Annotated in this window: 50 protein-coding genes and 6 tRNA genes (2 of these 56 cut by a window edge); 38 read left to right on the forward strand and 18 right to left on the reverse strand. The window is 62.6% G+C overall.

Annotated elements, in window-relative coordinates; genetic code table 11:
- Positions 1-1192, forward strand: partial view of an FAD-binding and (Fe-S)-binding domain-containing protein gene (locus OH705_RS14845; protein ID WP_267302432.1) — the 3' end only. It extends 1826 nt beyond the left edge of the window; 1192 of the gene's 3018 nt are visible here — the last part of the coding sequence; its start codon lies off the left edge, out of view; it ends in the stop codon at positions 1190-1192.
- A gap of 134 nt (positions 1193-1326) precedes the next feature.
- On the opposite strand, the gene OH705_RS14850 is transcribed toward OH705_RS14845, so the two are convergent.
- The 6 genes from OH705_RS14850 to phhA form a co-directional block, all read right to left on the reverse strand.
- Complete coding sequence (locus tag OH705_RS14850) at positions 1327-2529, reverse strand: MFS transporter (RefSeq protein WP_267302433.1); 1203 nt, start codon at positions 2527-2529, stop codon at positions 1327-1329.
- A 125-nt stretch (positions 2530-2654) separates the two neighbouring features.
- Entirely contained in the window at positions 2655-6923 is a 4269-nt protein-coding gene (locus OH705_RS14855; protein WP_267302434.1) for a deaminase domain-containing protein, read from the reverse strand.
- 162 nt (positions 6924-7085) lie between these two features.
- Complete coding sequence (locus OH705_RS14860; protein WP_023628479.1) at positions 7086-7214, reverse strand: hypothetical protein; 129 nt, start codon at positions 7212-7214, stop codon at positions 7086-7088.
- A gap of 223 nt (positions 7215-7437) precedes the next feature.
- Positions 7438-8634, reverse strand: coding sequence for an amino acid aminotransferase (locus tag OH705_RS14865; protein WP_167335919.1), 1197 nt, complete (start codon positions 8632-8634; stop codon positions 7438-7440).
- Positions 8631-8987: a 4a-hydroxytetrahydrobiopterin dehydratase gene (locus OH705_RS14870; RefSeq protein WP_023628481.1), complete on the reverse strand. Its 357-nt coding sequence runs from the start codon at positions 8985-8987 to the stop codon at positions 8631-8633. The genes OH705_RS14865 and OH705_RS14870 overlap by 4 nt, the downstream gene beginning before the upstream one ends.
- A gap of 38 nt (positions 8988-9025) precedes the next feature.
- A complete protein-coding gene (gene phhA / locus OH705_RS14875) occupies positions 9026-9814 on the reverse strand; it encodes a phenylalanine 4-monooxygenase (RefSeq protein WP_023628482.1) in 789 nt (262 codons plus the stop codon).
- Positions 9815-10069: 255 nt separating this feature from the next.
- On the opposite strand from phhA, the gene OH705_RS14880 reads away from it, so the two are divergent.
- The gene (locus tag OH705_RS14880; protein WP_267302436.1) at positions 10070-11629 is read left to right on the forward strand and encodes a sigma-54-dependent transcriptional regulator; all 1560 of its coding nucleotides are present in this window, start codon (positions 10070-10072) and stop codon (positions 11627-11629) included.
- A gap of 94 nt (positions 11630-11723) precedes the next feature.
- On the opposite strand, the gene OH705_RS14885 is transcribed toward OH705_RS14880, so the two are convergent.
- Complete coding sequence (locus tag OH705_RS14885; RefSeq protein ID WP_023630669.1) at positions 11724-11978, reverse strand: DUF2790 domain-containing protein; 255 nt, start codon at positions 11976-11978, stop codon at positions 11724-11726.
- Between the two features lie 407 nt (positions 11979-12385).
- Between OH705_RS14885 and acs the strand changes: the two genes are divergently transcribed.
- The 22 genes from acs to mgtE all read left to right on the forward strand — a co-directional run bounded on the left by acs (position 12386) and on the right by mgtE (position 34159).
- Positions 12386-14347, forward strand: coding sequence for an acetate--CoA ligase (acs, locus tag OH705_RS14890; protein ID WP_038706576.1), 1962 nt, complete (start codon positions 12386-12388; stop codon positions 14345-14347).
- Positions 14348-14895: 548 nt separating this feature from the next.
- The gene (locus OH705_RS14895; protein ID WP_023630943.1) at positions 14896-15681 is read left to right on the forward strand and encodes an ABC transporter substrate-binding protein; all 786 of its coding nucleotides are present in this window, start codon (positions 14896-14898) and stop codon (positions 15679-15681) included.
- Between the two features lie 90 nt (positions 15682-15771).
- Positions 15772-16461, forward strand: coding sequence for an ABC transporter permease (locus OH705_RS14900; protein ID WP_023630944.1), 690 nt, complete (start codon positions 15772-15774; stop codon positions 16459-16461).
- Complete coding sequence (locus tag OH705_RS14905) at positions 16458-17156, forward strand: ABC transporter permease (RefSeq protein ID WP_094011865.1); 699 nt, start codon at positions 16458-16460, stop codon at positions 17154-17156. Before OH705_RS14900 ends, OH705_RS14905 begins: the two co-directional genes overlap by 4 nt.
- A 22-nt stretch (positions 17157-17178) precedes the next feature.
- On the forward strand, positions 17179-17943 hold the full coding sequence (locus OH705_RS14910; protein ID WP_023630946.1) for an ABC transporter ATP-binding protein: 765 nt from the start codon (positions 17179-17181) through the stop codon (positions 17941-17943).
- Between the two features lie 102 nt (positions 17944-18045).
- On the forward strand, positions 18046-19026 hold the full coding sequence (gene argR / locus OH705_RS14915) for a transcriptional regulator ArgR (RefSeq protein WP_094011866.1): 981 nt from the start codon (positions 18046-18048) through the stop codon (positions 19024-19026).
- Between the two features lie 328 nt (positions 19027-19354).
- Entirely contained in the window at positions 19355-20575 is a 1221-nt protein-coding gene (locus OH705_RS14920; RefSeq protein WP_038706574.1) for an aspartate aminotransferase family protein, read from the forward strand.
- 140 nt (positions 20576-20715) lie between these two features.
- On the forward strand, positions 20716-21735 hold the full coding sequence (gene aruF, locus OH705_RS14925) for an arginine/ornithine succinyltransferase subunit alpha (protein ID WP_038706573.1): 1020 nt from the start codon (positions 20716-20718) through the stop codon (positions 21733-21735).
- 55 nt (positions 21736-21790) lie between these two features.
- The gene (gene astA / locus OH705_RS14930) at positions 21791-22819 is read left to right on the forward strand and encodes an arginine N-succinyltransferase (RefSeq protein WP_094011867.1); all 1029 of its coding nucleotides are present in this window, start codon (positions 21791-21793) and stop codon (positions 22817-22819) included.
- On the forward strand, positions 22820-24283 hold the full coding sequence (gene astD / locus OH705_RS14935) for a succinylglutamate-semialdehyde dehydrogenase (protein ID WP_267302437.1): 1464 nt from the start codon (positions 22820-22822) through the stop codon (positions 24281-24283).
- A 23-nt stretch (positions 24284-24306) separates the two neighbouring features.
- Complete coding sequence (gene astB / locus OH705_RS14940; RefSeq protein ID WP_094011869.1) at positions 24307-25656, forward strand: N-succinylarginine dihydrolase; 1350 nt, start codon at positions 24307-24309, stop codon at positions 25654-25656.
- Between the two features lie 14 nt (positions 25657-25670).
- Positions 25671-25961 carry a hypothetical protein gene (locus tag OH705_RS14945; protein ID WP_011534960.1) on the forward strand — a complete coding sequence of 97 codons (291 nt, stop codon included), beginning with the start codon at positions 25671-25673 and terminating at the stop codon, positions 25959-25961.
- 10 nt (positions 25962-25971) lie between these two features.
- Entirely contained in the window at positions 25972-26979 is a 1008-nt protein-coding gene (astE, locus tag OH705_RS14950; RefSeq protein WP_267302438.1) for a succinylglutamate desuccinylase, read from the forward strand.
- Positions 26980-27282: 303 nt separating this feature from the next.
- Positions 27283-29907 (forward strand): alanine--tRNA ligase, encoded by a 2625-nt coding sequence (gene alaS / locus OH705_RS14955; RefSeq protein WP_160291116.1) that lies wholly within the window; start codon positions 27283-27285, stop codon positions 29905-29907.
- A gap of 83 nt (positions 29908-29990) precedes the next feature.
- Positions 29991-31226 carry an aspartate kinase gene (locus tag OH705_RS14960; RefSeq protein ID WP_028691060.1) on the forward strand — a complete coding sequence of 412 codons (1236 nt, stop codon included), beginning with the start codon at positions 29991-29993 and terminating at the stop codon, positions 31224-31226.
- A gap of 168 nt (positions 31227-31394) precedes the next feature.
- Positions 31395-31583 (forward strand): carbon storage regulator CsrA, encoded by a 189-nt coding sequence (gene csrA / locus OH705_RS14965; RefSeq protein ID WP_003254503.1) that lies wholly within the window; start codon positions 31395-31397, stop codon positions 31581-31583.
- A gap of 72 nt (positions 31584-31655) precedes the next feature.
- A tRNA-Ser gene (locus tag OH705_RS14970) sits at positions 31656-31746 on the forward strand.
- Between the two features lie 48 nt (positions 31747-31794).
- Positions 31795-31871 (forward strand) — tRNA-Arg (locus tag OH705_RS14975).
- A gap of 70 nt (positions 31872-31941) precedes the next feature.
- A tRNA-Arg gene (locus OH705_RS14980) sits at positions 31942-32018 on the forward strand.
- A gap of 72 nt (positions 32019-32090) precedes the next feature.
- Positions 32091-32167 (forward strand) — tRNA-Arg (locus OH705_RS14985).
- 72 nt (positions 32168-32239) lie between these two features.
- A tRNA-Arg gene (locus OH705_RS14990) sits at positions 32240-32316 on the forward strand.
- A gap of 400 nt (positions 32317-32716) precedes the next feature.
- On the forward strand, positions 32717-34159 hold the full coding sequence (gene mgtE, locus OH705_RS14995; protein ID WP_023629439.1) for a magnesium transporter: 1443 nt from the start codon (positions 32717-32719) through the stop codon (positions 34157-34159).
- A 65-nt stretch (positions 34160-34224) separates the two neighbouring features.
- Here mgtE and OH705_RS15000 read toward each other — a convergent pair whose 3' ends face one another.
- A complete protein-coding gene (locus OH705_RS15000) occupies positions 34225-34551 on the reverse strand; it encodes an Arc family DNA-binding protein (protein ID WP_003254499.1) in 327 nt (108 codons plus the stop codon).
- Positions 34552-34896: 345 nt separating this feature from the next.
- On the opposite strand from OH705_RS15000, the gene phnN reads away from it, so the two are divergent.
- The gene (gene phnN, locus OH705_RS15005; protein WP_267302439.1) at positions 34897-35520 is read left to right on the forward strand and encodes a phosphonate metabolism protein/1,5-bisphosphokinase (PRPP-forming) PhnN; all 624 of its coding nucleotides are present in this window, start codon (positions 34897-34899) and stop codon (positions 35518-35520) included.
- Positions 35521-35594: 74 nt separating this feature from the next.
- A tRNA-Arg gene (locus tag OH705_RS15010) sits at positions 35595-35671 on the forward strand.
- A 46-nt stretch (positions 35672-35717) separates the two neighbouring features.
- Here OH705_RS15010 and OH705_RS15015 read toward each other — a convergent pair.
- Positions 35718-36242, reverse strand: a complete 525-nt coding sequence (locus OH705_RS15015; protein WP_323873493.1) for a hypothetical protein — start codon at positions 36240-36242, stop codon at positions 35718-35720.
- Positions 36243-36498: 256 nt separating this feature from the next.
- Here OH705_RS15015 and OH705_RS15020 point away from each other — a divergent pair, with 256 nt between their 5' ends.
- Positions 36499-37497: a sensor domain-containing diguanylate cyclase gene (locus OH705_RS15020; RefSeq protein ID WP_023629442.1), complete on the forward strand. Its 999-nt coding sequence runs from the start codon at positions 36499-36501 to the stop codon at positions 37495-37497.
- A 71-nt stretch (positions 37498-37568) separates the two neighbouring features.
- On the opposite strand, the gene lpdA is transcribed toward OH705_RS15020, so the two are convergent.
- From lpdA to OH705_RS15040, 4 genes are read right to left on the reverse strand one after another with little or no spacing between them, the layout of a single operon-like run.
- Positions 37569-38948 carry a dihydrolipoyl dehydrogenase gene (gene lpdA, locus OH705_RS15025; RefSeq protein WP_038706570.1) on the reverse strand — a complete coding sequence of 460 codons (1380 nt, stop codon included), beginning with the start codon at positions 38946-38948 and terminating at the stop codon, positions 37569-37571.
- Between the two features lie 2 nt (positions 38949-38950).
- Positions 38951-40219, reverse strand: a complete 1269-nt coding sequence (locus tag OH705_RS15030; protein WP_038706569.1) for a dihydrolipoamide acetyltransferase family protein — start codon at positions 40217-40219, stop codon at positions 38951-38953.
- Positions 40220-41278, reverse strand: coding sequence for an alpha-ketoacid dehydrogenase subunit beta (locus OH705_RS15035; RefSeq protein WP_038706568.1), 1059 nt, complete (start codon positions 41276-41278; stop codon positions 40220-40222).
- Position 41279: 1 nt separating this feature from the next.
- Complete coding sequence (locus OH705_RS15040; protein WP_094011875.1) at positions 41280-42512, reverse strand: 3-methyl-2-oxobutanoate dehydrogenase (2-methylpropanoyl-transferring) subunit alpha; 1233 nt, start codon at positions 42510-42512, stop codon at positions 41280-41282.
- Between the two features lie 198 nt (positions 42513-42710).
- Between OH705_RS15040 and bkdR the strand changes: the two genes are divergently transcribed.
- The 3 genes from bkdR to OH705_RS15055 all read left to right on the forward strand — a co-directional run bounded on the left by bkdR (position 42711) and on the right by OH705_RS15055 (position 46101).
- Positions 42711-43199, forward strand: coding sequence for a Bkd operon transcriptional regulator BkdR (gene bkdR / locus OH705_RS15045; protein ID WP_028691050.1), 489 nt, complete (start codon positions 42711-42713; stop codon positions 43197-43199).
- Between the two features lie 204 nt (positions 43200-43403).
- Complete coding sequence (locus OH705_RS15050; RefSeq protein WP_267302444.1) at positions 43404-44645, forward strand: glutamine synthetase family protein; 1242 nt, start codon at positions 43404-43406, stop codon at positions 44643-44645.
- A gap of 130 nt (positions 44646-44775) precedes the next feature.
- Positions 44776-46101, forward strand: coding sequence for an MFS transporter (locus tag OH705_RS15055; protein ID WP_094011877.1), 1326 nt, complete (start codon positions 44776-44778; stop codon positions 46099-46101).
- 151 nt (positions 46102-46252) lie between these two features.
- On the opposite strand, the gene OH705_RS15060 is transcribed toward OH705_RS15055, so the two are convergent.
- The 4 genes from OH705_RS15060 to flgA all read right to left on the reverse strand — a co-directional run bounded on the left by OH705_RS15060 (position 46253) and on the right by flgA (position 48830).
- Entirely contained in the window at positions 46253-46996 is a 744-nt protein-coding gene (locus tag OH705_RS15060) for a flagellar brake protein (protein ID WP_046854637.1), read from the reverse strand.
- Positions 46997-47075: 79 nt separating this feature from the next.
- A complete protein-coding gene (locus OH705_RS15065; RefSeq protein WP_094011878.1) occupies positions 47076-47543 on the reverse strand; it encodes a flagella synthesis protein FlgN in 468 nt (155 codons plus the stop codon).
- Positions 47544-47590: 47 nt separating this feature from the next.
- Positions 47591-47905: a flagellar biosynthesis anti-sigma factor FlgM gene (gene flgM, locus OH705_RS15070; RefSeq protein WP_046854639.1), complete on the reverse strand. Its 315-nt coding sequence runs from the start codon at positions 47903-47905 to the stop codon at positions 47591-47593.
- A gap of 175 nt (positions 47906-48080) precedes the next feature.
- Positions 48081-48830 carry a flagellar basal body P-ring formation chaperone FlgA gene (flgA, locus tag OH705_RS15075; RefSeq protein WP_094011887.1) on the reverse strand — a complete coding sequence of 250 codons (750 nt, stop codon included), beginning with the start codon at positions 48828-48830 and terminating at the stop codon, positions 48081-48083.
- A 64-nt stretch (positions 48831-48894) separates the two neighbouring features.
- Between flgA and OH705_RS15080 the strand changes: the two genes are divergently transcribed.
- Together OH705_RS15080 and cheR are read left to right on the forward strand one after the other, a co-directional pair.
- Positions 48895-49824: a chemotaxis protein CheV gene (locus OH705_RS15080; protein ID WP_046854640.1), complete on the forward strand. Its 930-nt coding sequence runs from the start codon at positions 48895-48897 to the stop codon at positions 49822-49824.
- Between the two features lie 51 nt (positions 49825-49875).
- Positions 49876-50703: a protein-glutamate O-methyltransferase CheR gene (gene cheR / locus OH705_RS15085; RefSeq protein WP_046854641.1), complete on the forward strand. Its 828-nt coding sequence runs from the start codon at positions 49876-49878 to the stop codon at positions 50701-50703.
- A 71-nt stretch (positions 50704-50774) separates the two neighbouring features.
- Here the strand turns inward: cheR and OH705_RS15090 are convergent, their stop codons facing one another.
- Complete coding sequence (locus tag OH705_RS15090) at positions 50775-53381, reverse strand: autotransporter domain-containing protein (protein ID WP_267302441.1); 2607 nt, start codon at positions 53379-53381, stop codon at positions 50775-50777.
- A 329-nt stretch (positions 53382-53710) separates the two neighbouring features.
- Here OH705_RS15090 and flgB point away from each other — a divergent pair, with 329 nt between their 5' ends.
- The 6 genes from flgB to OH705_RS15120 all read left to right on the forward strand — a co-directional run.
- Positions 53711-54118, forward strand: a complete 408-nt coding sequence (flgB, locus tag OH705_RS15095; RefSeq protein WP_046854642.1) for a flagellar basal body rod protein FlgB — start codon at positions 53711-53713, stop codon at positions 54116-54118.
- Between the two features lie 2 nt (positions 54119-54120).
- Complete coding sequence (gene flgC, locus OH705_RS15100; protein WP_046854643.1) at positions 54121-54564, forward strand: flagellar basal body rod protein FlgC; 444 nt, start codon at positions 54121-54123, stop codon at positions 54562-54564.
- A gap of 15 nt (positions 54565-54579) precedes the next feature.
- Positions 54580-55284: a flagellar hook assembly protein FlgD gene (locus OH705_RS15105; protein ID WP_094011880.1), complete on the forward strand. Its 705-nt coding sequence runs from the start codon at positions 54580-54582 to the stop codon at positions 55282-55284.
- A 30-nt stretch (positions 55285-55314) separates the two neighbouring features.
- A complete protein-coding gene (gene flgE / locus OH705_RS15110; RefSeq protein ID WP_094011881.1) occupies positions 55315-56688 on the forward strand; it encodes a flagellar hook protein FlgE in 1374 nt (457 codons plus the stop codon).
- Positions 56689-56760: 72 nt separating this feature from the next.
- On the forward strand, positions 56761-56946 hold the full coding sequence (locus OH705_RS15115; protein WP_094011882.1) for a hypothetical protein: 186 nt from the start codon (positions 56761-56763) through the stop codon (positions 56944-56946).
- 118 nt (positions 56947-57064) lie between these two features.
- On the forward strand, positions 57065-57671 hold the beginning of the coding sequence (locus OH705_RS15120) for a type I secretion system permease/ATPase (protein ID WP_094011883.1). The gene runs 1124 nt beyond the window's last position; 607 of the gene's 1731 nt are visible here — the first part of the coding sequence; its start codon is at positions 57065-57067; its stop codon lies beyond the right edge, outside the window.

Consider the following 57671-nt stretch of genomic DNA (forward strand, 5'->3'; position numbering starts at 1 on the left):
CCGTGAGTGGCTGCGCCTGCAGGGCGAGGCGAACATCGATGTGCTCGCCGCCGCCCAGCGCAAGGCCTCCTGGCTCAAGGGGTTGCCGGCGCGGCTGCGCAACAGCCGTGCGCAACGGCAGGGGCAGCACGACTTCTCCCACGAGGTGTACGACGCCATGGCCGGTTGCCTGGCGTGCAAGTCCTGCGCGGGGCAGTGCCCGATCAAGGTCAACGTGCCGGATTTCCGCTCACGCTTCCTCGAGCTGTATCACGGCCGCTACCAGCGTCCGCTGCGCGACTACCTGATCGGCTCGCTGGAGTTCACCATCCCGTACCTGGCTCATGCGCCGGGCCTGTACAACGCGGTGATGGGCTCGAAGTGGGTGAGCAGGCTGCTGGCGGACAAGGTCGGCATGGTCGACAGCCCGCTGATCAGTCGTTTCAACTTCCAGGCCACCCTGACCCGTTGCCGGGTTCAGGTTGCCAGCGTGCCCGCGCTGCGTGAGCTGACCCCGGCCCAGCGCGAGCGCAGCATCGTGCTGGTGCAGGACGCCTTCACGCGCTATTTCGAGACGCCACTGCTGGCCTCGTTCATCGAGCTGGCCCATCGCCTGGGGCACAAGGTGTTCCTCGCGCCCTACAGCGCCAACGGCAAGCCGCTGCATGTGCAGGGTTTTCTCGGTGCCTTCGCCAAGGCGGCGGTCCGCAACGCCACCCAGCTCAAGGCCTTGGCCGACTGCGGCGTGCCGCTGGTGGGGTTGGACCCAGCGATGACCCTGGTCTATCGCCAGGAGTACCAGAAGGTCGATGGCGTGGAGTGCCCGTCGGTACTGCTGCCCCAGGAGTGGCTGATGAACGTGCTGCCCGAGCAGGCGCCGTTCAAGGCCGACAGCTTCCGCCTGATGGCCCACTGCACCGAGAAGACCAATGTGCCGGCCAGTACCAGGCAGTGGGAGCAGGTATTCGCCCGCCTGGGGTTGAAGCTGGTCACCGAGGCCACCGGCTGCTGCGGTATGTCTGGTACCTATGGGCACGAGGCGCGTAACCAGGAGGTCTCGAAGACCATCTTCGAGCAGTCCTGGGCGACCAAGCTGGACAAGGCGGGGGAGGCCCTGGCGACTGGGTATTCATGCCGCAGCCAGGTCAAGCGCATGACCGAGAAGCAACTGCGCCACCCGCTGGAGGTAGTGCTGCAGTTCGCGCAGCGCTAGTGATATTGTCGGGGCCGCTAGGCGGCCCAATCGCCGGCAAGCCGGCTCCCACTCTGATCGCATAAGCCCGAGACATGCGCTAACCCTGTGGGAGCCGGCTTGCTGGCGATTAGGCCGGTGAAGCTACAGCCGAATCAGGATTGATGTGCACTTTGGCGCATCCGCCGCGCCTGGCGATACAGGTACAGGCTCAGCACCAGCCCGCACGCCGCCGCCCCAGCCGCAAACAGGAACATCGAGGCAAAGCCGAAGCCAGCCGCCACGGCGCCCACCAACGGTCCGGTGATGCCCAGCGACAGGTCGATGAACAGCGAGTAGGCCCCCACCGCCGCGCCGCGGTTGGCCGCCGATACCTGGTTGACCGCCTCCACCCCCAGTGCCGGGAACACCAGCGAGAACCCGAAACCGCTCAACGCTGCACCCGCCAGGGCCAATCCGGGCGTCGGCGCCAGCCATAGCATCAGCAATCCCAGGGTTTCCACCGACAGGCAGACGACAGCGACGCGAAAACCGCCGATACGGTTGATCAGGTGGCCAAACAGCAGTCGTGCACAGATGAAGCTGGCGCCGAACAGGCTCAAGGTCAGTGCGGCGTCTGGCCAATCGCGGCTGGCATAGTACAGCGTGATGAAGGTGGCGATGGTGCCGAAGCCGATCGAGCCCAGGGCCAGGCCAGCTCCATGGGGGAACACTTTTCCCAGCACCCGCAGGAACGGCAGGCGAACGCCGGCGACCACCGGCGCGGCGCGTTTGGGCCAGGCCAGCAGCAAGCCGAGCGCGCCCAGCAGGATGATGCTCGCGCCCATGCTCCACAGGCCCAGTTGCTTGACCATCAGCACCCCCAGTGGCGCGCCGATGGCCAGTGCGCCATAACTGGCGATGCCATTCCACGAAATGACCTTGGCAGTGTTCTGCGAGCCGACCCGCCCGATCCCCCAGCCGATTGAACCCGATCCCACCAGGCTTTCGGCGCTGCCCAACACCAGGCGGCCGACGAACAGGCAAGCCAGGCTCATCCAGGGCAGGTGGGTAAGGAAGCTGCAGGCCAGCATCAAAACGCCGCTCAGGCCGCAGCCGAACAGGCCGTACATGACCGCTTTCTTGCTACCGAGGTTATCGATGACGCGGCTGGCGGTGGGGCGGCTGAGCAGGGTGGCCAGGTACTGCACACTGATCACCAGGCCCGCAATCACGGTACTGAAGCCCAGTTCGTTGTGTACGTAGCCGGGCAGCACGGCCAGCGGAATGCCGATGCTCAGGTAGCCGATGAAGGTAAACAGGACAATGGCGACCACCTGGGGCGTGGTCGCGAGGGATGAAGGCCGATGCTCGGGCATGATAGGTTCCGGAACCGATAAAGCGAATGCCGGGACATCATAGCCGCGCAGGCCAAGGTTTGTAGATGAAGGATTTCGTTGGAAGCGATGGCCGCCTTGACCACCGCCAGATTCTCTCGCAAGCGTCAGTTGTTGTACGGCAGCAGCCAACTGACGCTGAACTCGGCATTCGGGTAGTCAAGGCGTAGGCGGGGGAGGACAAAGCCGCCACAGGAGCGGCAAGTATCCATCAGGGTGAAGACCTTGATGCTGGCCACGTCGTCGGGCCGGTTGAGAAGGTCCTGGTTGATCGTCGAGGCGATCAGGCGCTCGGAGTCCAGGTGGCGGCGGTGGTTCCTGATGGTCAGCCAGTTGGCGCGTCGCAATACCGGGAGATGAGTGAAGCGTGGGTCCGGGTCCACCCCCTGCATGCGTGCGCGGGCGTCGATGTAGTCGATAGGTGGATGCTGGCCGGGCGCAGGGGTGGTGACAATGATTCCCCTTCTGGCCCGGCCGCCGGAAAGTGCGAAGTACACGCGGCGATTGCCGTTGCCGAAGGTGACTGTGGCGAAGGCCAGGTTGGCGCCCGACAGATGTTGCTTCAATTGTTCCATGCCGTCATCAGTGAGCATCTGGGCTAGGGTCATCGGGGCGTACTCGGCACGTGTGCCTGAGGCCGGCAGCAACCGATTGAGGATGCCGTTTACATGCAATTGCTCCACGGTGGTGAACCTGGCCAGGTTATGGAAGCGGGGGATGATTGATTTGTTCAGCCCCATCACGTCGGTGAGTGAAAAACCGGCCAGGCCATCCTGGGCATGGGCTGATGTCAGAATATTACGTGCGAAGAGTGGGTACTGCGATTCCTCCATTTGGTCGAGCGCACTATGCAGGGCGGTCGGCCCGGTGGGGGGCGCGGTGCGTCGCTGGTGGCGCATCCAGTCGCGCAACAAGCCTGCGAGGTTGTCGATGTCTTGTTGCAGGTCAGGTCGAGAGGCCACTATTCGATAGGTTTCGCTGACGTCAAGATACTGGGTGATGGCGTCGAGGTTAGTGACCCGGGTGAATGTCAGGCGTGTGCTTTGCTCTGGCACGGGATATCGGGTAGGGCTCAGCGTGCCATTTAGCAGGGCTGCTACCTGACTGCGTTGCCAAGCCTCGAAATCGAAAGGTGTGCCATAGAATACGCCGGTATCGGCTTCGACCAGCAACCAGTCCCGATCGCGATAGTGTACGCGAGCACCGCGCAAGGTACGCCGATCAGCGAGCACTCGGCTCAGCCTGCCAAGCCTTACGGGTGGGCAATGGCCGGTGAGCAGCGCGACTTGGTCGGCTGTCATGGAGGCGGGTAGGCCAAACCAGTGCTCGCTCAGGGGGTAGCCAGGCACTCCCTCGTTGTAACAGTGCGCAATGTTGGGTAACCCCATCAAATCGGCGTCTTCATCACTCAACGGTTTGAGAATCAAGCGTTGGGTGTGGTGGCCCCTGTTGGGCATCACTTCCTCGGTGTACTGCACCAGCCGGTTCTCCCTGATCATGACGTGGGCAACGCTATCGCTGTTCGCGCCGTTCGCCCGGTAGGTGATCGGTACTGGTTCGATGCGAATGGTCTCGAATGCCCGGCTGACCTGCTGGCCGTACGCTGGCGTGCCGGCTTGGTTGGCAACAGGCGCCAGCTGTATCGCAATCCCCTGTGGTGGCGCGTCGGGGTAAGGGGGGGGCAGGCGCACAGGGGGCTGTGACCACAGCAATGGCGTCTGTGGTACACGCTGGGCCAAGCCTGCGGATTGACCGATCCGGTGGCGGTAGGCGACACCATTGATGATTGCGTCTACATGATCAGGGTCGCGGAGGATAAAGATCGGGTAGACCACCGGGTTGGACGTCTTGTCCCAGGCCCGGGTGATATCCTCGCCTTCGCCGAGCAGCAGCGTGATGACATCGGGTTTATGGCCGGGTAGCAGTTTTTCTTGAGGGAGTACTGCGCCGAGCTGTGCGCGGGCACTCTCATCGAGGGCGCCGCTCCAGCTTCCGGAGCCTGCGCCATGGCGATACAGCTTGGCGGGTATCGGCTGGTCTTTCCAGTACCTGGCGGCTTGCAGCATTCCAAGGCGCATGGCGCTGGCGCTCTTGCCGGCCATACCATATAGCCTCGCCAGGGGCCTTATTATGCGCCCACCGAGGGCAAATGTTGAGCCCAGGGCGCCAAGGGCGTCCAAGCCGCAGCTCAGGGCTTCGGTACCACTGCGAACGTCCGCGCAGCTGAGTCCTGGCACAGTGTTGGAGAGCAGTCTTAACAGATAGCGCCCCGTGCTGTCCTTGCGCTTTTCGGCAAGAAAAAGTTCGAGAGGCGTTGCGCCCTTGCCGCTGCTGTAAAGCTCATCGCGGTTCCCCAGGGCCACCGAAGTGGCGTAACAGCGGGCCAGTGCCTGCAACCGGTCTTCGTTCGGTGCACTGGCCAGCGCGACAGTTTCTGCAATGGAGCTGGTGTGCCAGGGGAGATCGACTTCGTTGTACTCCCGGTAGTCGAAATGAAGTGTTGCGGTCCATACCGCGCGCCGCTGTGCGGTAACGACGTGGCGGCGCCATTTCAATGTTTCCGGAAACAGTTCATAAAGGGTATCTGCCGCCTCCCCGGGAAGATAGACGACTATCCCTTGGGTGCCGATTTCTGGCTTCCAGTCAGAGGCCGGCGAGTGTTCCTGCCTGGGAATGCCGCCTTTGACAGGACCTATGTAGGTCGGCCAAGTGACCGCATGGCACTGCCACCTGCCGTCACGCAATTGGCGTTGAGCCGTTTGCGGAAGATGGCGCAGCAAGCGGTGCATCATGTCTTCGTAGACTGCCTGGGCGCGTCGTTGCCACGCCTTGAATTCATGGTCGTAGAGTGCCGTGGCGTCAGGCAGTTTGCTGTGCTGGTAGCCAGCGCCATGGTCCAGATAAGCGTTGAGGTGCAACTGCTTGTCCGCATTTCTGCTGTCAGGCGCGATCCCCGCCTGGCGTAGTTGCCAGCTGGCAAGATCGAAACGATCAGGCAGGTCCCGCAAGCTTTCTCGATCCCACGCAATGAGGTAGTGGTCATAAGCCTGTTGCCAGTGTGATTGCGACCATGGCGGCGACTCGGTGAGGATACCCTGCAACTGCGCCCACTCAGCGAGGGTTTGGGCCAGAACCCGTTCGAACACCGCGGTGTCCTTCTCAGGCAGGTTGGTGGCGCCCTCCGCAGCGTCGAAGGTCACCGGTTTGCGCCGGGCCTGCAACAGGTAGGCGCCTTGGCGCAGGTTGGCCCAGCGCAAGTCGGGCTCATACAGATAGTCAGGGGAGTCATCGTCGATCAGCAATTCTGGCGCGAAACGGCGTATCAGCAGTTCGGCGGCGATTTCCGCCATGGCGGGTACACCGCCGAGATGCATGTAGAGACTGTTGACCAGGTCGAGCCGAATCTCGCTGAAGTGTTCGTACTTGTTATGGGCATTGAACAGCTCGAAATCCAGAATGTGGCCTGGTCGGCGCTGCTCCGCTGGATAGAGTGCATCGATCAGCGCCTGCTCAGCGAGGGCGCGATGCAGTGCAGCGGTTGTCGGGGTGTAGTCCCCTTGGGCTGCCGTCGCCAGGCGCTGGCCCAGGCGTTCGAAAGCTCTGGCGCCAAGCAGCGCTTCGACGACCTGTCCAGGCGGTGCATTCAGGGCCGAACCGTCCATTGCGATGCGCCCAGAAGGGTTCGCCAGCCCGCCCGCCTCGCGCTCGCGAGTGGTGGGATGCCTGTATCGCAATCCTTGGTAGTAGAACGACGCCTGCGCTTGGTTGAGCAGCTTTTCGAACAGGCTGCTGCCGGGAGCATGTGCGAACAGGTGGCCGGCGAGGAGCGGGAGATCAAGGTACTTGCTGGTTTCCAGGGGGGTGTGCCAGCCGCGGTTGGATGCTGCGGTCAGTTGGCCGCGAAGCAGCAGCGTTGCTATGAGATAGGCGTCCGTACGTCTGAGACTCGGGTAATGGTGCCAAAGTGCTTGGCCAAAGCTGCAGACTGCATAAGAGGCGTGCAGATGCGCTCGTGGAAGCAGTTCGGGAAACTTGTGGGTGTCGGCGTCTTTGATGAGCTGTCTGGCCAAGCTTGCATAAAACAGCGCGCAATCGTCCAGGTTCACCTGCAGGGACGTTTCACGCCCTAGAAAACGATTGAGGTGCTGTTTAGCGCTGTCCTTGGCCAGAGCTGCATCCAGGGCGCCTTCAAGCTCCAGGTCAAGCAGCGTTGACGGGTAAAGTGCGCCAAGATCGAATGCTCGATCAAAATGGTCGCTCAGTGAGGTGGCGACGTCTTGTGCACCGGAAAGCTCACTGATGACAACGACCTGTGCCGGGGTAAGTGCGCGAATCCTAGCCCTTTCGGCAGAATCGAGGGTCGAGCGACGTGACATGGCGGCCTCCGCTGTGTGAAAGGCGTCAGTCTGTCGAAACCGGGTACGGCCAGGGCGGTGCCAGGGCACCACACACTGGTGGAGGGAGTTGGCGGTGTGAAAACGTGATGACGGGGATATCCCGCAGGTCAGCCGTTTTCACACTGTCGCAGGGGTGCGCGGCTATTCCTGGTCGGCGCTGGATTGATCGTCACCGTCCTGCTCGACGCCGGGCGTCGGTTCAGCGTGGACAGCAACGGATTGCTCTTCAGGGTTCAGGCTTGGGAAGGGAAGATTCGGGATTTCATGCATCTCGTCGTTCCTCGCAAGTGTGAGTGAAAAGGCAGCGCTTGGCGCATATGAGGCTTCGAAAAGCTGGGGCAGGATACAGCAGTCTGGATGACAGTTTGCGATTTTTCATGGGCGCTGGTCGATTTTCGCGGGCGGCTATCGAACATCGGGAAGCAGGAAGGGCGCGAGAGCGAGCAGCCCGCGACAGTGTTATCGCGGGCTGCTCGCGGGCCATCGGCCAGGTTCAGCGACAGACGTCGGCGACGGCCGCTGCCAGCTGTTCCAGGCGCTTGGCGTCCGCTCCGGCGATGTTCGCCCGGCCGGTACCGACCATGTATACGCTGTGTCGCTCGCGCAGCAGACGCACCTGTTCGGGATTCAGCCCGGTGTAGGAGAACATCCCGCGTTGCGCGGCGATATGCGCGAAGCGCCCGGCCAGGCCATGGGGCTCCAGCGCTTTCACCAGGCCGACGCGAAGCTCGGCGATGCGCTGGCGCATGGCGTTCACTTCCTCGATCCACAACGCCTTGAGTGCCGGGTCACCGAGAATCTCGGCGACCACCGCCGCGCCATGGTCTGGCGGCGTCGACCACAGGTTGCGCGCAATGAACGCCAGCTGGCTGCGCACATCCTGCAGTTTATCGGCGTCGTGGCTGCACACCAGCAGGGCGCCGGTGCGCTCACGGTACAGGCCGAAGTTCTTCGAGCAGGAGCTGGTGATCAGCAGTTCCGGCAGTTCGGCGGCGAACAGGCGCACTGCCCAGGCGTCCTCCTCCAGGCCGTCACCGAAGCCCTGGTAGGCAAAGTCGATCAATGGCAGCAAGTTGCGCCGCTTGACGATGTCGAGCACCGCGCGCCAGTCGTCCCGGCCCAGATCGAAGCCGGTGGGGTTGTGGCAGCAGGCGTGCAGCAACACCACGTCGCCTTGTGGTGCTTGCTCCAGTGCGGCGAGCATGGCGTCGACGTTCAGGCGGTTGTCCGCGCCCACGTAGGGGTAGTGCGACACCTTGAGCCCGGCACCGGCGAAGATCGTCTCGTGGATCGGCCAGGTCGGGTCGCTCAGCCAGATACCGCGGCCCGGCAGGCAGTGGGCGATAAACTCCGCCGCCAGGCGCAGGGCACCTGTGCCGCCAGGGGTCTGGGTGGCGCCGGCGCGCTGGCTTTTGAGCAGCGTGGAATCGCTGCCCAGCACCAGCTCGCTGACCAGGCGTCCAAAAGCTGCATCGCCATGACCGCCAACATAGCTCTTGGTGGCTTGCCGCTCGACCAGGCGTTGCTCAGCCTGCTTTACCGCCGCCGGAATCGGCGTCAGCCCCTGAGCGTCCTTGAACACGCCGACACCCAGGTCGAACTTGGCCGGGTTGCCGTCGCGGGCGTAGGCTTCCATCAGCCCCAGGATCGGGTCGCCAGGGACCCGAGCGATGGCGGCGAAGTGCATCACTTGCGCCCTTCGGCAGTCTTGGCGACCTCGTCGGTGCGCGCGCACATGATGAAGTCGTTGCGGTGCAGGCCTTTGATCGAGTGGCTCCACCAGGTCACGGTGACCTTGCCCCACTCGGTCAGCAGGCCAGGGTGGTGGCCTTCGGCTTCGGCGATCTCGCCGATGGCGTTGGTGAAGGCCAGGGCGTGCTTGAAGTTCTTGAACAGGAACACGCGCTCGAGCTCCATGTGGCCGTCGCGGGTTTCGATGTTCCAGTCCGGGATCAGTCGGATCAGTTCCGCCAGCTCCTCGTCGGTGACTTTCGGCGCATCGGCGCGGCAGGCTTCGCAGTGGGCTTGGTTCAAGGCATTCATGGGTGTTTTCCGGTTTGAGTTGTTATCGACAGGGGCGCTCAGGCAGCGACCTTGGGTGGAAACTTCGGTGCGTGCAGGCCCAGCTGCATGGCCTGGTGGACCATGGCCATGATGTCTTCGTGGGCCAGGTCGAACAGACGCTTCATGTTCGGCAGGACGAAGTACAAGGGCTGCAGGATATCGATGCGGTAGGGCGTGCGCATGGCTTCGATCGGGTCGAAGGCCTGGTGCTCTGGTTCGCTGGACAGGCTGTAGACCGTCTCTTTCGGCGAGGAGAGGATGCCGCCGCCGTAGATCTTGCGGCCTTGCGCGGTCTCCATCAGGCCGAACTCGATGGTCATCCAGTACAGGCGCGCCAGGTAGACACGCTGTTCCTTGGTCGCCGCCAGGCCGAGCTTGCCATAGGTGTGGGTGAATTCGGCGAAGAACGGGTTAGTCAGCAGCGGGCAGTGGCCGAAGATCTCGTGGAAGATGTCCGGCTCCTGCAGGTAGTCCAGCTCTTCCGGGGTGCGGATGAAGGTGGCGACCGGGAAGCGCTTGCTGGCCAGCAGTTCGAAGAAGGTCTGGAAGGGGATCAGCGCAGGGACGCGGGCGACCTGCCAGCCGGTGGTGGCGCCAAGCACCTTGTTGACTTCGCCCAGCTGCGGGATGCGGTCATGGGGCAGCTTGAGCTGGTCGATGCCGTCGAGGTACTCCTGGCATGCCCGGCCTTCGATCACTTTCAACTGACGGGTGATCAGGGTGTTCCACACCGCATGCTCTTGCTGCGGGTAGTCGATAAAGCCATGCGCATCGGGCTCGCGTGCCACGTACTGCGTCTGTTTCATGTGGCTCTCCTGGTGAGGGCGTTCTTGTTATGTACAGGACATACCTTAGGAATATCCCTACAAACGAGGTTTTGCACCGGGGTGCGCGCCCGTCCTGCGCCGCCGTTTATCTTCTGTGCGTAACGATAATTTTACAAAATTAGCGTCATCCCGGAAAATCACGGACATCGAGCTGGGCAGACGGCTATTTTTGTCAGCTTATCTTTACGACTTTTCCGTGGCGCGAGCAAAAACTCGGCCCCTTAGAGAGCCTTCATGCGCATCAAAGTGCATTGCCAGAACCGCATCGGCATTTTGCGGGACATCCTCAACCTGCTGGTGGAGTACGGGATCAACGTGTTGCGCGGCGAAGTGGGGGGAGACCATGGCAATGCCATCTACCTGCACTGCCCGAACCTGATCAACCTGCAGTTCCAGGCCCTGCGGCCCAAGTTCGAGTCGATCGCCGGGGTGTTCGGGGTCAAGCGCGTCGGCCTAATGCCCAGCGAGCGCCGGCACATGGAGCTCAATGCGCTGCTGGGGGCGTTGGACTTCCCGGTGCTGTCGATCGACATGGGCGGCAGCATCGTCGCCGCCAACCGCGGCGCGGCGCAGCTGCTCGGCGTACGGGTGGATGAAGTACCGGGCATTCCGCTGTCGCGATATGTCGAGGACTTCGACCTGCCGGAGCTGATACGGGCCAACAAATCGCGGATCAACGGCCTGCGGATCAAGGTCAAGGGCGATGTGTTCCTGGCCGATATCGCACCGCTGCAGTCCGAGCATGACGACAGTGAAGCCCTGGCCGGCGCGGTAATCACCTTGCACCGCGCGGACCGTATCGGTGAGCGCATCTACAACGTGCGCAAGCAGGAGTTGCGTGGGTTCGACAGCATCTTCCAGAGCTCACGGGTAATGGCCGCCGTGGTGCGCGAGGCGCGGCGCATGGCGCCGTTGGACGCACCGCTGCTGATCGAGGGCGAGACCGGCACCGGCAAGGAGCTGCTGGCGCGGGCCTGTCACCTGGCCAGCCCGCGTGGCCAGGCGCCGTTGATGGCGCTCAACTGCGCCGGCCTGCCCGAGTCGATGGCCGAGACCGAGCTGTTCGGCTATGGGCCGGGGGCGTTCGAGGGCGCGCGGGCCGAGGGCAAGCTGGGGCTGCTGGAGCTGACGGCCGGCGGCACGCTGTTCCTCGACGGGGTGGGGGAGATGAGCCCGCGCTTGCAGGTCAAGTTGCTGCGCTTCCTGCAAGATGGCTGTTTCCGTCGGGTCGGCAGCGACGAAGAGGTGTATCTGGATGTGCGGGTGATCTGCGCGACCCAGGTCGACCTGTCCGAACTGTGTGCCCGTGGCGAGTTCCGCCAGGACCTCTACCACCGCCTCAACGTGCTGTCGCTGCACATCCCGCCGCTGCGCGAATGCTTGGATGGCTTGGAAGGGCTGGTGCAGCATTTCCTCGACCAGGCCAGTCGGCAGATCGGCTGCCCGCTGCCGCGCCTGGCGCCGCCGGCGATGGAAAAACTCGGCCAGTATCATTGGCCGGGCAATGTGCGCCAGTTGGAAAACGTGTTGTTCCAGGCAGTGTCACTGTGCGAAGGCGGGGTGGTGAAGAGCGAACATATCCGCTTGCCGGATTATGGCGCGCGTCAACCGTTGGGCGAGTTTTCCCTGGATGGCGATCTTTCGCAAATTGTCGGGCGGTTTGAAAGGGCGGTATTGGAAAGTTTGATGAGTGAATTTCCAAGTAGTCGGGCGCTGGGGAAAAGATTAGGCGTTTCCCATACGACCATTGCCAACAAGTTGCGAGATTATTCGCTGAACAAGTCGGCGGAATAATCTGGAAGTTTATCGAGGCTTGAATTGATCGCGGGGCAAGCCCACACACGAATGCAGTGGTGGGAGGGGCTTGCCTCGCGATAAGCCTATGGTCTCAGCCGTTGGAGCAACCGTTGCCCATCACGCGGTATTCGAGAATGTGCTTCTGGCCCTGGGAGTCCTCATAGGTCATGCGCGCAGGCACCACTTCGCAGACGTTCGGCACTTCGCTCATGGAGATGACGCGGGCGATATCCAGGTGCTGCGAATAACTGTACTGTTCAACCGGAATCTGCTCGACATCTTTTGCTTCGCCGGCCAGTGCCGCGCCGCAAAAACCGCCAAGTACCAATACCAGTAAAGCTTTCATTTTCAATTTACCTGTCTAAGGTCGTGAGGGGGCGCGCGGCGCTTGTGGCGCCGCGAGTGCAACTAAGTTTCAACTATCAGGATAAGGTGCGGATTAACGTTGCCTTCGTGGGGGCTGTTTCCAAGTTAATCGCGTTGCCGTTGCTGGCGAGGTGAATTCTAGGAGGGTGGTCCGGGCTGAAACAGAGCGGGTTTTGATAAAGTCTTTTGACAGAATCTGTAACAATCACTGGCAAAGCGCTGCCTTTTGCCGCCGGCGATGGCTGGATGCCTTGCGCTAGAGCGGTTGCTGTAAATTCGTGGGCTGACGGTTCGTCGCGTTACTACCAACGTCGAATGGTCTTTGTCGCTCTGGTACAGTTACAAACGCTTCCATACAAAAACAACTATTACACCGAGGTAACACAGATGAGTGCGGCTCCACTGTATCCCGTTCGTCCCGAGGTTGCGGCCAGTACCCTGACCGACGAGGCCACCTACAAGGCCATGTACCAGCAATCGGTGATCAACCCGGACGGCTTCTGGCGCGAGCAGGCCCAGCGTCTGGACTGGATCAAGCCCTTCACCAAGGTCAAGCAGACCTCGTTCGACGACCACCATGTCGATATCAAATGGTTTGCCGACGGCACTCTGAACGTCTCCTACAACTGCCTGGACCGCCACCTCGAAGAGCGCGGCGACCAGCTGGCGATCATCTGGGAAGGCGACGACCCTTCCGAGCATCGCAACATCACCTACCGTGAGCTCCACGAGCAGGTCTGCAAGTTCGCCAACGCCCTGCGTGGCCAGGACGTGCACCGGGGTGACGTGGTCACCATCTATATGCCGATGATCCCCGAGGCCGTGGTCGCCATGCTGGCCTGCGCGCGCATCGGGGCGATCCACTCGGTGGTGTTCGGCGGCTTCTCGCCCGAGGCGCTGGCCGGCCGCATCATCGACTGCAAGTCCAAGGTGGTGATCACCGCCGACGAAGGCCTGCGTGGTGGCCGCCGTACCCCGCTCAAGGCCAATGTCGACCTGGCCTTGACCAACCCTGAAACCAGCAGCGTGCAAAAGATCATCGTGTGCAAGCGCACCGGTGGCGACATCGCCTGGCACCAGCACCGCGATATCTGGTACGAAGACCTGATGAAGGTCGCCTCCAGCCACTGTGCGCCGAAAGAAATGGGTGCCGAGGAGGCGTTGTTCATCCTCTATACCTCCGGCTCCACCGGCAAGCCCAAGGGCGTGCTGCACACCACCGGTGGCTACCTGGTGTATGCCGCGCTGACCCACGAGCGCGTGTTCGACTATCGCCCGGGCGAAGTGTACTGGTGCACCGCTGACGTGGGTTGGGTCACCGGCCACAGCTACATCGTCTATGGCCCGCTGGCCAATGGTGCGACCACGCTGCTGTTCGAAGGTGTGCCGAACTACCCGGACATCACCCGCGTGTCGAAGATCGTCGACAAGCACAAGGTCAACATCCTCTACACCGCGCCGACCGCCATCCGCGCCATGATGGCCGAGGGCGAGGCGGCGGTCGCCGGCGCCGATGGCTCCAGCCTGCGCCTGCTGGGTTCGGTGGGCGAGCCGATCAACCCTGAAGCCTGGAACTGGTACTACAAGACAGTCGGCAAGGAACGTTGCCCGATCGTCGATACCTGGTGGCAAACCGAGACCGGCGGCATCCTCATCAGCCCCTTGCCGGGCGCCACGGGGCTCAAGCCGGGTTCGGCGACCCGTCCGTTCTTCGGCGTGGTGCCGGCACTGGTGGACAACCTGGGCAACCTGATCGACGGCGCCGCCGAGGGCAACCTGGTGATCCTCGATTCCTGGCCGGGCCAGTCGCGTTCGCTGTACGGCGACCACGACCGCTTCGTCGACACCTATTTCAAGACCTTCCGTGGCATGTACTTCACCGGTGACGGCGCCCGTCGCGACGAAGATGGCTACTACTGGATCACCGGCCGCGTGGATGACGTGCTCAACGTTTCTGGCCACCGCATGGGCACCGCCGAGATCGAGAGCGCGATGGTGGCGCATCCGAAGGTCGCCGAGGCGGCGGTGGTGGGCGTGCCGCACGACATCAAGGGGCAGGGCATCTATGTCTACGTCACCCTGAACGCCGGCGAGGAATCGAACGAGCAATTGCGCCTCGAGTTGAAGAATTGGGTGCGCAAGGAGATCGGCCCGATCGCTTCGCCGGACGTCATCCAGTGGGCGCCGGGGCTGCCGAAGACCCGCTCGGGCAAGATCATGCGCCGCATCCTGCGCAAGATTGCCACTGGCGAGTACGATGCGCTGGGCGATATCTCCACCCTGGCCGATCCAGGGGTGGTGCAGCACCTGATCGATACCCACAAGGCGATGAGCCTGGCTTCGGCCTGAGTCGAACCATCGCGGCAAGTCGGCTCCTGACGGTCGTGGGAGCGGGCTTGCCTCGCGATGAGGCTGTCACAAAAACCCCCGCCCATATCCGGCGGGGTTTTTGCTTTACTGATACAAACTGTTACTCCGAGAGTCATCGGTAACCGTCGCTGTCACCGATTGCGCCCAAATGCGGGGCTTGTGGAAACATCTGTATGCCAAATGGGTGCATTCTGCGAGCGTTTCGTGCAGGCTCGCACGCTGCGCTTGCCGGAATACAAGGCTTTGCCAATAATGGGCCCGCTTATTGCTTTGGGTATAGGTTATTTCTCTTTTGCTCTTGCATATCTCGCGGGAGCTGTCAATATCGCCCGCCGCGGTTCCTGGCGCTTCTGTAATTAGTTGTCGCTTTGAAGAAATATCGACCACCGGGCTGTCGCTAGAATGCCACTCACTCGCTCGTGGTCTGCGACCTTGGTCGAAACCTGCGCGGCTCGCGCTGTACCCATTCGCATATCGGGCAGCTGTTACAACTGCCTTGTATTGCCCCGTACCGATGGAGTTACCTGATGAAGAAGCTCGCACTGCTTGGCGCCTTGGCGCTTTCCGTGTTTTCCCTGGTATCGCAGGCCGATGAGAAGCCGTTGAAGATCGGTATCGAGGCCGCCTACCCACCCTTCGCCTTCAAGCAGCCCGATGGCAGCCTCGCCGGCTTCGACTACGACATCGGCAACGCCCTGTGCGAACAGATGAAAGCCAAGTGCACCTGGGTCGAGCAGGAGTTCGACGGTCTGATCCCAGCACTGAAAGTGCGCAAGATCGACGCCATCCTGTCGTCCATGTCGATCACCGACGACCGCAAGAAGTCGGTCGACTTCACCAAGCGCTACTACCTGACCCCGGCGCGCCTGGTGATGAAGGAAGGCACCACCGTCAGCGACAGCCTGGCTGAGCTCAAGGGCAAGAAGATCGGCGTGCAGCGCGGTTCGATCCACGACCGTTTCGCCAAGGAAGTCCTGGCCCCGCAAGGCGCCACCGTGGTGCCCTACGGTACCCAGAACGAAATCTACCTGGATGTCGCCGCCGGCCGCCTGGACGGCACCGTGGCCGATGCCACCCTGCTCGAGGACGGCTTCCTGAAGACCGATGCTGGCAAGGGCTTTGCCTTCGTCGGTCCGGCCTTCACCGACACCAAGTACTTCGGTGATGGCGTCGGTATCGCCGTGCGCAAGGGCGACACCGCCAACGCCGAGCGCATCAACGCCGCCATCGACGCGATCCGCGCCAACGGCAAATACAAAGAGATCGAGAAGAAGTACTTCAACTTCGACATCTACGGTCCAGACTCGAAGTAACCATCGAGTTTCACCTGTGCAATGGTGCAAACAGCAGAATCTCTGAGGTTTGCACCATTTTTCATTCCCAAGCCCTGAGGAATTCGAATCATGTTGAAAGGCTATGGGGCAGTCATCCTCGACGGGGCGTGGCTGACGCTGCAGCTCGCCCTGTCGTCGATGGCCCTGGCCATCGTCCTCGGCCTGATCGGCGTGGCGCTGCGTTTGTCGCCGGTGCGCTGGTTGGCCTGGCTGGGGGACCTGTACTCCACGGTGATCCGTGGCATCCCTGACCTGGTCCTGATCCTGCTGATTTTCTATGGCGGCCAGGACATCCTCAACCGGGTGGCGCCGCTGCTCGGCTATGACGACTATATTGACCTCAATCCCCTGGTCGCCGGCATCGGCACGCTGGGCTTCATCTTTGGCGCGTACCTGTCGGAAACCTTCCGCGGTGCCTTCCTCGGCATCCCCAAGGGCCAGGCAGAGGCGGGCGCGGCCTACGGCATGAGCGGTGTCCAGGTGTTCTTCCGCATCATGGTGCCGCAAATGATCCGCCTGGCGATCCCGGGCTTCACCAACAACTGGCTGGTGTTGACCAAGGCGACTGCGCTGATTTCGGTGGTCGGCCTGCAGGACATGATGTTCAAGGCCAAGCAGGCGGCGGATGCCACCCGCGAACCCTTCACCTTCTTCCTCGCGGTGGCGGCGTTGTACCTGGTGCTGACCAGTGTCTCGCTGCTGGCGCTGAAGTATCTCGAGAAGCGCTACTCGGTGGGCGTCAAGGCGGCTGAACTATGATCTTCGACTACAACGTCATCTGGGAAGCCATGCCGCTGTACCTGGGCGGTCTGCTGACCACCCTCAAGCTGCTGGCGCTGTCGCTGCTGTTCGGCCTGCTGGCGGCCATCCCGCTGGGCCTGATGCGCGTCTCGAAACAGCCGCTGGTGAACATCAGCGCCTGGCTGTACACCTACGTCATTCGCGGCACGCCGATGCTGGTGCAGCTGTTCCTGATCTACTACGGCCTGGCCCAGTTCGAGGCGGTGCGCGAGAGCATCTTCTGGCCGTGGCTGTCCAGCGCGACCTTCTGCGCCTGCCTGGCTTTTGCCGTCAACACCAGCGCCTACACCGCCGAGATCATCGCCGGCAGCCTCAAGGCCACGCCCCATGGCGAGATCGAGGCGGCCAAGGCCATCGGCATGTCGCGCATGAAGATGTACCGCCGCATCCTGCTGCCTTCAGCGCTGCGCCGGGCGCTGCCGCAGTACAGCAACGAAGTGATCATGATGCTGCAGACCACCAGCCTGGCGTCGATCGTCACCCTGATCGACATCACCGGTGCCGCGCGCACGGTCAACGCCCAGTACTACCTGCCTTTCGAGGCCTACATCACGGCGGGCGTGTTCTACCTGTGCCTGACCTTCATCCTCGTGCGCCTGTTCAAGATGGCCGAACGCCGCTGGCTCGGTTACCTGGCGCCGCGCAAGCACTGACCGCTCTGTGAGATCCGACAGTATGTACAAACTCCAAATCCAAGACCTGCACAAGCGCTACGGCAGCCATGAGGTGCTCAAGGGCGTCTCCCTCGAAGCCAAGGCAGGCGACGTGATCAGCATCATCGGCTCCAGCGGTTCGGGCAAATCGACCTTCCTGCGTTGCATCAACCTGCTGGAGCAGCCGCACGCGGGCAAGATCCTGCTCAACAACGAAGAGCTCAAGCTGGTCGCCGGCAAGGATGGCGCGCTCAAGGCTGCCGACCCGAAACAGCTGCAGCGCATGCGTTCGCGCTTGTCGATGGTGTTCCAGCACTTCAACCTGTGGTCGCACATGACTGCGCTGGAAAATGTCATCGAGGCGCCGGTGCACGTGCTGGGCGTGAACAAGAAGGAAGCGCTGGAGAAGGCCGAGCACTACCTGGCCAAGGTTGGCGTATCCCACCGCAAGGACGCGTTCCCCGGGCACATGTCCGGTGGCGAGCAGCAGCGTGTGGCCATTGCCCGCGCCCTGGCCATGGAACCGGAGGTGATGCTGTTCGACGAGCCGACTTCGGCGCTGGATCCGGAGCTGGTGGGCGATGTGCTCAAGGTCATGCAATCTCTGGCCCAGGAAGGCCGCACCATGGTAGTGGTCACCCACGAGATGGGCTTTGCACGCGAGGTTTCCAACCAGCTGGTGTTCCTGCACAAGGGCCTGGTGGAAGAGCGGGGCTGCCCGCGTGAAGTGCTGGTTAATCCACAGTCGGAGCGCCTCAAGCAGTTCCTTTCCGGCAGCCTGAAGTAAAGGCTGCACTTTTGCACCATGATGGGGCATGCTGCGCAACGCACGCAGCATGCCCCGGCGCCACAAGCGCGACCCTCCTTTTCAGGTTTCGGACCACGCCCTATGACCACCCAGCGAATCGGATTTCTCATCTGGCCCAGCACCAAGCCGCTGACCCTGGCGTTGGCCGAAGAGGTGTTGCAGGTGGCCCAGCGGGTGCATCCGGATGTGGTCTACACAATGTCCTTCCTGCAAGCCGAGGCTGGGCAGGAGGGCGCCTGGCGCCTGCCGGGCGAAGCGTGGGTCGGACGCCTGGAGGGCTATCACAAGCTGTTCCTGCTGGCTGATGAGCCGCCGGCGGCGATCGGTTCGGCATTGTCCGCCGCGCTCAAGCAGTTGGCGCGCAGCGGTTGCATGATCGGCGGCTTGTCGGCGGGGGTTTATCCGCTGGCGGCGCTGGGCCTGCTCGACGGCTACCGCGCCGCGGTGCATTGGCGCTGGCAGGATGATTTTGCCGAGCGCTTCCCCAAGGTGATCGCCACCAGCCATCTGTTCGACTGGGATCGCGATCGCCTGACTGCCTGCGGCGGCATGGCGGTGACTGACCTGCTGCTGGCGGTGCTGGCCCGGGACCATGGGGCGGAGCTGGCCGGCGCGGTGTCGGAAGAGCTGGTGGTCGAGCGCATTCGCGAAGGTGGCGAGCGCCAGCGCATCCCGCTGCAGAACCGCCTGGGCTCCAGCCACCCCAAGCTCACCCAGGCGGTGCTGCTGATGGAGGCCAACATCGAAGAGCCGCTGACCACCGACGAGATCGCCCAGCATGTGTGCGTGTCCCGCCGCCAGCTGGAGCGGATCTTCAAGCAGTATCTCAATCGCGTGCCCAGCCAGTACTACCTGGAGCTGCGCCTGAACAAGGCGCGGCAGATGCTGATGCAGACCAGCAAGTCGATCATCCAGATCGGCCTGTCCTGCGGGTTCTCCTCCGGGCCGCATTTCTCCAGCGCGTACCGCAATTTCTTCGGCGCCACGCCGCGCGAAGACCGTAACCAGCGACGTAACAGCAGCCCGTTCGAGCTGAGTTCGGCGCCGGCCGAGCGCGGCTGAAGACCTCCCTGCCAGCGAAGACGCTAGCGTGGGGCAAGCCCGCTCCCGCGCAGTGTATTGCTGGTGGGGGCGGGCTTGTCCCGCGATGCGATTTGTATATGTGAACACCCGTTCACCCAATTCTCACCGAGCATCTCCCCGCCACCCCCTGCTGCCGTTACACTGCGCGATTGCGACACTGTTTGTCGCATTGCCGAAAACCGCGTGAAAACTCGGTTTGGCGCTGTAACAAGTTGTCGCCTGGCAGCAAGGACAGGCGCCGATCAGTCCTTACAATCCCTTCATCGCTCGCCACTTCCAGGCCAGCGTTCCTCTTCAGGAGACTCAGATGTCCGTTGAGCAAGCCCCGGTGCAACGTGCCGATTTCGACCAGGTCATGGTTCCCAACTACTCCCCGGCGGCCTTCATTCCTGTGCGAGGCGAGGGCTCCCGAGTATGGGACCAGTCTGGGCGCGAGCTGATCGACTTCGCCGGCGGCATCGCGGTCAACGCACTCGGCCACTGCCATCCGGCGCTGGTCAAGGCGCTGACCGAGCAAGCCAATACCCTCTGGCATGTCTCCAACGTGTTCACCAACGAGCCGGCCCTGCGCCTGGCGCACAAGCTGGTGGACGCGACCTTTGCCGAGCGCGCCTTCTTCTGCAACTCCGGCGCCGAGGCCAACGAGGCCGCCTTCAAGCTGGCCCGCCGTGTCGCCCATGACCGTTTCGGCCCCGAGAAGCACGAGATCATCGCCACCGTTAACAGCTTCCACGGTCGCACCCTGTTCACCGTCAGCGTCGGTGGCCAGCCCAAGTACTCCGACGGCTTCGGGCCTAAGATCACCGGCATCAGCCACGTGCCGTACAACGACCTGGAAGCGTTGAAGGCGCAGATCTCCGACAAGACCTGCGCCGTGGTCATCGAACCGATCCAGGGCGAGAGCGGCGTGGTGCCGGCCGACAAGGCCTACCTGGAAGGCGCGCGCAAGCTGTGCGACGAGCACAATGCGCTGCTGATCTTCGATGAAGTGCAGACCGGCGTCGGCCGTACCGGCTCGCTGTATGCCTACCAGCACTACGGCGTCACCCCGGACATCCTGACCAGCGCCAAGAGCCTGGGCGGCGGCTTCCCGATTGGCGCGATGCTGACCACCAGCGACCTGGCCAAGCACCTGGCCGTCGGCACCCACGGCACCACCTACGGCGGCAACCCGCTGGCCTGTGCCGTCGCCTGCGCCGTGCTCGATGTGGTCAACACCCCGGAAACCCTGGCGGGCATCAAGGCCAAACATGAGCGCTTCAAGACCCGCCTGGAGAAGATCGGCCAGGATACCGGCCTGTTCACCCTGGTGCGCGGTGTCGGCCTGCTGATCGGCTGCGTGCTCAGTGACGCCTGGAAGGGCAAGGCCAAGGACATCCTCAACGCCGCCGAGAAGGAAGGTGTGATGGTTCTGCAGGCAGGCCCCGATGTCGTGCGCTTCGCCCCGAGCCTGGTGGTCGAGGACAGCGATATCGATGAAGGCCTGGAGCGCTTCGAGCGCGCTGTGCGCAAACTGACCCAGGGCTGATCCTGCGGTTCTGTCGCCGGCCTCGAGCGAGGCCGGCGATACCTGATTCCAGTGCGGGCACCTGCTTGCAGGTAGTGGCGCGTGCCCGCCGTTTTTTCGTGCCGAGTTGATCGGTGCGCTTTCCCGAAAGGAGTGACACCATGCTGGTGATGCGCCCCGCGCAAATGGCTGATCTGAACGAAGTGCAGCGCATGGCTGCCGACAGCCCCATTGGTGTCACCTCGCTGCCGGACGACGCTGGCCGCCTGGGCGACAAGATCGCCGCGTCGGAAACCTCTTTCGCCGCCGAGGTCAGCTTCAACGGCGAGGAGAGCTACTTCTTCGTGCTCGAGGACAGCGCCACCGGCGAGCTGGTCGGTTGCTCGGCCATCGTCGCCTCGGCCGGCTACTCCGAGCCGTTCTACAGCTTCCGCAACGAGACCTTCGTGCACGCCTCCCGCGAGCTGAAGATCCACAACAAGATCCACGTCCTGTCGTTGTGCCACGACCTAACCGGCAACAGCCTGCTGACCAGCTTCTACGTGGTGCCGGAGCTGGTGACCAGCGCCTTTGCGGAACTCAACTCGCGTGGCCGCCTGCTGTTCATGGCCTCGCACCCGGAGCGCTTCGCCGAGTCGGTGGTCACCGAGATCGTCGGCTACAGCGACGAGCAGGGCGAATCACCGTTCTGGGACGCTATCGGCCGCAACTTCTTCGACCTCAACTATGCCGACGCCGAGCGCCTGTGCGGCCTGAAGAGCCGCACTTTCCTGGCTGAACTGATGCCGCATTACCCGATCTATGTGCCGCTGTTGCCGGACGCCGCCCAGGAAGCCATGGGCCAGGTGCATCCGCGGGCGCAGATCACCTTCGACATTCTCATGCGCGAAGGCTTCGAGACCGAGCACTATATCGACATCTTCGACGGCGGACCTACCTTGCATGCCCGTACCTCGGGCATCCGCTCCATCGCCCAGAGCCGGGTGGTGCCGGTCAAGCTAGACGGCGCGTCGGTCAAGGGCGGCCGTCCGTACCTTGTGTGCAATGGCCAGTTGCAGGACTACCGCGCGGTGCTGCTGGAACTGGACTGGGTGCCGGGCAAGCCGGTCAGCCTCAGCGGCGAAGCTGCCGAGGCCCTGGGTGTCGGCGAGGGCGCCAGTGTGCGCCTGGTCGCGGTCTGAACCGCCGCAACAGAGAGTTTCGCGGCAGGCACAGACCGCCGCACAAGGAGATAGCATGATCGTTCGTCCTGTACGCAGCAGCGATTTACCCGCGCTGATCGAGTTGGCCCGCAGCACCGGTACCACCGGGCTGACGACGCTGCCTGCCAATGAGGAGCGCCTCGGCCAGCGGGTTGGCTGGGCGGAAAAGACTTTCCGCGGCGAAGCCGAGCGCGGTGATACCGACTACTTGTTCGTGCTGGAGAACGACGAGGGCCTGGTGGTCGGCATCAGCGCCATCGCTGGCGCTGTCGGCCTGCGCGAGCCCTGGTACAACTATCGGGTCGGCCTGACCGTCAGCGCTTCCCAGGAGCTGAACATCTACCGCGAGATTCCCACGCTGTTCCTGGCCAACGACCTGACCGGCAACTCCGAGCTGTGTTCGCTGTTCCTGCGCAGCGACTACCGCAGCGGGCTCAACGGGCGTCTACTGTCCAAGGCGCGCATGCTGTTCATCGCCGAGTTCCCGCAACTGTTTGGCAACAAGATCATCGCCGAGATGCGCGGCATGTCCGACGAGGCAGGTCGTTCGCCATTCTGGGAAAGCCTGGGCCGGCACTTCTTCAAGATGGAGTTCAGCCAGGCCGACTACCTCACCGGCGTGGGCAACAAGTCGTTCATCGCCGAGCTGATGCCCAAGTTTCCGCTGTACACCTGCTTCCTCTCGGAAGCGGCGCGCAACGTCATTGGTCGCGTGCATGCCGATACGGAGCCGGCGTTGGCCATGCTCAAGCGTGAAGGTTTCAACTACCAGGGCTACGTCGACATCTTCGACGCAGGCCCCGCAATCGAATGCGAGACCTCGAAGATCCGCGCCGTGCGTGATAGCCAGACCCTGGTGCTGGCCGTTGGTACACCAGGCGACGACGCCACCCCTTTCATCATCCACAACCGCAAGCGCGAAGACTGCCGCATCACGGCCGCGCCGGCGCGCCTGGCCGCAGGCACCCTGGTGGTCGATCCGCAGACCGCCAAGCGCCTGCGCCTGGGCGCCGGCGACAACGTGCGTGCCGTGCCACTGTCCGCCGGTCGGGAGGCCCAGTAAATGAATACGCATTACATTGCCGGCCAGTGGCTGGCTGGCCAGGGCGAAGCCCTGCAGTCGCTCAACCCCGTCACCCAGGCGGTGATCTGGCAAGGGCAGGGCGCCGATGCCGCGCAGGTCGAGAATGCCGTGCAGGCTGCCCGCCAGGCGTTCCCCGCCTGGGCATCGCTGAGCCTGGATGCGCGTATTAACGTTCTGGAGGCCTTCGCCGAGAAGCTCAAGGCCAATGCCGAGGCGTTGTCGCGCTGCATTGGCGAAGAATCCGGCAAGCCGCTGTGGGAATCGGCCACCGAAGTGACCAGCATGGTCAACAAGGTTGCCATCTCGGTGCAGAGCTACCGCGAGCGTACCGGCGAGAAGAGCGGTCCGCTGGCCGACGCCACTGCCGTACTGCGCCACAAGCCCCATGGCGTGGTGGCGGTATTCGGCCCATACAACTTCCCCGGCCACTTGCCCAACGGCCATATCGTTCCGGCGCTGCTGGCGGGCAACTGCGTGGTGTTCAAACCCAGCGAGCTGACTCCCAAGGTTGCCGAGCTGACGGTCCAGTGCTGGATCGAGGCCGGGTTGCCGGCTGGTGTGCTCAACCTGGTCCAGGGCGCTCGTGAGACAGGCGTGGCGCTGGCCGCCAACCCAGGTATCGACGGCCTGTTCTTCACCGGTTCCAGCCGTACCGGCAACCTGCTGCACCAGCAGTTCGCCGGCCGCCCGGACAAGATCCTGGCCCTGGAGATGGGCGGCAACAACCCGCTGGTGGTTGACGAGGTCAAGGACCTGGATGCCGCGGTGTACACCATCATCCAATCGGCCTTCATCTCCGCCGGCCAGCGTTGCACCTGTGCCCGCCGCCTGCTGGTACCGCAGGGCGCCTGGGGTGACGCGCTGATCCAACGCCTGGTCGAGGTGAGCCGCAGCATCAGTGTCGGCGCCTTCGATCAGCAGCCCGCGCCGTTCATGGGGTCGGTGATTTCGCTGCAGGCGGCCCGCGCATTGCTGGCGGCCCAGGCCGAACTGCTCGGCAAGGGCGCCGTGGCGCTGCTGGAGATGACCCAGCCGCAGGCTGACGCCGCCTTGCTTACCCCCGGCATCATCGACGTCACTGCTGTGACCGGGCGCCCGGACGAGGAATTCTTCGGCCCATTGCTGCAGGTGATCCGATACGCCGATTTCGATGCGGCAATCGAGGAAGCCAACAACACCCAGTACGGCCTGGCCGCCGGCCTGCTGTCGGACTCCAATGCCCGTTACCAGCACTTCTGGCTGCGCAGCCGCGCCGGCATCGTCAACTGGAACAAGCAGCTCACCGGTGCTGCCAGCAGCGCGCCGTTCGGTGGTGTCGGTGCCAGCGGCAACCACCGCGCCAGCGCCTACTACGCGGCGGACTACTGCGCCTACCCCGTGGCTTCGCTGGAGACCGCGAACCTCGTACTGCCGGCGACCCTGACGCCGGGCGTCACCCTATAACAACAGGTCTCGGAGCCTTGCCGATGAAATCCTTTGAAGTGAATTTTGATGGCCTGGTGGGGCCGACCCACAACTACGGCGGCCTGTCCTACGGCAACGTGGCCTCGCAGAGCAACAGCCAGCAGGGTTCCAACCCGCGCGAGGCGGCGCGCCAGGGCCTGGCGAAGATGAAGGCGCTGATGGAAATGGGCTTCAAGCAGGGCGTGCTGGCCCCGCAGGAGCGCCCGGATGTGGCCGCATTGCGCCGCCTGGGTTTCACCGGCAATGATGCCGAAGTGATCCAGCGTGCCGCCAAGGAAGCCATGCCGCTGCTGGTCGCCAGCTGCTCGGCGTCGAGCATGTGGGTGGCCAACGCCGCCACCGTCAGCCCCAGCGCCGATACCGCTGATGGTCGTGTGCATTTCACCGCCGCCAATCTCAACTGCAAGTACCACCGTAGCATCGAGTACCCGACCACCAGTCGGGTGCTGGGCGCCATGTTCAGTGATGACAAGCACTTCGCTCATCACCAGGCCTTGCCGGCCGTGGCGCAGTTCGGTGACGAAGGCGCGGCCAACCATACGCGGTTCTGCCGTGCCTATGGCGAAGCGGGGGTGGAGTTCTTCGTCTATGGCCGCAGCGCCTTCGACAGCCGCTACCCCGCGCCGCAGAAGTATCCGGCGCGCCAGACTCTGGAGGCTTCCCAGGCCGTCGCCCGCCTGCATGGGCTGAGCGATGATGGCGTGGTCTACGCTCAACAGAATCCGGCAGTGATCGATCAGGGCGTGTTCCACAACGACGTGATCTCGGTAGGCAATGGCGAAGTGCTGTTCTACCACGAGGACGCCTTCCTCGAGACCGATGCGGTGCTTGGCCAGCTGCAGGCTAAACTGGCCAGCAAGGGTGGCCGCTTCCAGGGCATCTGCGTGCCGCGTGCGGCGGTGACGGTGGAGGACGCGGTGCGTTCCTACCTGTTCAACAGCCAGCTGCTCAGTCGCGAAGACGGCTCGATGCTGCTGGTGGTGCCGGAAGAGTGCCGCAACAACGAGCGGGTCTGGGCGTACCTGGGGCAACTGACCAGCCAGGGCGGTCCGGTGAAGGAGGTCAAGGTGTTCGACCTCAAGCAGAGCATGCAGAACGGCGGTGGCCCGGCTTGCCTGCGGCTGCGCGTGGCGTTGAAGGAAAACGAACTGGCGGCGGTGAACCAAGGCGTTATCATGACCGCCCCGCTGTACGACACCCTGGTGCAATGGGTCGACAAGCACTACCGCGATCGCCTCGGCGAGGCGGACCTGGCCGACCCGCAGTTGCTGGTGGAATGCCGCACGGCACTGGATGAACTGACCCAGATCCTCAAGCTGGGTTCGGTCTATCCGTTCCAACGCCAACCTTGAAGAGAGAAATTGCAATGTCCGACGCCCTGCGCCTGATCCTGGAAGATGAAGACGGCACCCAGCTGGAAACCTCGTGCACCCGTTTTGCGGTGGTCTGGCAAGGCAAGGAGGTGTGGATCCAGCAGGACGGTCGCGGCCAGCTGCTGATCGGCGTCGATGTCGAGGAAGACGACACCGAGTACGCCAACCTGCTGCTGCGCCCGATGGCCACCAACCTGGTCAGCCTGCAACTGGAAATGGAGCCGGCCGATGTCGCCGGTGACGACGACCACGTCCACGGCCCGGACTGCGGCCACCACCACTAAGGAAGCGCCTATGCTCGCCCTTGGCAAACTGCTTGAGCTGACCCTGACCGATCACGAACCGGCCGAGAAGACCCAAGTGACCACCCGGGGCGTGCGTTTGCGCTGGCTGGGGGAGGGTGCGTTGGAAGTGCGCCCGCCCGAAGGTGAGGATTGCGGGCTCGACCTGCTGCTGTCGGCTGGTATCCATGGCAACGAGACAGCGCCGATCGAGTTGCTCGAAAGGCTGCTGCACGGTGTGGCCAACGGCGAGATCAAGCCGCGTGCGCGGGTGCTGTTCCTGTTCGGCAATCCCGCGGCGATCCGCAAGGGTGAGCGTTTCATCGAGCAGGACATCAACCGGCTGTTCAATGGTCGGCATGAACTGTCCAGTGGCTTCGAGGCATTGCGTGCCGCAGAGCTCGAGCAGTTTGCCCGGGTATTTTTCAGCAAACCCGAGCGCACCCGCCTGCATTACGACCTGCATACCGCCATTCGTGGGTCGAAGATCGAGCAGTTCGCGCTGTATCCCTACAAGGAAGGCCGCCAGCACTCCCGCCGAGAGCTGGCGCGTCTGGCGGCGGCCGGTATGGAGGCGGTGCTGTTGCAGAGCAAGTCGTCGATCACCTTCAGCGCCTTCACCTATGAGCAGCTCGATGCCGAGGCCTTCACCCTGGAGCTCGGCAAGGCCCGCCCGTTCGGGCAGAACGAGGAGGTCAACCTCGACAAGCTCGAAGCGCGCTTGATCCAGCTCATCGAAGATACCGAGCCGCAGATCGAGCAGTCCCTGGATGGCCTCAAGCTGTTCAGCGTCGCCCGCGAGATCATCAAGCACAGCGACAGTTTCCGCCTGCACCTGCCGGCGGACATCGAAAACTTCTCCGAGCTGAAAAAGGGCGATCTGTTGGCCGAGGACCTGGCCGAGACGCGTTGGGTGGTGGAGGAGGAGGGCGCACGGATCATCTTCCCCAACCCCAAGGTGAAGAACGGGCTGCGCGCCGGCATCCTGATCGTCCCGGATTCGGGGCAACGCCTGGCCTGATACCCGTAGGCGCGGGGCAAGCCCGCGCCTGCGATTTTGGATCCCTTCGGTGATGAAATTCTTTTAATTCACCAACCTGTTAATTTTCCCTGCCCCGGGACCGTAATTGGCTTGCCAGTAGCGAAACGCTGGCGATAGCATCGCGGTCATGCCGTTTTCAATTGCTTTAGCCCTGCAAGCCGTCCAATCGACGGTTTCTATCGCATAAACACACTGCACCGAGACTGCAGGACCGATATAATGCGGCCCTTTGCCGTCGTTTCGTCGATTCGACGTGTGGCCGCCGTTTCCGTGGAAGAACCTATGAAAAGCGCAGAAATCCGTGAAGCCTTCCTCCGCTTCTTCGAAGAGCAGGGACATACTCGCGTTGCCTCCAGCTCCCTGATCCCGGGTAATGACCCGACCCTGCTGTTCACCAACGCCGGCATGAACCAGTTCAAGGACTGCTTCCTCGGCCAGGAAAAGCGCGCCTACACCCGCGCCGTGAGCAGCCAGAAGTGCGTGCGCGCCGGTGGCAAGCACAACGACCTGGAAAACGTCGGCTACACCGCCCGTCACCACACCTTCTTCGAGATGCTGGGCAACTTCAGCTTCGGCGACTATTTCAAGCGCGATGCCATCACCTTCGCCTGGACCTTCCTGACCTCGGACAAGTGGTTGAACCTGCCCAAGGAAAAGCTGTGGGTCACCGTCTACGCCAGCGACGACGAAGCCTACGACATCTGGACCAAGGAAGTCGGCGTGCCGGCCGAGCGCATGGTGCGCATCGGCGACAACAAAGGCGCCCCGTACGCCTCCGACAACTTCTGGACCATGGGCGACACCGGCCCGTGCGGCCCGTGCACCGAGATCTTCTATGACCACGGCGCCGACATCTGGGGCGGCCCACCCGGCTCGCCGGAAGAAGACGGCGACCGCTACATCGAGATCTGGAACAACGTCTTCATGCAGTTCAACCGTACCGCCGACGGCGTCCTGCACCCGCTGCCCGCCCCGTCGGTGGACACCGGCATGGGCCTGGAGCGCATCAGTGCGGTGATGCAGCACGTGCACTCGAACTACGAGATCGACCTGTTCCAGAGCCTGCTGGCCGCCGCCGCCGAAGCCATCGGCTGCAGCAACGACGACCAGCCATCGCTGAAAGTGGTCGCCGACCATATCCGTTCCTGCGGCTTCCTGATTGCCGACGGCGTGCTGCCGTCCAACGAAGGCCGTGGCTACGTGCTGCGCCGCATCATTCGCCGCGCCTGCCGCCACGGCAACAAGCTGGGCGCCAAGGGCAGCTTCTTCCACAAGATCGTCGCCGCCCTGGTGGCCGAGATGGGCGAAGCCTTCGCTGAGCTGAAGAGCCAGCAGGCGCACATCGAGCGCGTGCTCAAGACCGAGGAAGAGCAGTTCGCCAAGACCCTCGAGCAGGGCCTGCGCATCCTCGAGCAGGACCTGGCCCAACTGCAGGGCAAGGTCGTCCCGGGCGACGTGGTGTTCAAGCTGTACGACACCTACGGCTTCCCCATGGACCTCACCGCCGACATCGCCCGCGAGCGCGAGTTGACCATCGACGAAGCCGGCTTCGAGCGTGAAATGGAAGCCCAGCGCGAGCGTGCCCGTTCCGCCAGCGCCTTCGGCATGGACTACAACAGCCTGGTCAAGGTCGACACCGCCACCGATTTCCTCGGCTACGACACTACCGAAGGGCAAGGCAAGATCGTCGCCCTGTACAAGGATGGTCAGTCGGTCGACCAGTTGGGCGAAGGCGAGGAAGGCGTGGTCGTGCTCGACCGCACGCCGTTCTACGCCGAGTCCGGCGGCCAGGTTGGCGACAGCGGCTACCTGCAGGCCGCTGCCGCACGCTTCGACGTGCGCGATACCACCAAGACCGGTGGTGCCTTCCTGCACCACGGCGTGGTCGCCAGCGGTGCGCTGGTCATCGGCTCGCCGGTCGAGGCCAAGGTCGATGCCGAGGTGCAACACGCCACCTCGCTGAACCACTCGGCCACTCACCTGCTGCACGAAGCGTTGCGCCAGGTGCTGGGCGATCACGTGCAGCAGAAGGGCTCGCTGGTCGACAGTCAGCGCCTGCGTTTCGACTTCAGCCACTTCGAGGCGGTGACGCCTGCGCAGATCAAGGCCCTGGAAGACATCGTCAACCGCGAAGTGCGCAGGAACACCCCGGTCGAGACCGAGCTGACCGATATCGAAACCGCCAAGGCCAAGGGCGCCATGGCACTGTTCGGTGAGAAATATGGCGACACCGTGCGTGTGCTGAGCATGGGCGGTGATTTCTCCGTCGAGCTGTGTGGCGGCATCCATGCCAAGCGCACCGGCGACATCAGTCTGTTCAAGATCATCAGCGAAGGCGGCGTGGCCTCTGGCGTGCGCCGTATCGAAGCGGTCACCGGCGCCGCTGCGCTGGCCTACCTGAACGCTGCCGAAGAGCGGGTCAAGGAAGCCGCGCAGCTGGTCAAGGGCAACCGCGACAACCTGATCGACAAGCTGTCGGCTGTGCTCGAGCGCAACCGCCAGCTGGAAAAGCAGCTCGAGCAGCTGCAGGCCAAGGCCGCCAGCGCCGCCGGGGACGATCTCTCCAACGCGGCCGTTGAGGTCAAGGGTGCCAAGGTCCTCGCCGCCCGCCTGGATGGGCAGGATGGCAAGGCCCTGCTGGCGCTCGTCGATCAGCTGAAGAACAAGCTCGGCCATGCAGTGATCCTGCTGGGCAGCGAGCATGAGGGCAAGGTCGTGCTGGTGGCTGGCGTGACCAAGGACCTCTCCAGCCAACTCAAGGCTGGCGATCTGATGAAACAAGCCGCTGCGGCGGTCGGTGGCAAGGGCGGCGGTCGCCCTGACATGGCCCAGGGTGGTGGCGTCGACGTCGCCGCGCTGGACAAGGCCCTGGCCCTGGCAGTGCCGTTCGCCGAGCAGGGACTTTGAGATGAGGCGGCCGGCGGTCTAGTCGCCGGTCGTTTCATGTTGGATTGTTTTTTGGGGCCCTTTAGGGCTGAGGCACCTTTGAAATGGCGTTGATCGTACAGAAATTTGGCGGTACCTCTGTCGGTTCCATCGAGCGGATCGAGCAGGTTGCCGACAAGGTCAAGAAATTCCGCGAGCAAGGCACCGACCTGGTGGTCGTGCTGTCGGCGATGAGCGGGGAAACCAATCGCCTGATCGACCTGGCGAAGCAGATCACCGACAAGCCCGAACCCCGCGAGCTGGACGTGATCGTCTCGACCGGCGAGCAGGTCACCATCGCCCTGTTGTCCATGGCCCTGATGAAGCGTGGCGTGCCGGCGGTGTCCTACACCGGCAACCAGGTGCGCATCCTCACCGACAGCGCGCACAACAAGGCGCGCATCCTGCAGATCGACGACCAGAAGATCCGCGCCGACCTCAAGGCCGGCCGTGTCGTGGTGGTTGCCGGTTTCCAGGGTGTCGACGAGCACGGCAACATCACCACCCTCGGTCGTGGTGGCTCCGACACCACCGGCGTGGCCCTGGCGGCGGCGCTGAAAGCCGACGAGTGCCAGATCTACACCGATGTCGATGGCGTCTATACCACCGACCCGCGTGTCGTGCCCCAGGCCCAGCGCCTGGAGAAGATCACCTTCGAGGAGATGCTGGAAATGGCCAGCCTCGGTTCCAAGGTGCTGCAGATCCGCTCGGTGGAGTTCGCCGGCAAGTACAACGTCCCGCTGCGCGTGCTGCACAGCTTCAAGGAGGGTCCGGGTACCCTCATTACCATCGATGAAGAGGAATCCATGGAACAGCCGATCATTTCCGGTATCGCCTTCAACCGTGATGAGGCCAAGCTGACCATTCGTGGCGTCCCGGACACCCCAGGCGTTGCCTTCAAGATCCTCGGCCCGATCAGCGCCGCGAACATCGAAGTCGACATGATCGTGCAGAACGTCTCGCACGATAACACCACCGACTTCACCTTCACCGTGCACCGCAACGAGTACGAGAAGGCGCTGAGCGTGCTGGAGAACACCGCCCGCGAGATCGGCGCGCGTGAAGTGATCGGCGACACCAAGATTGCCAAGGTATCGATCGTCGGCGTCGGCATGCGTTCCCACGCAGGGGTTGCCAGTCGCATGTTCGAGGCCCTGGCCAAGGAGAGCATCAACATCCAGATGATCTCCACCTCCGAGATCAAGGTCTCGGTGGTGATCGAAGAGAAGTACCTGGAGCTGGCCGTACGCGCGCTGCACACCGCGTTCGAGCTCGATGCTCCTGCCCGACAGGGTGAGTGACACGCTGCCTGGAGGGGCGCGGCTTGCCGCGCCCTTCGCGTTTCTGGTCGCAGCGGCTGTCCCTGTCCAGGCAGCCGTGGCGGTCGATCCGGGCCAGTGCCGTCGTCCCCGGCCAGGCCCAGCTTTTCAAAGACTGTTGTCCCTGAAGATTCATGTGAGGAGAAAACTATGCTGATTCTGACTCGTCGGTGCGCCGAGAGCCTGATCATTGGTGACGGTGAGATCACCGTGACGGTCCTGGGTGTCAAAGGCAACCAGGTGCGTATCGGCGTGAGCGCGCCGAAAGAAGTGGCCGTTCACCGCGAGGAAATCTACCTGCGGATCAAGAAAGAGAAGGACGAGGAGCCAAGCCTTTAATTCTTTTGAAGTTTTTTTCAAAAAAAGGGTTGCAAACGAGGAAGGGTGTGTTTAATATTCGCCTCGTGTTGCGGTGAGGTGGCCGAGTGGCCGAAGGCGCTCCCCTGCTAAGGGAGTATACCTCATAAGGGTATCGGGGGTTCGAATCCCCCCTTCACCGCCATTATTTGCCTGAAGCGCTTCAAGCGATTCGAATGGCACGGCAAGACACGGACTCATAGCTCAGCTGGATAGAGTACTCGGCTACGAACCGAGCGGTCGGAGGTTCGAATCCTCCTGAGTCCGCCACTTTTGAAGTGGCTTTGCTTGCAAGGCTGCTTCAATCAACCAGTGGTAACCTGGTCTAAAACTACCCCACGGACTCATAGCTCAGCTGGATAGAGTACTCGGCTACGAACCGAGCGGTCGCAGGTTCGAATCCTGCTGAGTCCGCCACTTTTGAAGTGGTTTTGCTTGCAAAGGCACTTCAACAAGCCAGTGGTAATCTGGCCTAAAACTACCAACCACGGACTCATAGCTCAGCTGGATAGAGTACTCGGCTACGAACCGAGCGGTCGCAGGTTCGAATCCTGCTGAGTCCGCCACTTTTTGAAGTGGCTCTGCTTGCAAAGACGCTTCAACAAGCCAGTGGTAATCTGGCCTAAAACTACCACCACGGACTCATAGCTCAGCTGGATAGAGTACTCGGCTACGAACCGAGCGGTCGCAGGTTCGAATCCTGCTGAGTCCGCCATACATCAAGAAGCCCGCTCATTTGAGCGGGCTTTTTGTTTTCCGTATGCGCTGAATTGTCGCAGATGTCCATCTAAGCTACTGCTGTAGGCGAACCTTGCAAGGATCTGCTGCTGTAGATCGAGTCGATACAAAACGAATGTGCTTTTAACGCCAGAGCAACCGTCGCACTGATGGCTTCGAGCGTTGTCATAGCTTTAGCGCGCAAACGATTGTTCTAGCCAAAAATTTAAGCGATCCGACAGCTTGCACAGTGTATGATTGCGCCCGTCAGCCCCGCCGGGGCTTGTGGAATACCACCATGGACTTACCCAGTAGTTACTCGCTAACACGCTTCATACAGACAGATCTGACCGATTGATTCTCCCGGCGTGCTCCGCTGCTGGGAGTGGAGTTCGCCTATGACCGAAATCGAAGTAAAGAAAACCCAAGACAGCCTGCAGGATCGCCTGGCCCAGGTGATCGAACTGTTGCAGCGCCAGCGGGTGGTCGAGGACCTGACGCACCGTCAGGAAGGTCATCACCATGACCTGGTGGAAAACCTGGTCCACCGCCAGAACCTGGTCGAGCTGCAGCGCAAGCTCGACGACCTGCACCCCGCCGACATCGCCTACATCCTCGAAGCCCTGCCCCTGGACGATCGCCTGACGGTCTGGCAGTTGGTGCGCTCCGACCGTGACGGCGACATCCTGCTTGAAGTCTCCGATGCCGTGCGCCAGACCCTGATCGCCGACATGGACGATCACGAGTTGCTGGCGGCCGCCAAGGAGATGGACGCCGACGAACTCGCCGACCTGGCTCCGGAATTGCCTCGCGATGTCGTTCATGAGCTCATGGAGAGCCTCGATGCCCAGCAGCGCGAGCGTGTGCGCTCGGCTCTGAGCTACGACGAGGAGCAGGTCGGTGCGTTGATGGACTTCGAGATGGTCACCATCCGCGAAGATGTCAGCCTCGAAGTGGTATTGCGCTACCTGCGCCGGCTCAAAGAGCTGCCAGGGCACACCGACAAGCTGTTCGTGGTCGATTACGACGGTATTCTCAAGGGCGTGCTGCCCATCAAGCGCTTGTTGGTCAACGACCCGGACAAGAAAGTCGCGGAGGTCATGGCCAATGACCCGGTGACCTTTCACCCCGAGGAAGATGCCTACGACGCGGCTCAGGCCTTCGAGCGATACGACTTGGTCTCCGCTCCGGTGGTGGACAAGAAAGAGCGCTTGATCGGCCGCCTGACCATCGATGAAATGGTCGATCTGATCCGTGAGGAAAGTGAGAGCGAAGTGCTCAACATGGCCGGTCTGCGCGAGGAGGAAGACATCTTTGCCTCGGTCTGGCGCTCGCTGCGCAACCGTTGGGCATGGCTGGCCATTAACCTGATCACCGCGTTTGTGGCGTCGCGGGTGATCGGCCTGTTCGAAGGCTCCATCGAGAAGCTGGTGGCCCTGGCGGCATTGATGCCGATCGTTGCCGGTATCGGCGGTAACTCCGGCAACCAGACCATCACCATGATCGTTCGCGCCATGGCACTGGACCAGGTGTCACCGGGCAACACCAGCCGTCTGATGCGCAAGGAGCTGGCGGTATCGTTGATCAATGGCCTGGTCTGGGGTGGTGTGATCGGGGTGGTGGCGTTCTGGCTGTACGGCAGTTGGTCGTTGGGGTTGGTCATGACCGCCGCGATGACCTTGAACCTGCTGCTGGCAGCGCTGATGGGTGTACTGATCCCGATGACGCTGACGCGCCTGGGCCGAGATCCGGCAATGGGGTCGAGCGTGATGATCACTGCCGTCACCGACAGCGGTGGATTCTTTATCTTCCTCGGCCTGGCAACGCTGTTCCTGATGTAGGTCGACGGAACGCCAGAAACAAGAAAGCCAGCTTACGCTGGCTTTTTTGTGTGCGCTTGGTTGGATCAGGACGCGTCGGCGGCCATTTCCACATCGTGAGCGATGAGGGCGACCAGCGCATTCTGCTGGCGGTGGGACAACTGGCGGAAGCGTTGCAGCAGTTCGCGTTCGTGAAGGCTGAGCTCTGGGCTGTCCAGGCGCATGCTCAGCTCGTCACCCAGAGCACCTTCCTGGATGAGACTCTGCTCCAGGCGGGCGATGATCTCGGAGTTCATGCTGCGGTGATGGTTGCGCGCTACCTCGGCAATGCGCTCACGCATCCCGTCTGGCAGGCGGACGACAAACTTGTCAGCGGTGCGGCTGGAGTAGATAGCCTGTTTCATTGGGCGCATATAAATTGACCGGTTGTTCTGGTTCAGGGGAGCGGTTCTCAAATTGGCCGCACGGTGGAAGTACGACCGCGGCGACGACAAAATGTTCAACCGTGATGTGATTTTGGTTCTTCATCTTGCCTCATGGTCGCCGTTTCCTTGGCGTCAATTCTGTGACAAATAGTGATCTCGATAAAGGCTTTTTGCCAGTACCAATTATCAGAAATGAGCACTGGTTTGAAAAGTTTCACATTCATCGAATTGCACAGGTGTCAGACAAATGCCGTCAAAATCTGGTAAAAGACAGCAAAGGGTCAGGGAAAATCACTAAATGCGCTGGTTTTCCATACATTGAGCATAGTGGCTATGCAATATGACGCAAGCGGTGGGGCGGCCTCAAGGGGTCGCTTGATATACCTCATGGGACCGTCTGGGGCGGGAAAAGATTCCCTACTCGAGGCGGTCCGTGAGCGATTGCTCGCCCAAGGGATTGAAACCGCCCGGAGGGTCATCACGCGCTCTGCCGAAGCCAAGGGTGAAGCCGCGCATGGCGTGAGCGCAGAACGTTTCGAGGCGATGCGCGAAGCGGGGGCCTTTGCGTTGGACTGGCAGGCCAATGGCCTGCGCTATGGCATCCCAGCACAGCTGGATCTCTGGCTCGCTGCAGGGCGCTCGGTACTGGTCAACGGTTCCCGGGCGTACCTGCCGATTGCCCGGCAGCGCTATCCCGACCTCGTGGCCGTGGGGCTGGTCGTTTCACCGCCGGAACTGCGCCAGCGCTTGCTAGCCCGGGGGCGGGAGAGCACCGAGCAGATCGAGCAGCGCCTGGCCCGAAACTTCAGGCTGCAGGCCTACGATTCCGGCGTGCATGTCGTGGACAATTCCGGGTCGTTGGCCGGTGCGGTGGAGGCGTTGATTGCACTGTTGCGTAGCGAAGGCGTGATCGCTGACACGGAGGGTAAAAGGCCGACGTGCATAATGCCCGATTGATACATGACAAATGCGCACATGCTGGTTAACATGCTCGCCGTCCCCGCCGTACAGCGTCCGCTGTTGGCTCCAGTGTCTCAGTAGCTCAATTGGATAGAGCATCCCCCTCCTAAGGGGAAGGTTGCAGGTTCAAATCCTGCCTGGGACGCCATTTCCCCTTGTGCTTTTCCATAGCCCAGTGTGCCCGCGTACCTGCCTCAGAGCTGGGCGCTGTAACGTTGCTCGGTATCCCGGGCATCCTCAGAGGCTAGCCTGCCCTGCGACTGGCTGGCGACCTGCGCGTTTTGCGCCTGATGTTCGACCTTGGCCTGGACCTTCGCTTCAATCTCTTCCTGCATACGTCGAGCGATCAGCTGATCGACCCTCATTTTTTGCTCGGGCGGCAACGCGTCGTACTCCTCCGGACTCAAGCCGAGCTCCTGAAGCATCTTTTCCTTGATCTTCTCTGCCGGCGACTTGGCCATGAAATCGCGAAACTCCTGTAGGGCGCTGGATCCTTCCTGTTTGCCCACGCTGGCCTGTTCACGCTTGGCCGCGTCCGGATTCTGCAGCATGACCATCAGCTTGGCGAAGGCCTCCTTGCGATTGTCTTCGGCGTGTTGCTGCGAAGTGCTGCCCTGATTGTTCTGCTGTGCTGAGGTTTTCGCGCTGGCCATCAGCGGCTGGAGCGCAGGCAACTGTGCTGCAGACTGTTCGAGAACGCTGCGTTGCTGTTGCTGCACGGTCTGCCACCCCAGGCCGTTCGCTGTGATAAGCATGTTTCCTCCATGAACGACTGTTAGAGAGGCGACTAAAGGGGCAAAAGCTGTGCCAGCGGTGGTGGAGCGGCAAAATAGGCCGTAAGGGCTATTCCGGCGACCTTTCGCTCGGAATATGCTTGCCCGGCAGAGGAACGGTATTGCCGCTAGCGGCAAAAAATAGCAAGTGTCGGCAGCACCGGTTACGGGGCGCAGTTGCTGGGCAACAGGGAGAGCGTCCATGAGTCAGGCAGCAAAGCCGATACCGGCTGGCTTCACCGAGCAGCAATTGCACACCTTGTTCGAACTGATCAGCGACGGCATCTGGGACTGGGATGCCAACAGCGGCTACGTCTACCGCAACCCGGGCTGGTACGCGATGCTGGGTTACCCCAGTCACTCGCTGGACAACTCCGTGCTGACCTGGGAAAGCGTGATACACCCGCAGGACTATCCGCGGGTGATGGCGCATTTCGAGGCCTATATCACCCAGCGCAACGAGCGCTACCGCATCGAGTACCGGTGCCGTTGCCAGGATGGCAGTTACCTGTGGGTCGAGGACAGCGGCCATATCATCGCCCGCAACGCCGATGGCTCGGTGGCGCGAATGCTCGGGGCCCATCGCAATATCGACGCAGGCAAGCGCCTGGTGGAGGAGCTCGAACAGCGCAACCAATCGCTGGAGGGCCAGGTGGCCGAACGTACCCGTGAGCTGTCATGGGTCAACCAGCAATTGCAGCGGCAACTGGATGAGAACCGCGAGCTGGCCGAGCGGGATGCGTTGACCCGTACCGCCAACCGCTATCGCCTGGAGAAAACGCTCCAGCAGGAGTGTGAGCGCGCCCGGCGCTTCCGTGAGCCACTGGCATTGATCGCCATGGACCTGGACGACTTCAAGCCGATCAACGACCTGCACGGTCATGCCCGCGGGGATGCCGCGTTGATCGAGGTCACCGAGCGCATCCGTCAGTGCCTGGGTGGTCGGGGGCTGCTGGCCCGCTGGGGAGGTGATGAGTTTGCCGTGGTGTTGCCGCGCACATCGCTGGAACAGGCCTGTGAGGTGGCGTCGGCGATCCGCACGGCGATGGCGGCGATCGAGCCCATCGGCACGTGTCGGCTGACCATGAGCTATGGCGTGGTGCAGTGGCGTGAGGGTGACGATGTCGGCGGGTTGCTGGCACGGGCGGATCAGGCGCTGTATCGGGCCAAGGCGGATGGCAAGAACACCGTAGCCGAGTGATGGTCAAAAAAGACCCGCGGCGCCTGGGGCGCAGCGGGCCAAATCGGCTAGTGCCGCTTCAGTGTCTTCAATCAGATGTGCAGTGCGTGCCCCAGGGCGCGCAGCGCCGCTTCCTGTACCGCCTCGCCCAACGTCGGGTGGGCATGGATGGTCCCGGCGATGTCTTCCAGGCGCGCGCCCATCTCCAGGGACTGGGCGAAGGCACTGGACAGTTCGGAAACCGCCACGCCCACGGCTTGCCAGCCGAGGATCAGATGGTTGTCACGGCGAGCCACCACGCGCACGAAGCCGCTCTTCGACTCCAGGCTCATGGCCCGGCCATTCGCGGCGAAGGGGAACTGCGCGACGATGCAATCCACACCTTGCTGGCCGGCCTGTTCCGGGGTCTTGCCGACCACCACCACTTCCGGGTCGGTGAAGCACACCGCGGCGATTGCGGCCGGCTCGAAACGTCGCGTCTTGCCGGCGATGATCTCGGCGACCATCTCGCCCTGGGCCATGGCCCGGTGCGCCAGCATCGGCTCGCCGGCCACGTCGCCGATGGCCCAGACGTTGCGCATGCTGGTCTGGCAGCGCTCATCAATGGCGATGGCGGCGCCGTTCATCTTCAGGTCCAGGCTTTCCAGGCCGAAACCTTTGCTGCGTGGACGGCGACCCACGGCCACCAGCACCTGGTCAGCTTCCAGGCGCAGTTGCCCACCCTGGCCGTCGCTGGCCAGCAGGCAGCCGTCGGCATAGCCTTCGACACTGTGGCCCAGGTACAGGGCGATGCCGAGTTTCTTGATCGAGTCGGCCACCGGCGCGGTGAGCTCCGCGTCGTAGGTCGGCAGGATGCGTTCGCGGGCTTCCACCACGCTGACCTTGGCGCCCAGCTTGCGGTAGGCGATACCCAGTTCCAGGCCGATGTAGCCGCCGCCGACCACCACCAGGTGCTCGGGCATGGCCTTGGGCGCCAGGGCCTCTGTGGAGGAAATGATCGGCCCGCCAATCGGCAGCATCGGCAGTTCGACACTGCTGGAGCCGGTGGCCAGCAGCAGGTGTTCGCACTGGATGCGCTGGCCTTCGACTTCGACGCTCTTGCCATCGAGGATCTTCGCCCAACCATGGATCACCTTCACACCGTGCTTTTTCAGCAGCGCGGCGACGCCGCTGGTGAGGCGGTCGACGATGCCGTCCTTCCACTCGACGCTGCGGCTGATGTCCAGGCGCGGCGAGGACACGCTGATGCCCAGCGGTGAAGGTTCGGTGTAGCGGCTGGCTTGGTGGAACTGCTCGGCCACGTGGATCAGCGCCTTGGACGGAATGCAGCCGATGTTCAGGCAGGTGCCGCCCAGGGCCTGGCCTTCGACCAGCACGGTGGGGATGCCCAGTTGCCCGGCGCGGATGGCGGCCACATAGCCGCCGGGGCCGCCACCGATGATCAGCAGGGTGGTGTTGATGAGCTCTTGCATGATCACTCCACGAACAGGCAGGCAGGCTGTTCCAGCAGGCCGCGCACGGCCTGGATGAACAGTGCGGCATCCATGCCATCGACCACGCGGTGGTCGAACGAGCTGGACAGGTTCATCATCTTGCGCACGACGATCTGGCCGTCGATCACGACCGGTCGTTCGACCATGCGGTTGACGCCGACGATCGCCACTTCCGGGGTGTTGACCACCGGGGTGCTGACGATGCCGCCGAGGGCGCCGAGGCTGGTCAGGGTGATGGTCGAACCGGACAGCTCTTCACGGCTGGCCTTGTTGTTGCGCGCCGCGTGAGCGACACGGGCGATCTCGCTGGCGTTGCTCCACAGGCTGCCGGCTTCGGCATGGCGCAGCACGGGCACCATCAGGCCGTTATCACCCTGGGTGGCGATGCCGACGTGCACCGCGCCGTGGCGGGTGATGACCTGGGCTTCGTCGTCGTAGGTGGCGTTGATCTGCGGGAAGTCGCGCAGGGCGACGACCATGGCGCGCACCAGGAACGGCAGCAGGGTCAGCTTGCCGCGGCTGTCGCCATGCTTGGCGTTGAGCTGCTGGCGCAGGGCCTCGAGGGCAGTGACGTCGATTTCTTCGACGTAGCTGAAGTGGGCGACACGACGCTTGGCGTCCTGCATGCGCTGGGCGATCTTGCGGCGCAGGCCGATCACCGGCACCTGCTCGCTGTCGGTGCGTTTGCCGTAGCCTCCGGGTGCCTGCCCGGCACTGCTCTGCGGCTTGCTGATGAAGGCGTCGAGGTCTTCGTGCAGGATGCGTCCGGCCGGGCCGCTACCGTGTACGTAGCGCAGCTCGATACCGGCATCCAGGGCGCGCTTGCGTACCGCCGGGGAGGCCAGTGGCTTGTCATGGGCCTCGCGCGGCACGATGGGCGCGGCTGCGTGGGTCGCGGCAACCTGCGGCTGGGGCTCGACGCGTGGCTCGGGGCGTGCTGCAGCCTGCGCCGCTGCAGGTGCCGGCTCGGCCGGCTTGGCCTGGGGCGTGTCGACATGATTGCCGCTGCCTTCGACTTCGATGCGGATCAGCTCGCTGCCGACCGCCATCACCTCACCAGGCTGGCCGCCCAGGGCCAGCACCTTGCCGCTGACCGGCGAAGGGATTTCCACGGTGGCCTTGTCGGTCATGACATCGGCCACCACTTGATCTTCGGCGATCACATCGCCGACCTTGACGAACCATTCCACCAACTCGACCTGCGCGATGCCTTCGCCAATGTCCGGCATCTTGATGACGTGCGTGCCCATTCAGACCTCCATGACCCGTTTCAGTGCCGCGCCTACCCGCGAAGGGCCGGGGAAGTAGGCCCATTCCTGTGCGTGGGGGTAGGGGGTATCCCAGCCGGTGACGCGCTCGATCGGCGCTTCGAGGTGATGGAAGCAGTGCTCCTGGACCAGCGATACCAGTTCCGCGCCGAAGCCGCAGGTGCGGGTGGCTTCGTGCACGACCACGCAGCGGCCGGTCTTCTTCACCGACTCGACGATGGTCTCCAGGTCCAGCGGCCACAGGCTGCGCAGGTCGATGACCTCGGCGTCGACGCCGCTCTCTTCGGCCGCCACTTGCGACACGTATACGGTGGTGCCGTAGGTCAGCACGGTGACGTCGTTGCCCGGGCGGGTGATCACCGCCTTGTCCAGCGGCACGCTGTAGTAGCCATCCGGCACGGCGCTGTGCGGGTGCTTGGACCACGGCGTCACCGGACGGTCGTGGTGGCCGTCGAACGGGCCGTTGTACAGGCGCTTGGGCTCAAGGAAGATCACCGGATCGTCGCATTCGATCGAGGCGATCAGCAGGCCCTTGGCGTCGTAGGGGTTCGATGGCATGACGGTGCGCAGGCCGCAGACCTGGGTGAACATCGCCTCGGGGCTCTGGCTATGGGTCTGGCCGCCGTAGATGCCGCCACCGCAAGGCATGCGCAGGGTCAGCGGGGAGATGAACTCACCGGCCGAGCGATAGCGCAGGCGGGCCATTTCCGAGACGATCTGGTCGGAGGCGGGGTAGAAGTAGTCGGCGAACTGGATCTCGACCACCGGGCGCAGGCCATAGGCGCCCATGCCCACGGCGGTGCCGACGATGCCGCTTTCGGAGATCGGCGCGTCGAACACGCGGGACTTGCCGTACTTGGTCTGCAGGCCTTCGGTGCAGCGGAACACGCCGCCGAAGTAGCCAACGTCCTGGCCATAGACCACCACGTTGTCATCGCGCTCGAGCATGACATCCATGGCCGAGCGCAGGGCCTGGATCATGGTCATGGTGGTGGTGGACATGGCGTTTTCCAGATGGATGCTGTTGTTGTGATCGTTCATCTCAGACCCCCAGTTCCTGGCGCTGACGGCGCAAGTGGTCGGGCATTTCCTTGTACACGTCCTCGAACATCGACGCGGCGCTGGGGATATGGCCGTTGCTCAGAGTGCCGAACTGTTCGGCGTCCTTCTGCGCCTTGATCACCTCGGCCTCGAGCTCGGCGGTGACCGCCTGGTGCTCTTCCTCGGACCAGTGGCCAAGCTTGATCAGGTGCTGCTTGAGGCGGGCGATCGGGTCGCCTAGTGGGAAGTGGCTCCAGTCGTCGGCCGGGCGGTACTTGGACGGATCGTCCGAAGTCGAGTGCGGGCCGGCACGGTAGGTGACCCATTCGATCAGCGTCGGGCCCAGGCCGCGGCGAGCGCGTTCGGCGGCCCAGCGCGAAGCGGCGTAGACCGCGATGAAGTCGTTGCCGTCGACACGCAGCGAAGCGATGCCGCAACCCACGCCACGGCCGGCGAAGGTGGTCGACTCGCCACCAGCGATGGCCTGGAAGGTCGAGATCGCCCACTGGTTGTTGACCACGTTGAGGATCACCGGGGCGCGGTAGACGTGGGCGAAGGTCAGCGCGGTGTGGAAGTCGGACTCGGCAGTGGCGCCGTCGCCGATCCATGCCGAGGCGATCTTGGTATCGCCCTTGATCGCCGAGGCCATGGCCCAGCCGACCGCCTGGACGAACTGGGTGGCCAGGTTGCCGCTGATGGTGAAGAAGCCGGCCTCGCGCACCGAATACATGATCGGCAGCTGGCGGCCCTTGAGCGGGTCACGGGTGTTGGACAGCAGCTGGCAGATCATGTCGACCAGCGACACGTCGCGGGCCATCAGGATGCTCTGTTGGCGATAGGTGGGGAAGCACATGTCGGTGCGGTTCAGGGCCAGGGCCTGGCCGCTGCCGATGGCTTCCTCGCCCAGGCTCTGCATGTAGAAGGACATCTTCTTCTGACGCTGGGCAACCACCATGCGGCTGTCGAAGATGCGCGTCTTGAGCATGGCGTGCATGCCCTGGCGCAGCACCTGCGGCTCGATGCCCTCGGCCCACGGGCCAACGGCGTCGCCATGCTCGTTGAGCACGCGCACGAGGCTGTAGGAAAGGTCCGCGGTGTCGGCGGCTTCCACATCGATAGGGGGTTTACGGACTTGACCGGCGTCGTTCAGGCGCAGGTAGGAGAAATCGGTCTGGCAGCCTGGCCGGCCTGTAGGCTCGGGCACATGCAGACGCAGGGGGGCGTACTCGTTCATGCTTTTTACGCTCGCTCGAATGTTGTTTTTGTGAGCTTTGAAGCGGCCGCCGCTGACTGCCGGCTCGTGACTGGCAGGTCAGCGTCTTTTTACATCATAGGGGGACGACAGGAGAATTTTTCTCTCAAGTTCGTTGCCTTTCTCCTGTGGCGCAGATAAACATTCCGTACAAACACAAAAACCAGGTCAATTTCTCTCATGCGTAAACTGGATCGAACGGATATCGGCATCCTCAACAGCCTGCAGGAAAACGCCCGCATCACCAACGCGGAGCTGGCGCGCTCGGTCAACCTGTCGCCCACGCCGTGCTTCAATCGGGTCAAGGCCATGGAGGAGCTGGGGGTGATCCGCCAGCAGGTCACGCTACTGTCGCCCGAGGCGCTGGGTCTGGATGTGAATGTGTTCATCCACGTTAGCCTGGAAAAGCAGGTGGAGCAGTCGCTGCATCGCTTCGAGGAAGAAATTGCCGAGCGCCCGGAGGTGATGGAGTGTTACCTGATGACCGGGGATCCGGACTACCTGCTGCGGGTGCTGCTGCCAAGCATCCAGGCACTGGAGCGCTTTCTCGATTACCTGACCCGCTTGCCCGGGGTGGCGAACATTCGCTCCAGCTTTGCCTTGAAGCAGGTGCGCTACAAGACCGCGTTGCCGCTGCCGGCCAATGGCATGACGTTGCGCGAGCAATGATCCGGGCGCGGTGCCTGGGGTGCTTGATATTTTAAACACCCCCGGCCTATGTTGTGTGCGTCGCCATTCCCGGCATGCGAACACAACAAGAAGGACAGCGTCATGACGACCGAAGGCCCGCGCAACCAGGCAGTGCTCCTGGAGGGCATCGATGAAATCGAGTGCGTCACCCCCGACCTCAACGGCGTGCCCCGCGGCAAGGTGATGACCGCCGAGGGCTTCCTCGAGGGGCGCCGCCTGCAGATGGCTCGTGGCGTGCTGCTGCAGTGCATCATGGGCGGTTACCCGGCGGCAAAATACTATGGCAGCGACGATGGCGACCTCGCGCTGGTGGCCGAACCCTCGCAGATCCACCGCCTGCCCTGGAGCGACGAACCTCGGGCATTGGCGATCTGCGATGCGGTGGAACTCGATGGCACTCCTTCAGGGTTGTCCAGCCGTGGCCAGCTCAAGGCGGTGATCGCCAGGTACGCCGAGCGCGGGCTGGCACCGGTGGTGGCGACCGAGCTGGAGTTCTTCGTCTTTGCCGCCAACAGCGACCCGAGCCAGCCATTCCAGCCGCCGCTAGGCAAGGACGGACGCCGGGAGATGGGCCACTCGGCCTTCAGCGTCAGCTCCAACAACGGTCTGCGCCCGTTCTTCAACGAGGTGTACCGCTGCATGGCGGCGCTGGGCCTGCCACGCGACACCTTCATGCACGAGATGGGCGTCAGCCAGTTCGAGATCAACCTGCTGCACGGCGATCCTTTGCTGCTGGCCGACCAGACCTTCCTGTTCAAGCACCTGCTCAAGGAGGTCGCGCTCAAGTATGGTCTGACCGTAGTGTGCATGGCCAAGCCACTGGCGCACACGCCCGGCAGTTCGATGCACATTCACCAGAGCCTGGTGGAGGTCGGCAGTGGGCGCAACGTGTTCAGCGACGAGCAGGGTAGGGCGACCGACACCTTCCACCATTTCATCGGTGGCCTGCAGGCCTGCCTGGCCGATTTCACCGCGCTGTTCGCGCCGAACGTCAATTCCTACCAGCGCCTGTGCCACCCCTATGCGTCACCGAACAACGCTTGCTGGTCCGAGGACAACCGTGCCGCGGGCCTGCGCATCCCGGCCAGCGCGCCTGTGGCGCGGCGGGTGGAAAATCGCCTTCCGGGCGCCGATGCCAACCCTTACCTGGCCATTGCCGCAAGCCTCGCCGCCGGACTGTACGGTATCGAACGGCAGATTGCGCCGACGCCGGCCATCCAGGGCGAGTTCGAGGTGCCGGAGCACCTGAGCCTGCCTTGCACCCTGCATGCCGCGCTTGAGCGGCTCAAGCGCAGCGGCCTGGCGCGGGAACTGTTCGGCAGGGAGTTCATCGAAGGCTACATCGCCACCAAGACCTTGGAGCTGAGCGATTTCTTCGATGAAATCACCCCCTGGGAGCGTCGTGTGCTGGCCGCGCAGGCCTGAGCGCGACACGACCGCTACTGGATGCGCCCCCACGGCTCTTTTTGATGCTTGGGGGCCTGTGCCAAGATGGATTTGCTTTTATGCTTGCCTGCAACCCAACGCCACCTGGTCAAGGAGCTTGACGGGACGTATGCGAAATATCTGGAAGCCGTTTCAGTCGCTTTACTTCGCTGCCTTGATGATGCTGATCGGCTCGGGCCTGCTGAGTACCTACCTGGCCTTGCGCCTGGCCGCCGATCATGTCGATAGCCTGTGGATCGGTGCGCTGATGGCGGCCAACTACTTCGGCCTGGCGGTGGGGGGCAAGGTAGGGCACCGATTGATCGGCCGGGTCGGGCATATTCGTGCCTATGCCACTTGTGCCGGCATCGTCGGCGCCGCGGTGCTCGGGCATGGGCTGACCAACTGGCTGCCGGCCTGGGTCGGACTGCGCATGATCGTCGGCCTGGGGATGATGTGCCAGTACATGGTCATCGAGAGCTGGCTCAATGAACAGGCCGACGCCAAGCACCGCGGCGCGGTGTTCAGCGGCTACATGATCGCCTCTTACCTGGGGCTGGTACTCGGCCAGCTGATCCTCGTAGTGCACCCGCAACTGGGGCCGGAGCTGCTGATGCTGGTGGCGATGTGCTTTGCCTTGTGCCTGGTGCCGGTGGCCATGACCCGGCGCATTCACCCCGCACCGTTGCGCCCGGCGCCGATGGAGCCGAAGTTCTTCATCAAGCGCGTGCCGCAATCGCTGTCCACGGTACTCGGTTCGGGCCTGATCGTCGGCTCTTTCTATGGCCTGGCGCCGCTGTATGCGTCCAGCCAGGGGCTGAGCACCGAGCAGATCGGCCTGTTCATGGGCTGCTGCATCTTTGCCGGGCTGCTGGTGCAGTGGCCTCTGGGCTGGCTTTCCGACCGCTATGACCGCGCCGTGCTGATCCGCAGCGTGGCCATCGGCCTGGCACTGGCCGCCGCGCCGCTGGCGATCCTGCCGGGTGTTCCGCTCGAGCTGCTGTTCGCCATGGGCTTTGTCATATCGCTGTTGCAGTTCTGCCTGTACCCCTTGGCGGTGGCGTTTTCCAATGACCACGTGGAGAGCGAGCGGCGGGTCTCGCTGACCGCCATGCTGCTGGTCACCTATGGTGTGGGCGCCTGTATCGGGCCGTTGGCGGCCGGGGTGCTGATGAAGCTGCTGGGCGCGCAGATGCTCTACGCCTTTTTCGTGTTTTTCTCGTTGGTGCTGGTGTGGCGCATCCGGCCCAAGGCCGTTACCGGGCTGCATCAGGTTCAGGATGCGCCACTGGGGCACGTGGCTATGCCGGCGGCGGGCTCGCCCTTGTCGGCGGCACTCGACCCACGGGTGGATGAACAGACGGTGCAGGATGTGATGCAGGCGCCGGTGGCGGCGGAAGATACCGAAGAGGATGAGAAGGGCACGGTGGCGCCTAAGGTCGAAGGGACTGTGTAGGAGCGGCTTCAGCCGCGATCACCCGCGAAGCGGGTGTCGGCACCGGGTTGGCTGTATCGCGGCTAAAGCCGCTTCTACAGAGGCTTGGGTTATCTTCCGCACGAATGAAAACGCCACCCGAGGGGTGGCGTTTTTCATGGGCTGGCGACGATCAATAGTCGTCCTTGTCGAACCGCCGCGCTTCACGCTGCAGCTGGTAGACGAAGCTCTCGATCTTGCGCTGGGCCTGACCGTTGAGGTTGTGGAAGCGTACCCCGGCGAAGGTGGTGTTGATGCGCTCTTCGAAGTGCAGGTGGCGCAGTTCGACCAGCGTGTCGGTCAACCCTAGTGGGTTGCCGGCCTTGAAGCGCTCGTAGACCTGGCCCAGTTGCAGGCGATCCTCGACGTTGCCGTCGAAGCGCAGTTTGCAGCCAGTGGCCGAGATATCCAGCAGTTTGCCGCGCAGCGCGCCATTGCCCTTGAGGTGGGTGCCATCGAGGGTCACGTCGACCAGTTGCGACAGCTTCAGCGCGGCGCGGAAGGCATTGCGGCGCTGGTGATAGGTCACTTCATCGGGCAGAGGGCCACGGTAGCAGCGGTGGCCGTCGATCTCGGTGATGGTCAGCGGTACGCTGCTTTCCCAGGCGATGCGCACGCCGTCGTGGAAGCCTTCGATGCGGAAGGGTTCGCCGCTCTCGATGTACTTCTCGCCGTCGCGAGGGATCATTTCATCCAGTGCCAGGACACCGCTTTCCCGGTCGACATGCACTACATAGCTCTGGAACCGCTGGCTGCGCTCATGGAAGCTGATGATCAGCGGGTCGTGGCTATCCAGCAGCTGGCGCAAGTTGGCCGCGATCTCCAAAGGGGTGGTCAGCACCTTTGGGGGCTGGGGAGCATCGGATTCATTGAACACGGGTTATCAATCTCCAGGCAAAACGGCACACGCAAGTTACGGCATTTTGCCAGTATGTTCCGTGCCTTGAAACAAATAATCAAACCTGGCTGATTGCCCGGGGCTTGTCCATGGGCGACGTGGCGCCACGGCTGTCATAGAGCGACGGGGAGTCGCCGCCCATGAGGATTCTGATCTGATTGGTCGTGGCGTGTTGCTGCGCCTGGATGATCCGCCCGTTGGTCTCGTTGACCTGCTGGCAGTTGTCCATCAGTTGGGTCAGCACATCGAGCTGCTGCATGATGATCTCGCCGTTGGGCGACAGCTCGGCGACGGCTTTCACGCCGGCACGGTCGGCGCTGAGGCCGAGCCCAACAAGCAGGTTGTTGCGCCGCAGCCCCTGCTGCTCAAGCAGGACGATCAGGGATTGCTTGCGGGCAAGGATCTGCTCCAGCTTGGCCATATCCCGACCGTGCAGGGCAACTGCCTCCTTTTGCAGAAGGTCGAGCAGTTCCTGCGTCGGTGCTAAGTCGTCTTCGATCAGTTGCAGCAGAGTGATGTCGTGCATGGCTAACTCTTGGCGTGTTGCGTCCTTGAAGTCAGCGCGCCTGGTGGTTAGCGCTGAGCTTCGAAATCAAGCAGTTTGCTAGCGACCCGGTCGGCGTCGACCTTGTAGCTGCCGTCTGCGATGGCCTGTTTCAACTCGGCCACGCGGGCACTGTTGACGGTGGGCTGATCGCGCAGCTTGTCGCTGATCTTCTGCAATTGCTGGGCCTCTGGGCTCAGATGTACTGTTTCTCCGCTGGCACCGGTGTGCTTGGGCGCTTCGTTGGCCTCGCCGGCTTTGGCGGCGTTGCCGGACGCGGTGTTGCCGCGAACGCCGCCCGTGACGGACGGAGAGTTATTCAAACGACTGAAGTCGATGACCATGATCAAAACCCCTGGGAATTAGGACGCATGCCTTGTTTTCGACCAATCCGAAAAAAACTTTAGGCACGAATGCAATACGGCCTGAAGCGGGCTTGCGTATCCCGATATCTGACAGAGTTTAGGGGCCGAGGTTGCACACCGCCACCCTTCTGTCGAAATCCTGACGCAGGGCAGGTTACATGGCGACCTCGACTTGCCCGGCACCGGTTACCCGTGCCTTGATCACCCGCTTGGAATTGAGGTTGCGCACGCGGATCTGCGATTGCATCCCACCCTTGTCGAGGGCTTCGCCCGGCATGCGCACACTCAGGTTGCCACTGCGGGCGATGATCACTACGTGGTCGCCTTTGCGCACCACTTCGGCCTGTTCCAGGTGCTGTTGGGTCAAAACCTGGTCAAGTACCGTGGGACGCAGCAGTTTCATGCCCACAGCCTGCTCCAGCAGGGTCAGGTAGCCGGGGCCCAGGGTGCCTACATCGCGCTCGCGCAGGGCCACATCGCTTTCATCGATGACGCTTTCGCGCTTCAGGGGCCGGGTCATCACCACGACATCGCGCAGCAGGCGCACCTGGGCGGGCACGAATACGGTCCAGGGAGCGGCACCGTCGCAACGCACCTTCACTGTTACCCGGCCCAGCGGGGTCGAGCCTTCCAGCGAGGCGTCCAACTGTTGGCTGCACAGCGGCATGCGCAGGCGTGGGTCTAGTTTGTTGACTTCGATCTCGTAGCGGCCCTGAGTCTGGGTGGTGGCCAGATAATCTTCGACGGTGAATTCAAGAAAGCCTTGAGTGACACCGATAAGCTGTTCAGGCAAGGTAAAAGAGTCCGCCAGCGTACGCGCGCCGGGTGCTACCAGGCACAGCACAGCCAGGGGGCCGGTCAGCAGGCGCGTCAGTCGTCGGAAAAATGTCGTTTTCGTATGCATGACGCTCAAAAAAGCAAAGCCCGTGCCGACTTGCTGCACAGGGTAATCGTTGAAGGAGTCCGGCATGGCTGGAGTGATGGATTCGGTCAATCAGCGTACACAGCTGGTGGGGCAGAATCGCCTGGAGCTGCTGTTGTTTCGCCTCAATGGCGACCAGCTCTACGGCATCAATGTTTTCAAGGTCCGGGAAGTGCTGCAGTGCCCCGACCTGACGCTGCTGCCCAAATCCCATCCGGTGGTGCGCGGCGTGGCCAACATACGCGGGGCGACGATCCCGATCCTCGACCTGTCGATGGCGACCGGTCTGCCAGGGCTGAAGGAAGAAACACGCAAGAGTTTCGTCATCATCACCGAGTACAACACCAAGACCCAGGGCTTCCTGGTGCACTCGGTCGAGCGCATCGTCAACATGAACTGGGAAGAGATCCATCCGCCACCCAAGGGTACCGGGCGCGATCACTACCTGACTGCCGTGACGCGCGTCGACAACCGCATGGTCGAGATCATCGATGTGGAGAAGGTGCTGGCCGAGGTGGCGCCATCTTCCGAGTCGGTGTCGGAAGGTGTGATCGATGCCGAGGTACAGGACAAGGCGGTGATGTTGCGGGTATTGACCGTCGATGATTCGTCGGTGGCGCGCAAGCAGGTGAGTCGATGCCTGCAGACCGTGGGGGTCGAGGTGGTGGCGCTCAACGATGGTCGCCAGGCCCTGGATTACCTGCGCAAGCTGGTGGATGAGGGCAAGCGTCCGGAGGAGGAGTTCCTCATGATGATCTCGGATATTGAAATGCCGGAAATGGACGGCTATACCCTCACGGCGGAGATCCGCAGCGATCCGCGCATGCAAAAACTGCACATCTGCCTGCATACTTCGTTGTCCGGGGTATTCAACCAGGCGATGGTCAAGAAGGTCGGTGCCGATGACTTCCTGGCCAAGTTCAGGCCGGATGACCTCGCCCAGCGCGTGGTCGATCGGATCAAGGCGAGTCATTGAAACGGCCGGGGTTCGCCCCCGGCGCTAGCGATTTAAGAAGAGGCGGCAGCATTGTCTACGGGTAATTTGGATTTCGAACAGTTCCGGGTATTCCTGGAGAAAGCCTGTGGCATCCTGCTGGGCGAGAATAAGCAATACCTGGTCTCCAGCCGTCTCAACAAGCTGATGGAGCAACAGGGCATCAAGTCGCTGGGCGAGCTGGTGCAGCGCATCCAGACCCAGCCACGCGGTGGCTTGCGCGAGCAGGTGGTCGATGCCATGACCACCAACGAGACGCTGTGGTTTCGCGATACCTACCCGTTCGAGGTGCTCAAGAACAAGGTGATTCCGGAGTTCATCAAGAACAACCCGGGCCAGCGCCTGCGCATCTGGTCGGCGGCCTGTTCATCGGGGCAGGAGCCGTACTCGCTGTCGATGGCCATCGACGAGTTCGAGCGGACCAACCTGGGTCAGTTGAAAATGGGCGCGCAGATCGTCGCCACCGACCTGTCCGGTGCCATGCTCAACAACTGCAAGACCGGTGAGTACGACAGCCTGGCCATTGCCCGTGGCCTGTCGCAGGAGCGCCTGCAGCGCTATTTCGACACCAAGGGGCCGGGGCGCTGGGCGATCAAGCCGCCGATCCGCAGTCGCGTCGAGTTCCGTTCCTACAACCTGCTCGACAGCTATGCGCCGCTGGGCAAGTTCGACATCGTGTTCTGCCGCAACGTGTTGATCTACTTCTCGGCCCAGGTCAAGAAGGACATCCTCATGCGTATTCACGCCACGCTCAAGCCCGGGGGGTATCTGTTCCTCGGGGCGTCCGAGGCGCTCAACGGGCTGCCGGACCACTACCAGATGGTCCAGTGCAGCCCGGGGATCATCTACCAGGCCAAATGAGGCCCGACAAAAAGGCCGGTATCGCGAGATACCGGCCTTTTTGTTGGTGGTGTGAAAAGCGTTGCCTGCGATCAGAACGCGTAGCGCACCTGCGCCGAAAACACATCGGCATCGAAGCCCGACTTGGTCACGTAGTCGTAGCTCACGCCGACGCTCACGGCGCCCAGCTTGTAGTCGGCACCCACGCCGGCCTCATAGCTGTTGCGCGACACGCTGGCGCCACGGGTGACGAACGGTGTGCTGCCGAGTACGAAAGAGGAGGTGTTCTGCACCGGGTCGGCGGCAAAGTCGTGGTAGGCCATCAGCTTCAACTGCGGCTCCAGACTGCCGGCGCCCAGCGGCAGGTTGCCAGCCAGGCGAATACCCGCGCCCAGCTCGATGGCCTCGTAGCGCTGGTCCTTGACCTTGAGCGCTGCGGACGAGCCTTTCTCGCGGTAGCTGTCGATATCGACGCGGCTGTAGCGCGCGGCGAGACGGGGTTCGACCAGCAGGCGCGGGTTGACCTGCCAGCCGTAGCCGCCGATCAGGTTCAGCCCCAGCAGGTTGCTGTCGTAGTCCGACTTGGCGCGGGTGCCGGCGATCTCGCGCTTGCCTTCGTTGTCGTTGACGCCATAGGTGAGGCTGGCATCGACGAAGTAGTTGTCCAGGGCGTAGCTGCCATACAGCGAAAACGCATGGCTTTGCACCTGGGTCTTGTTGCCGCGCCTGCCGTTGACGTCGGTATCGATGAAGCTGTAGGCCGCGCCGAGTGTGAGCTGGTCGTTCACCTGTCCATCGGCACCGACCGCCACACCACGGCTGTAGGCGTTATAGCCGGCAATGCCGTCGCGTTGTTGCTGGCTGGCGTCGCTGTACAGCGACTGCATCCATACCCCGGACGTGCGGGGTGATGCGTTGGCGGTGTGGGCGCGCAAGCTGTGGGTGCGGCCGTCAATGGCGTTGCCGATCAGGCGTTGGCTGGTGATGGCGGCCTGTCGGGCGCCATCGCTGACCTCGGGTGCCAGCTGTTCGGCGAGCCTGGCCAGTTGCGCCTCGTCGGCGCCGGCGGCGGCGAGGAACAACGGGTCCTGATTGCCCAGGCGTGCCAGCAGGCCTGCCTGGGAGAGGCTGCCCAATGCCTGTTGTGCGTTGCCGTTACCGCCCTGGGCGGCGACGATCTGGTCGAGTGCCTCGGTGGGCTTGGTGCTGACGACGGCGTAGACCTTGTTGTCGTCGAGGGTGCTGGTCAGTACGTCGAGCATGGCCGAGGTGCTGGCCACCTTGGGCTTGCCGTCCGGGTCGACCTGAAGGCCGCTGGCATCGAGTACCTGCACCTGGCCGGCCTCGAGCAACAGGTAGCGGCTGCCGCCAGCCTGGAAGTCGGTGTCCTCGGGTTCCAGCAGGATTCGTGCGTTCTGGCCGAATTCGGCGATACCGCTGACCTTGAGTACAGCGGTGGATGGGTCGGTGCTGGCTGCCAGCCACATGCCCAGCGCCGAGTTGTCGGCTACCCGCAGGTTGCCATCGAGGGTGGCGTGGAGGCTCTGCAGGCTGAACGTGGTCGGCGGCTCGCTGCTGTCGCCGACGTCGAGCCAGCCGTTGTTCGCCAGGCGGATGCTGTTGCTGCCGCGCCCGCCATAGGCAACCCCGTAGGTGCTGTCACCTTCGACTTCGATGTTGGCCAGGCCAAGGAGGTCGCCTTGGATCATGCTGCCTTTGCGCATGATCAACTCGACAGGGCGATTGCTGCCGGTCGCGTCGATGGCCACGTTGCCCCAGATCTCGCCGCTGTTGAAGATGTTCAGGTCGCCGTTGGCTTTCTGCCAGGGCGGCACGCCAGGGCCATCAAGGGTGGTGTTGCCAATGCGGATGGCGGTGTCGGCCGCTACGATCCTGCCACTGTTGTCGATGTGGCGCCCCAGGCTGTCGAAGAGGCTCGCGCCATCCAGCACGATGCCTTGCGCGCCTTGGTCGCCGGCGAAGATCTGCCCCTGATTGTCGATGCCGGCCAGCACCGCCGGCCGGTTGCTGGCGTCCGTCGTGGCGTGGATGGCGATGGCGCCGGGGCCTGTCGCGCTGATCTCGCCACGGTTGACCACTCGCTCTTCCAGGTTCGCGCCGGCCAGGTTTATGGCGCGCGAGTTGCGGCCGATGGCGATGATGCGGGCACCTGTGGCGTTGACCAGGTTGCCGTGGATGCGGCTGATAGAGCTGCCGGAACTGGACAGGTCGATGCCGTAGGTGGGGCCGCCATTGTTGTACGAGAAGCTGGTGCCAGCCTTGAGCAGGCCTTCGTTGGTGAGGTCGTCGTCGACGGTGCTGGCGCTCAGGCGCAAGGCGGCGCCGTCCAGGCTGGTGGTGATCACGTTGCCGCGGTTGGTCAGGAAGCCGCTGAGGTCGGTGTCGGTAATGCGAATGCCGTCGCTGCGATGGACCATGTCCACGGCAATCGTGGTGTTGTCGTTGATGGCGCTGCCGAGGGTCACGTTGCCCATTACCTGGCTGTTCGCCAGAACGATCGCATCCTGTCCCAGACCGGTGAAGCTTCCGCTGAACTCAAGGTCGTCGGCGTAGGATTGGTGATCGCCCTTGTAGCCGGCATCGGTGAGGGCGATGGTCTGGGGCAGGGCCATTGCGGGAGCAGGGCTGGCGCCGATCAGAAGGGCCAGGAGGGTCTTGCGTAGGTTCAGCGGTGGCACGGTTTCTTTCCTTTGAAATCGTAATGAAAGCAGCGCGCATCCATGCGGGCGAAAACCGTACGTGCGTGTGGTGATGCGCGGGACGCGGATGCTACCTGATTGGTGGCCAATTGACATGTTTGTTTGACGTCAATTTTTTGGTTTGCCGCTTTTGCCGCCTGCCGATTGCCGCCTGGGTAGCTCAAGGCGGAAGCACATTGCCGCTTTTCTGGCATAAGGTGCGGTATGAAACAGGCAAAACCCCCGTACTCATGGGGTTCAAGATGGTTGGCACAGGGCTTGCTAAAGCCATAGCAAACGAACTCTGGTCACCTTCAAAGGTCCCCGACATGAGCATCAGCTTCGACAAGGCGCTTGGCATTCACGAAAAGGCACTGGGCTTTCGCGCCCAGCGTGCCGAAGTACTGGCCAACAACATCGCCAACGCCGACACGCCCAACTACAAGGCGCGTGACATGGACTTCTCGTCCGTACTCGCTGCCGAGTCCGACAAGCAGCAGAAGGGACGCATAGCCCTGGAGCGTACCGACAGCCGTCATATCGAGGCCGAAGGCCTGGCCATGATGGACGATACGCTCAAGTACCGCACGCCGATGCAGCCGTCGATCGACCAGAACACCGTGGACGCGCACCTGGAACAATCGAACTACGCGGAAAACGCCGTTGGCTTCCAGGCCAGCTTCACCCTGCTCAACAGTAAATTCAAAGGGCTGGTATCGGCCCTGCGTGGAGAGTGACCATGTCCCTTGCCAGTGTCTTCAATATTGCCGGTAGCGGCATGAGCGCGCAGAACACGCGCCTGAACACCGTTGCGTCGAACATCGCCAACGCCGAGACCGTGTCGTCGAGCATCGACCAGACCTATCGTGCGCGCCACCCGGTATTCGCCACCACTTTCCAGCAGGCCCAGGCCGGCGCCGGCCAATCGCTGTTCGAAGACCAGGGCCAGGCCGGGCAGGGTGTCGAGGTCAAGGGCATCATCGAGGATCAGAGCAATCTCGAAGCCCGCTACGAGCCCAGCCACCCGGCGGCGAACAAGGATGGCTATGTCTACTACCCGAACGTCAACGTGGTTGAAGAGATGGCTGACATGATCTCTGCCAGCCGCGCGTTCCAGACCAACGCCGAACTGATGAACACCGCCAAGACCATGATGCAGAAGGTACTGACCCTGGGTCAGTGATAAGGAATCCGGACCATGGCAGTGACCAACACCAACAATGGCGTGAACCTGAACGACGTACTCAACGCGTCCGGGGTCAGCACCGGTACCAAGAAAACCACCACCGAGCCCGTCGACAAGAACGCGCTGGGCAAGGATGCGTTCCTCAAGCTGCTGGTTACCCAGATGCAGCACCAGAACCCGCTGGATCCGCAGGATAACGGCGAGTTCATTGCGCAGCTGGCGCAGTTCAGCAGCCTGGAAGGTATCCAGACCCTGAACAGCTCGGTCAACAATATCATTGGCGGTATAGCGTCGAGTCAGGCGCTGCAGGCCACCACGCTGGTGGGGCGTTCGGTGATCCTGGACACCGACAAGGCGATGGTCGACACCACCGCCAGCTTCACCGGTCAAGTTGTCGTGCCGCAGAACATCACCGACGGCAAGGTCGAGATCAAGGACAAGGACGGCAAGGTGGTCAAGACCATCAGCCTGGGCGAACAGGCCAAAGGCACCGCCGACTTCATCTGGGACGGCACCAACGAGAAGGGTGAGAAGGTCGACCCTGGCCAGTACACCTTCACCGCCACCACGACGGTCGATGGCAAGGCACAGACCATGTACACCCTGCTGCCGGCGAAGATCACCAGCGTCAGCTTCCAGGGTGGTAGCGAGATGATGCTCACCTTGGCAGGCGGCCAGAAGATCGGCGTCTCGAAAGTACAATCGATTGGAATCTAAGGCCGCTAGATCGGCATAAGGAGTGAATGCATGTCTTTCAATATCGGCCTTAGCGGTCTTTACGCAGCCAACAAGCAGCTGGACGTTACCGGCAACAACATTGCCAACGTCAACACCGTCGGCTTCAAGTCGTCGCGTGCCGAGTTCGCCGACGTTTACGCAGGCTCCAACCGCCTGGGCGTGGGCAAGAACCAGGTCGGCAACGGCGTGCGCCTGGCTGCGGTTTCCCAGCAGTTCGGCCAGGGTGATGTCAACAACACCGGCAACGTGCTGGACATGGGTATTCAGGGGCGGGGTTACTTCGTGCTGTCTGATAACGGCTCGATGACCTACACCCGTGCTGGTGCATTCCAGACCAACAAAGACGGCTACGTGGTGACCTCAGACGGCCTGAACCTTCAGGGTTATGGCACCGATGCCAATGGCAAGATTGTCAAGGGCGTGCTGACCGACCTGCGGATCGATACCTCGGCGCTGGCGCCAAAGGCCACCACGCTGATCGAGCAGGGCATCAACCTGAACTCCTCGGCCCCCGACATTCCGCTGGAAATTGATGATGGTTCCGGCACCATGATCCCGAACAAGCCGTTCGACCCGACCGATCAGAGCACCTACACCAAATCGTTCCCTACCAAGGTCTATGACAGCCAGGGTAACGAGCACGTCATGGAGCAGTTCTACCGCAAGACAGGTAAGAACGAATGGACCATGTACACCCTGGTCCAGGGTCGCAACCCGCTCAATCCGTCCAGCACCCAGCCGTTGACCGCCACCATGTCGTTCAACCCCGATGGTTCGGTGAAGTCCATGGCGGCCAAGAACGATGGGAGCACGCCTCCAGTACCTGGCGTGCCGGCGAGCGATTGGAGCGTGGTCAACAACACCTTCACCCTGAAAAACTGGATTCCCGCCGCCAAGGATGCGGCGGGCAATTGGGCTCCCAACGGATCCCAGGGTAATGCTGACGGCATGCAGCTTTCGATGAAGAGCACCACTTCCTACAACACTGAAACTGCTCGTATGTCGCAGTCCCAGGACGGCTATGCCACCGGCATCCTGTCGAACCTGTCGATCGACTCCACCGGTGTCATGTTCGCCAGCTTCAGTAATCAGCAGTCCCGCGCCATCGGCCAGGTGGCAATCGCCAACTTCGCCAACGAACAGGGCCTGCAGCAGACGGGCGGCACCCGCTGGAAGGAAACCTTCTCCTCGGGCATTCCAGGTATCGACGCGCCGAAAACCGGTACGCTGGGCGAGATCGAGTCCAACTCGCTGGAAGCCTCCAACGTCAACCTGACCCAGGAACTGGTCGAGCTGATCAAGGCCCAGAGCTACTACCAGGCCAATGCCAAGACCATCTCCACCGAAAGCACCATCATGCAGACCATCATCCAGATGACCTGATGGCCGCTGGCTGATCGCTTGTCAACGAACCCCTTTGCAAGAAGGGGTTCGTCGTTTTCAAGGAGAGTCCCCATGAGAAAGCTGCTGGCTGCCGCTGTTGCGGCGTTCTGTCTGCTCCAGGCACAGGCCGCGATGGCTCCCTGGTGGCGCTGGGAAAGCCAGGCCGATGGGCACTTGGTGTGCTCGCAATTGTCACCCGGCGATGGCTGGAAACGCTTTGCCGGGCCCTTTGACAATGCTGCCTGCAGGTCGCTTTGACCTAAGGCAAAAAATGATGGCTTGAAGCCATCGATTGGCGGATTTTCTTCAGGTATGATCCGTGCCGCCTCACTCGTTCGAGTGTCTGGCAAGCGTCTTTTTCCAAGGATCGGAACTCTTGAAAAGCAGTAAGGATACTGGTGCCAAAGTGCTGCCGGCAGCGCTTGGCGTGGCCTTGAAAAAAGGCCTGATCGGCGCGGCCCTGTTTTCGGGCGTGGTCAACCTCCTGGCGTTGATCGGTCCCCTGTTCATGCTCGAAGTCTATGACCGGGTCATTCCCAGCCGCAGCCTGCCCACTTTGGTGGCGCTAGGGTTGCTGGTGGCGGGGGTGTACCTGGTGTTCGCCGTGATTGACATCATCCGCTCGCGTGTCATGTCGCGTATCGCCGCAGCGGTAGAGGGCGCGCTTGGCGGGCAGGTATTCAAGGTCATCGCCGGCACGCCGCTGAAAGTCGTGCTCGACCAGGATCCCCTCAAACCCGCCCAGGAGCTTGAGCAGATCCGTGCCTTTATTTCTGGCCCCGGGCTCATGGCGTTCTTCGACCTGCCCTGGATGCCGGTGTACCTTGCGGTCAGTTTCTATATCCATCCGTCCCTGGGCTGGTTGGCGCTAAGCATGATCGCGCTGATGGTGCTGCTTACCTGGCTCACCGACCGTGGCACCCGCCAGGCCATGCGCGACGGCGCGGCACTTGCCAGTCAGCGCAACCGCCTGGGGCAGCAAG

This window comes from Pseudomonas sp. BJa3, assembly GCF_026343815.1.
Lineage (GTDB): Bacteria > Pseudomonadota > Gammaproteobacteria > Pseudomonadales > Pseudomonadaceae > Aquipseudomonas > Aquipseudomonas soli.

Excerpts from the sequence above, each read along its gene's own strand:
- OH705_RS14850 (WP_267302433.1), bottom strand. The coding sequence starts at position 2,529 with ATGCCCGAGCATCGGCCTTCATCCCTCGCGACCACGCCCCAGGTGGTC.
- OH705_RS14855 (WP_267302434.1), bottom strand. The coding sequence starts at position 6,923 with ATGTCACGTCGCTCGACCCTCGATTCTGCCGAAAGGGCTAGGATTCGC.
- OH705_RS14860 (WP_023628479.1), bottom strand. The coding sequence starts at position 7,214 with ATGCATGAAATCCCGAATCTTCCCTTCCCAAGCCTGAACCCTGAAGAG.
- OH705_RS14870 (WP_023628481.1), bottom strand. The coding sequence starts at position 8,987 with ATGAATGCCTTGAACCAAGCCCACTGCGAAGCCTGCCGCGCCGATGCG.
- phhA (WP_023628482.1), bottom strand. The coding sequence starts at position 9,814 with ATGAAACAGACGCAGTACGTGGCACGCGAGCCCGATGCGCATGGCTTT.
- OH705_RS14880 (WP_267302436.1), top strand. The coding sequence starts at position 10,070 with ATGCGCATCAAAGTGCATTGCCAGAACCGCATCGGCATTTTGCGGGAC.
- OH705_RS14885 (WP_023630669.1), bottom strand. The coding sequence starts at position 11,978 with ATGAAAGCTTTACTGGTATTGGTACTTGGCGGTTTTTGCGGCGCGGCA.
- acs (WP_038706576.1), top strand. The coding sequence starts at position 12,386 with ATGAGTGCGGCTCCACTGTATCCCGTTCGTCCCGAGGTTGCGGCCAGT.
- OH705_RS14895 (WP_023630943.1), top strand. The coding sequence starts at position 14,896 with ATGAAGAAGCTCGCACTGCTTGGCGCCTTGGCGCTTTCCGTGTTTTCC.
- OH705_RS14900 (WP_023630944.1), top strand. The coding sequence starts at position 15,772 with ATGTTGAAAGGCTATGGGGCAGTCATCCTCGACGGGGCGTGGCTGACG.
- OH705_RS14905 (WP_094011865.1), top strand. The coding sequence starts at position 16,458 with ATGATCTTCGACTACAACGTCATCTGGGAAGCCATGCCGCTGTACCTG.
- OH705_RS14910 (WP_023630946.1), top strand. The coding sequence starts at position 17,179 with ATGTACAAACTCCAAATCCAAGACCTGCACAAGCGCTACGGCAGCCAT.
- argR (WP_094011866.1), top strand. The coding sequence starts at position 18,046 with ATGACCACCCAGCGAATCGGATTTCTCATCTGGCCCAGCACCAAGCCG.
- OH705_RS14920 (WP_038706574.1), top strand. The coding sequence starts at position 19,355 with ATGTCCGTTGAGCAAGCCCCGGTGCAACGTGCCGATTTCGACCAGGTC.
- aruF (WP_038706573.1), top strand. The coding sequence starts at position 20,716 with ATGCTGGTGATGCGCCCCGCGCAAATGGCTGATCTGAACGAAGTGCAG.
- astA (WP_094011867.1), top strand. The coding sequence starts at position 21,791 with ATGATCGTTCGTCCTGTACGCAGCAGCGATTTACCCGCGCTGATCGAG.
- astD (WP_267302437.1), top strand. The coding sequence starts at position 22,820 with ATGAATACGCATTACATTGCCGGCCAGTGGCTGGCTGGCCAGGGCGAA.
- astB (WP_094011869.1), top strand. The coding sequence starts at position 24,307 with ATGAAATCCTTTGAAGTGAATTTTGATGGCCTGGTGGGGCCGACCCAC.
- OH705_RS14945 (WP_011534960.1), top strand. The coding sequence starts at position 25,671 with ATGTCCGACGCCCTGCGCCTGATCCTGGAAGATGAAGACGGCACCCAG.
- astE (WP_267302438.1), top strand. The coding sequence starts at position 25,972 with ATGCTCGCCCTTGGCAAACTGCTTGAGCTGACCCTGACCGATCACGAA.
- alaS (WP_160291116.1), top strand. The coding sequence starts at position 27,283 with ATGAAAAGCGCAGAAATCCGTGAAGCCTTCCTCCGCTTCTTCGAAGAG.
- OH705_RS14960 (WP_028691060.1), top strand. The coding sequence starts at position 29,991 with ATGGCGTTGATCGTACAGAAATTTGGCGGTACCTCTGTCGGTTCCATC.
- csrA (WP_003254503.1), top strand. The coding sequence starts at position 31,395 with ATGCTGATTCTGACTCGTCGGTGCGCCGAGAGCCTGATCATTGGTGAC.
- mgtE (WP_023629439.1), top strand. The coding sequence starts at position 32,717 with ATGACCGAAATCGAAGTAAAGAAAACCCAAGACAGCCTGCAGGATCGC.
- OH705_RS15000 (WP_003254499.1), bottom strand. The coding sequence starts at position 34,551 with ATGCGCCCAATGAAACAGGCTATCTACTCCAGCCGCACCGCTGACAAG.
- phnN (WP_267302439.1), top strand. The coding sequence starts at position 34,897 with ATGCAATATGACGCAAGCGGTGGGGCGGCCTCAAGGGGTCGCTTGATA.
- OH705_RS15020 (WP_023629442.1), top strand. The coding sequence starts at position 36,499 with ATGAGTCAGGCAGCAAAGCCGATACCGGCTGGCTTCACCGAGCAGCAA.
- lpdA (WP_038706570.1), bottom strand. The coding sequence starts at position 38,948 with ATGCAAGAGCTCATCAACACCACCCTGCTGATCATCGGTGGCGGCCCC.
- OH705_RS15030 (WP_038706569.1), bottom strand. The coding sequence starts at position 40,219 with ATGGGCACGCACGTCATCAAGATGCCGGACATTGGCGAAGGCATCGCG.
- OH705_RS15035 (WP_038706568.1), bottom strand. The coding sequence starts at position 41,278 with ATGAACGATCACAACAACAGCATCCATCTGGAAAACGCCATGTCCACC.
- OH705_RS15040 (WP_094011875.1), bottom strand. The coding sequence starts at position 42,512 with ATGAACGAGTACGCCCCCCTGCGTCTGCATGTGCCCGAGCCTACAGGC.
- bkdR (WP_028691050.1), top strand. The coding sequence starts at position 42,711 with ATGCGTAAACTGGATCGAACGGATATCGGCATCCTCAACAGCCTGCAG.
- OH705_RS15050 (WP_267302444.1), top strand. The coding sequence starts at position 43,404 with ATGACCGCCGAGGGCTTCCTCGAGGGGCGCCGCCTGCAGATGGCTCGT.
- OH705_RS15055 (WP_094011877.1), top strand. The coding sequence starts at position 44,776 with ATGCGAAATATCTGGAAGCCGTTTCAGTCGCTTTACTTCGCTGCCTTG.
- OH705_RS15065 (WP_094011878.1), bottom strand. The coding sequence starts at position 47,543 with ATGCACGACATCACTCTGCTGCAACTGATCGAAGACGACTTAGCACCG.
- flgM (WP_046854639.1), bottom strand. The coding sequence starts at position 47,905 with ATGGTCATCGACTTCAGTCGTTTGAATAACTCTCCGTCCGTCACGGGC.
- flgA (WP_094011887.1), bottom strand. The coding sequence starts at position 48,830 with ATGCATACGAAAACGACATTTTTCCGACGACTGACGCGCCTGCTGACC.
- OH705_RS15080 (WP_046854640.1), top strand. The coding sequence starts at position 48,895 with ATGGCTGGAGTGATGGATTCGGTCAATCAGCGTACACAGCTGGTGGGG.
- flgB (WP_046854642.1), top strand. The coding sequence starts at position 53,711 with ATGAGCATCAGCTTCGACAAGGCGCTTGGCATTCACGAAAAGGCACTG.
- flgC (WP_046854643.1), top strand. The coding sequence starts at position 54,121 with ATGTCCCTTGCCAGTGTCTTCAATATTGCCGGTAGCGGCATGAGCGCG.
- OH705_RS15105 (WP_094011880.1), top strand. The coding sequence starts at position 54,580 with ATGGCAGTGACCAACACCAACAATGGCGTGAACCTGAACGACGTACTC.
- flgE (WP_094011881.1), top strand. The coding sequence starts at position 55,315 with ATGTCTTTCAATATCGGCCTTAGCGGTCTTTACGCAGCCAACAAGCAG.
- OH705_RS15115 (WP_094011882.1), top strand. The coding sequence starts at position 56,761 with ATGAGAAAGCTGCTGGCTGCCGCTGTTGCGGCGTTCTGTCTGCTCCAG.